Annotated in this window: 63 protein-coding genes, 1 tRNA gene, 1 other RNA gene and 1 riboswitch (1 of these 66 running past the window's edge); of the genes, 61 read left to right on the top strand and 4 right to left on the bottom strand. The window is 39.5% G+C overall.

The annotated features are described in order from the left end of the window. Positions 1–68 carry the 5' end (the start) of a cysteine hydrolase family protein gene (locus F1560_RS16910; protein WP_149475829.1) on the bottom strand. It extends 466 nt beyond the left edge of the window, so 68 of the gene's 534 nt are visible here — the first part of the coding sequence; the start codon lies at positions 66–68; its stop codon lies off the left edge, out of view. 85 nt (positions 69–153) lie between these two features. Between F1560_RS16910 and tadA the strand changes: the two genes are divergently transcribed. The 21 genes from tadA to rsmI all read left to right on the top strand — a co-directional run bounded on the left by tadA (position 154) and on the right by rsmI (position 14,564). Further along, positions 154–615, top strand: coding sequence for a tRNA adenosine(34) deaminase TadA (tadA, locus tag F1560_RS16905; RefSeq protein ID WP_149475828.1), 462 nt, complete (start codon positions 154–156; stop codon positions 613–615). A 57-nt stretch (positions 616–672) separates the two neighbouring features. Continuing rightward, an RNA gene (gene ffs / locus F1560_RS16900) (signal recognition particle sRNA large type) lies at positions 673–938 on the top strand. A 196-nt stretch (positions 939–1,134) separates the two neighbouring features. Beyond that, a riboswitch (TPP riboswitch) is annotated at positions 1,135–1,237 on the top strand. Positions 1,238–1,327: 90 nt separating this feature from the next. Beyond that, positions 1,328–2,107, top strand: a complete 780-nt coding sequence (gene thiM, locus F1560_RS16895; RefSeq protein WP_149475827.1) for a hydroxyethylthiazole kinase — start codon at positions 1,328–1,330, stop codon at positions 2,105–2,107. Positions 2,108–2,140: 33 nt separating this feature from the next. Beyond that, positions 2,141–2,500, top strand: coding sequence for a Lin0512 family protein (locus F1560_RS16890; RefSeq protein WP_149475925.1), 360 nt, complete (start codon positions 2,141–2,143; stop codon positions 2,498–2,500). 25 nt (positions 2,501–2,525) lie between these two features. Further along, a complete protein-coding gene (tenA, locus tag F1560_RS16885; RefSeq protein ID WP_149475826.1) occupies positions 2,526–3,215 on the top strand; it encodes a thiaminase II in 690 nt (229 codons plus the stop codon). Positions 3,216–3,418: 203 nt separating this feature from the next. Then, positions 3,419–5,101 carry a DNA polymerase III subunit gamma/tau gene (gene dnaX / locus F1560_RS16880; RefSeq protein ID WP_149475825.1) on the top strand — a complete coding sequence of 561 codons (1,683 nt, stop codon included), beginning with the start codon at positions 3,419–3,421 and terminating at the stop codon, positions 5,099–5,101. Positions 5,102–5,136: 35 nt separating this feature from the next. Further along, complete coding sequence (locus F1560_RS16875; protein ID WP_149475824.1) at positions 5,137–5,451, top strand: YbaB/EbfC family nucleoid-associated protein; 315 nt, start codon at positions 5,137–5,139, stop codon at positions 5,449–5,451. A 91-nt stretch (positions 5,452–5,542) separates the two neighbouring features. Next, on the top strand, positions 5,543–6,139 hold the full coding sequence (recR, locus tag F1560_RS16870; protein WP_149475823.1) for a recombination mediator RecR: 597 nt from the start codon (positions 5,543–5,545) through the stop codon (positions 6,137–6,139). Positions 6,140–6,155: 16 nt separating this feature from the next. Continuing rightward, on the top strand, positions 6,156–6,371 hold the full coding sequence (locus F1560_RS16865; protein WP_149475822.1) for a YaaL family protein: 216 nt from the start codon (positions 6,156–6,158) through the stop codon (positions 6,369–6,371). Positions 6,372–6,517: 146 nt separating this feature from the next. Further along, positions 6,518–6,781 carry a pro-sigmaK processing inhibitor BofA family protein gene (locus tag F1560_RS16860; RefSeq protein WP_149475821.1) on the top strand — a complete coding sequence of 88 codons (264 nt, stop codon included), beginning with the start codon at positions 6,518–6,520 and terminating at the stop codon, positions 6,779–6,781. Between the two features lie 231 nt (positions 6,782–7,012). After that, complete coding sequence (locus F1560_RS16855; RefSeq protein ID WP_149475820.1) at positions 7,013–7,210, top strand: sigma factor G inhibitor Gin; 198 nt, start codon at positions 7,013–7,015, stop codon at positions 7,208–7,210. A gap of 212 nt (positions 7,211–7,422) precedes the next feature. Next, positions 7,423–8,841, top strand: a complete 1,419-nt coding sequence (locus F1560_RS16850; RefSeq protein WP_149475819.1) for an aminotransferase class I/II-fold pyridoxal phosphate-dependent enzyme — start codon at positions 7,423–7,425, stop codon at positions 8,839–8,841. A gap of 15 nt (positions 8,842–8,856) precedes the next feature. Next, entirely contained in the window at positions 8,857–9,483 is a 627-nt protein-coding gene (tmk, locus tag F1560_RS16845) for a dTMP kinase (protein ID WP_149475818.1), read from the top strand. Between the two features lie 15 nt (positions 9,484–9,498). Beyond that, on the top strand, positions 9,499–9,828 hold the full coding sequence (locus tag F1560_RS16840) for a cyclic-di-AMP receptor (protein WP_149475817.1): 330 nt from the start codon (positions 9,499–9,501) through the stop codon (positions 9,826–9,828). A 35-nt stretch (positions 9,829–9,863) separates the two neighbouring features. Next, entirely contained in the window at positions 9,864–10,298 is a 435-nt protein-coding gene (locus F1560_RS16835; RefSeq protein WP_149475816.1) for a YaaR family protein, read from the top strand. Positions 10,299–10,418: 120 nt separating this feature from the next. Continuing rightward, the gene (gene holB / locus F1560_RS16830; RefSeq protein ID WP_149475815.1) at positions 10,419–11,408 is read left to right on the top strand and encodes a DNA polymerase III subunit delta'; all 990 of its coding nucleotides are present in this window, start codon (positions 10,419–10,421) and stop codon (positions 11,406–11,408) included. A 6-nt stretch (positions 11,409–11,414) separates the two neighbouring features. Next, positions 11,415–12,239 (top strand): PSP1 domain-containing protein, encoded by an 825-nt coding sequence (locus tag F1560_RS16825; protein ID WP_149475814.1) that lies wholly within the window; start codon positions 11,415–11,417, stop codon positions 12,237–12,239. A 14-nt stretch (positions 12,240–12,253) separates the two neighbouring features. After that, positions 12,254–12,601, top strand: a complete 348-nt coding sequence (yabA, locus tag F1560_RS16820; RefSeq protein ID WP_149475813.1) for a DNA replication initiation control protein YabA — start codon at positions 12,254–12,256, stop codon at positions 12,599–12,601. Between the two features lie 86 nt (positions 12,602–12,687). Next, complete coding sequence (locus F1560_RS16815; protein ID WP_149475812.1) at positions 12,688–13,431, top strand: tRNA1(Val) (adenine(37)-N6)-methyltransferase; 744 nt, start codon at positions 12,688–12,690, stop codon at positions 13,429–13,431. Beyond that, positions 13,421–13,711, top strand: a complete 291-nt coding sequence (locus tag F1560_RS16810) for a GIY-YIG nuclease family protein (RefSeq protein ID WP_149475811.1) — start codon at positions 13,421–13,423, stop codon at positions 13,709–13,711. Before F1560_RS16815 ends, F1560_RS16810 begins: the two co-directional genes overlap by 11 nt. After that, on the top strand, positions 13,689–14,564 hold the full coding sequence (gene rsmI, locus F1560_RS16805; RefSeq protein ID WP_149475810.1) for a 16S rRNA (cytidine(1402)-2'-O)-methyltransferase: 876 nt from the start codon (positions 13,689–13,691) through the stop codon (positions 14,562–14,564). Before F1560_RS16810 ends, rsmI begins: the two co-directional genes overlap by 23 nt. Positions 14,565–14,737: 173 nt before the next feature. Here rsmI and F1560_RS16800 read toward each other — a convergent pair whose 3' ends face one another. Further along, the gene (locus F1560_RS16800; RefSeq protein ID WP_149475809.1) at positions 14,738–15,013 is read right to left on the bottom strand and encodes a transition state genes transcriptional regulator AbrB; all 276 of its coding nucleotides are present in this window, start codon (positions 15,011–15,013) and stop codon (positions 14,738–14,740) included. 339 nt (positions 15,014–15,352) lie between these two features. On the opposite strand from F1560_RS16800, the gene metG reads away from it, so the two are divergent. The 25 genes from metG (at position 15,353) to F1560_RS16675 (ending at position 40,252) form a co-directional block, all read left to right on the top strand. Further along, positions 15,353–17,368: a methionine--tRNA ligase gene (gene metG, locus F1560_RS16795; RefSeq protein WP_149475808.1), complete on the top strand. Its 2,016-nt coding sequence runs from the start codon at positions 15,353–15,355 to the stop codon at positions 17,366–17,368. A gap of 209 nt (positions 17,369–17,577) precedes the next feature. Next, positions 17,578–18,345: a TatD family hydrolase gene (locus F1560_RS16790; RefSeq protein ID WP_149475807.1), complete on the top strand. Its 768-nt coding sequence runs from the start codon at positions 17,578–17,580 to the stop codon at positions 18,343–18,345. A 258-nt stretch (positions 18,346–18,603) separates the two neighbouring features. After that, the gene (locus F1560_RS16785; protein ID WP_149475806.1) at positions 18,604–19,812 is read left to right on the top strand and encodes a resuscitation-promoting factor; all 1,209 of its coding nucleotides are present in this window, start codon (positions 18,604–18,606) and stop codon (positions 19,810–19,812) included. Positions 19,813–19,914: 102 nt separating this feature from the next. Next, positions 19,915–20,481 carry a ribonuclease M5 gene (gene rnmV / locus F1560_RS16780; RefSeq protein ID WP_149475805.1) on the top strand — a complete coding sequence of 189 codons (567 nt, stop codon included), beginning with the start codon at positions 19,915–19,917 and terminating at the stop codon, positions 20,479–20,481. Further along, complete coding sequence (gene rsmA / locus F1560_RS16775; RefSeq protein ID WP_149475804.1) at positions 20,474–21,349, top strand: 16S rRNA (adenine(1518)-N(6)/adenine(1519)-N(6))-dimethyltransferase RsmA; 876 nt, start codon at positions 20,474–20,476, stop codon at positions 21,347–21,349. Before rnmV ends, rsmA begins: the two co-directional genes overlap by 8 nt. A 213-nt stretch (positions 21,350–21,562) precedes the next feature. Beyond that, entirely contained in the window at positions 21,563–22,438 is an 876-nt protein-coding gene (yabG, locus tag F1560_RS16770) for a sporulation peptidase YabG (RefSeq protein WP_149475803.1), read from the top strand. Between the two features lie 233 nt (positions 22,439–22,671). Continuing rightward, complete coding sequence (gene veg, locus F1560_RS16765; RefSeq protein ID WP_149475802.1) at positions 22,672–22,938, top strand: biofilm formation stimulator Veg; 267 nt, start codon at positions 22,672–22,674, stop codon at positions 22,936–22,938. 229 nt (positions 22,939–23,167) lie between these two features. Then, positions 23,168–23,347 carry a small, acid-soluble spore protein, alpha/beta type gene (locus F1560_RS16760; protein WP_149475801.1) on the top strand — a complete coding sequence of 60 codons (180 nt, stop codon included), beginning with the start codon at positions 23,168–23,170 and terminating at the stop codon, positions 23,345–23,347. Positions 23,348–23,531: 184 nt separating this feature from the next. Continuing rightward, positions 23,532–24,386, top strand: coding sequence for a 4-(cytidine 5'-diphospho)-2-C-methyl-D-erythritol kinase (ispE, locus tag F1560_RS16755; protein ID WP_149475800.1), 855 nt, complete (start codon positions 23,532–23,534; stop codon positions 24,384–24,386). A gap of 65 nt (positions 24,387–24,451) precedes the next feature. Further along, positions 24,452–25,282, top strand: a complete 831-nt coding sequence (gene purR, locus F1560_RS16750; RefSeq protein ID WP_149475799.1) for a pur operon repressor — start codon at positions 24,452–24,454, stop codon at positions 25,280–25,282. Between the two features lie 160 nt (positions 25,283–25,442). Further along, positions 25,443–25,733, top strand: coding sequence for a septation regulator SpoVG (gene spoVG, locus F1560_RS16745; RefSeq protein ID WP_149475798.1), 291 nt, complete (start codon positions 25,443–25,445; stop codon positions 25,731–25,733). Between the two features lie 336 nt (positions 25,734–26,069). Further along, positions 26,070–27,449, top strand: a complete 1,380-nt coding sequence (gene glmU / locus F1560_RS16740; RefSeq protein WP_149475797.1) for a bifunctional UDP-N-acetylglucosamine diphosphorylase/glucosamine-1-phosphate N-acetyltransferase GlmU — start codon at positions 26,070–26,072, stop codon at positions 27,447–27,449. Positions 27,450–27,464: 15 nt separating this feature from the next. Further along, the gene (locus tag F1560_RS16735) at positions 27,465–28,418 is read left to right on the top strand and encodes a ribose-phosphate diphosphokinase (RefSeq protein WP_149475796.1); all 954 of its coding nucleotides are present in this window, start codon (positions 27,465–27,467) and stop codon (positions 28,416–28,418) included. 186 nt (positions 28,419–28,604) lie between these two features. Continuing rightward, complete coding sequence (locus F1560_RS16730) at positions 28,605–29,240, top strand: 50S ribosomal protein L25/general stress protein Ctc (RefSeq protein WP_149475795.1); 636 nt, start codon at positions 28,605–28,607, stop codon at positions 29,238–29,240. Positions 29,241–29,509: 269 nt separating this feature from the next. Further along, positions 29,510–30,073 carry an aminoacyl-tRNA hydrolase gene (gene pth, locus F1560_RS16725; RefSeq protein ID WP_149475794.1) on the top strand — a complete coding sequence of 188 codons (564 nt, stop codon included), beginning with the start codon at positions 29,510–29,512 and terminating at the stop codon, positions 30,071–30,073. Positions 30,074–30,178: 105 nt separating this feature from the next. Continuing rightward, positions 30,179–30,409 carry an anti-sigma-F factor Fin gene (gene fin, locus F1560_RS16720; protein ID WP_149475793.1) on the top strand — a complete coding sequence of 77 codons (231 nt, stop codon included), beginning with the start codon at positions 30,179–30,181 and terminating at the stop codon, positions 30,407–30,409. 78 nt (positions 30,410–30,487) lie between these two features. Further along, complete coding sequence (mfd, locus tag F1560_RS16715) at positions 30,488–34,012, top strand: transcription-repair coupling factor (protein ID WP_149475792.1); 3,525 nt, start codon at positions 30,488–30,490, stop codon at positions 34,010–34,012. Positions 34,013–34,441: 429 nt separating this feature from the next. Further along, complete coding sequence (spoVT, locus tag F1560_RS16710; protein ID WP_149475791.1) at positions 34,442–34,975, top strand: stage V sporulation protein T; 534 nt, start codon at positions 34,442–34,444, stop codon at positions 34,973–34,975. 180 nt (positions 34,976–35,155) lie between these two features. Beyond that, complete coding sequence (locus F1560_RS16705) at positions 35,156–36,748, top strand: putative polysaccharide biosynthesis protein (RefSeq protein WP_149475790.1); 1,593 nt, start codon at positions 35,156–35,158, stop codon at positions 36,746–36,748. After that, positions 36,741–38,189 carry a bifunctional methyltransferase/pyrophosphohydrolase YabN gene (yabN, locus tag F1560_RS16700; protein ID WP_149475789.1) on the top strand — a complete coding sequence of 483 codons (1,449 nt, stop codon included), beginning with the start codon at positions 36,741–36,743 and terminating at the stop codon, positions 38,187–38,189. Before F1560_RS16705 ends, yabN begins: the two co-directional genes overlap by 8 nt. Before the next feature lie 5 nt (positions 38,190–38,194). After that, entirely contained in the window at positions 38,195–38,452 is a 258-nt protein-coding gene (locus tag F1560_RS16695; RefSeq protein WP_149475788.1) for an RNA-binding S4 domain-containing protein, read from the top strand. 54 nt (positions 38,453–38,506) lie between these two features. Then, positions 38,507–38,809 (top strand): sporulation protein YabP, encoded by a 303-nt coding sequence (gene yabP, locus F1560_RS16690; RefSeq protein ID WP_149475787.1) that lies wholly within the window; start codon positions 38,507–38,509, stop codon positions 38,807–38,809. Continuing rightward, entirely contained in the window at positions 38,806–39,414 is a 609-nt protein-coding gene (yabQ, locus tag F1560_RS16685) for a spore cortex biosynthesis protein YabQ (RefSeq protein WP_149475786.1), read from the top strand. Before yabP ends, yabQ begins: the two co-directional genes overlap by 4 nt. Before the next feature lie 4 nt (positions 39,415–39,418). Then, on the top strand, positions 39,419–39,799 hold the full coding sequence (locus tag F1560_RS16680) for an FtsB family cell division protein (RefSeq protein WP_149475785.1): 381 nt from the start codon (positions 39,419–39,421) through the stop codon (positions 39,797–39,799). Positions 39,800–39,868: 69 nt separating this feature from the next. Then, positions 39,869–40,252, top strand: coding sequence for a S1 domain-containing RNA-binding protein (locus tag F1560_RS16675; RefSeq protein ID WP_095314408.1), 384 nt, complete (start codon positions 39,869–39,871; stop codon positions 40,250–40,252). 221 nt (positions 40,253–40,473) lie between these two features. Here the strand turns inward: F1560_RS16675 and F1560_RS16670 are convergent. Beyond that, positions 40,474–40,547: transfer RNA gene (locus F1560_RS16670), tRNA-Met, on the bottom strand. A 23-nt stretch (positions 40,548–40,570) separates the two neighbouring features. Next, positions 40,571–40,732, bottom strand: coding sequence for a hypothetical protein (locus F1560_RS22210; protein WP_187773758.1), 162 nt, complete (start codon positions 40,730–40,732; stop codon positions 40,571–40,573). Between the two features lie 198 nt (positions 40,733–40,930). On the opposite strand from F1560_RS22210, the gene spoIIE reads away from it, so the two are divergent. The 15 genes from spoIIE to lysS all read left to right on the top strand — a co-directional run bounded on the left by spoIIE (position 40,931) and on the right by lysS (position 57,185). Continuing rightward, positions 40,931–43,387, top strand: coding sequence for a stage II sporulation protein E (gene spoIIE / locus F1560_RS16665; protein WP_149475784.1), 2,457 nt, complete (start codon positions 40,931–40,933; stop codon positions 43,385–43,387). A 118-nt stretch (positions 43,388–43,505) separates the two neighbouring features. Continuing rightward, positions 43,506–44,246: a VWA domain-containing protein gene (locus tag F1560_RS16660; protein WP_149475783.1), complete on the top strand. Its 741-nt coding sequence runs from the start codon at positions 43,506–43,508 to the stop codon at positions 44,244–44,246. Further along, the gene (locus tag F1560_RS16655) at positions 44,209–45,144 is read left to right on the top strand and encodes a protein kinase domain-containing protein (RefSeq protein ID WP_149475782.1); all 936 of its coding nucleotides are present in this window, start codon (positions 44,209–44,211) and stop codon (positions 45,142–45,144) included. The genes F1560_RS16660 and F1560_RS16655 overlap by 38 nt, the downstream gene beginning before the upstream one ends. A 105-nt stretch (positions 45,145–45,249) precedes the next feature. Further along, a complete protein-coding gene (gene tilS, locus F1560_RS16650; RefSeq protein WP_149475781.1) occupies positions 45,250–46,650 on the top strand; it encodes a tRNA lysidine(34) synthetase TilS in 1,401 nt (466 codons plus the stop codon). 27 nt (positions 46,651–46,677) lie between these two features. Next, positions 46,678–47,217: a hypoxanthine phosphoribosyltransferase gene (gene hpt, locus F1560_RS16645; RefSeq protein WP_149475924.1), complete on the top strand. Its 540-nt coding sequence runs from the start codon at positions 46,678–46,680 to the stop codon at positions 47,215–47,217. Between the two features lie 142 nt (positions 47,218–47,359). Further along, positions 47,360–49,354 carry an ATP-dependent zinc metalloprotease FtsH gene (gene ftsH, locus F1560_RS16640; protein WP_149475780.1) on the top strand — a complete coding sequence of 665 codons (1,995 nt, stop codon included), beginning with the start codon at positions 47,360–47,362 and terminating at the stop codon, positions 49,352–49,354. A 181-nt stretch (positions 49,355–49,535) separates the two neighbouring features. Further along, entirely contained in the window at positions 49,536–50,339 is an 804-nt protein-coding gene (locus F1560_RS16635) for a type III pantothenate kinase (protein WP_149475779.1), read from the top strand. A gap of 182 nt (positions 50,340–50,521) precedes the next feature. Beyond that, positions 50,522–51,388: an Hsp33 family molecular chaperone HslO gene (hslO, locus tag F1560_RS16630; RefSeq protein ID WP_149475778.1), complete on the top strand. Its 867-nt coding sequence runs from the start codon at positions 50,522–50,524 to the stop codon at positions 51,386–51,388. Positions 51,389–51,408: 20 nt separating this feature from the next. Further along, a complete protein-coding gene (locus F1560_RS16625; protein WP_149475777.1) occupies positions 51,409–52,311 on the top strand; it encodes a peptidylprolyl isomerase in 903 nt (300 codons plus the stop codon). 129 nt (positions 52,312–52,440) lie between these two features. Further along, positions 52,441–53,370 carry a cysteine synthase A gene (gene cysK / locus F1560_RS16620; protein WP_149475776.1) on the top strand — a complete coding sequence of 310 codons (930 nt, stop codon included), beginning with the start codon at positions 52,441–52,443 and terminating at the stop codon, positions 53,368–53,370. A gap of 112 nt (positions 53,371–53,482) precedes the next feature. After that, complete coding sequence (folP, locus tag F1560_RS16615) at positions 53,483–54,313, top strand: dihydropteroate synthase (RefSeq protein WP_149475775.1); 831 nt, start codon at positions 53,483–53,485, stop codon at positions 54,311–54,313. Beyond that, positions 54,306–54,671, top strand: coding sequence for a dihydroneopterin aldolase (folB, locus tag F1560_RS16610; protein WP_149475774.1), 366 nt, complete (start codon positions 54,306–54,308; stop codon positions 54,669–54,671). Before folP ends, folB begins: the two co-directional genes overlap by 8 nt. After that, positions 54,668–55,180 carry a 2-amino-4-hydroxy-6-hydroxymethyldihydropteridine diphosphokinase gene (gene folK, locus F1560_RS16605; RefSeq protein ID WP_149475773.1) on the top strand — a complete coding sequence of 171 codons (513 nt, stop codon included), beginning with the start codon at positions 54,668–54,670 and terminating at the stop codon, positions 55,178–55,180. The genes folB and folK overlap by 4 nt, the downstream gene beginning before the upstream one ends. Beyond that, positions 55,150–55,371: a helix-turn-helix domain-containing protein gene (locus F1560_RS16600; RefSeq protein ID WP_149475772.1), complete on the top strand. Its 222-nt coding sequence runs from the start codon at positions 55,150–55,152 to the stop codon at positions 55,369–55,371. Before folK ends, F1560_RS16600 begins: the two co-directional genes overlap by 31 nt. A 332-nt stretch (positions 55,372–55,703) precedes the next feature. Then, the gene (gene lysS / locus F1560_RS16595) at positions 55,704–57,185 is read left to right on the top strand and encodes a lysine--tRNA ligase (protein ID WP_149475771.1); all 1,482 of its coding nucleotides are present in this window, start codon (positions 55,704–55,706) and stop codon (positions 57,183–57,185) included. Positions 57,186–57,671: the final 486 nt, after the last annotated feature.

Raw genomic sequence — 57,671 nt, 5'->3', positions numbered from 1 at the left:
CCATCAAAGTCAAAATCGTTGATAATATCGATAAATAATACGACCGTGTTATCCAGAGATGTATCCATTTGCAGTCTCCTTTTTTCAATATAGACTAATTAGTATTATTTCCTCTTTCCGTTTTGTTCAAACTCTAAAATAAAGTGTTGTGATATGATGAATGATGAAAAATTTATGGAAGCGGCAATTGGAGAAGCCCAAAAAGCTTTAACGTTAAATGAGGTTCCAATTGGTGCCGTTATTGTATATAACGATGAAATCATTGCAAAGGGCTATAACTTGCGGGAATCTTCGCAAACGACACTATCCCATGCTGAACTCGTTGCCATCCAAGAAGCAAATGAAAAGATTGGAAGCTGGCGACTAGAGGATTGTACGCTCTACGTTACATTAGAGCCATGTCCGATGTGTGCAGGTGCTATTGTCCAATCACGAATAAAACGTGTTGTATACGGAGCAACTGACCCGAAGGCAGGCTGTGCGGGTACATTAATGAATTTACTGAATGAACCACGCTTTAATCATCAAGTTGAATTAACGTCAGGTGTTTTACAAACAGAGTGTGCTGCATTACTAACAGATTTCTTTCGAGCGATTCGTAAAAGGAAAAAATAGTCGATAACCGGTATTTTCCATTGCATTTTGTCGTTTATGTCGTTATAATGGTAAATACCGTGCTAGGTGGGGAGGTAGCGGTGCCCTGTACTCGCAATCCGCTATAGCGAGGCTGAATTCCCACTCTAGGTGTGGCAATTTTATGGTCTGCCTTAAGGGAGTGGTGTTGACGCCCGGGTCCTACGCAACAGGAACCCATGAACCCTGTCAGGTCCGGAAGGAAGCAGCAGTAAGTGGAATTTTCTGTGTGCCGTGGGGAAGCCTAGGCCGAGCCATGAACTTAAGTAACGCATAGGGTCGTCACATCGAAAGTGGGTGCACGGCTACATAATGCAATCAAACACTCTTTTAAACGCTTCACAGCGTTTAAAAGAGTGTTTTTTAACGTAGCTAGAAAAATGTCATAAATCTATCTAAATCTGCATGTCATATGGATAAGAGCTGGGTTTTAAATATTTTTTCGTATGAATAATTTTACTTTTACGAAAAAATGAAATAACATATAGATAGAATAAATAAAAAATCCACTAGGGGTGCCATTTGGCTGAGATAAGATTCATTTCTTGATCCCTTTGAACCTGAACTGGTTAGTACCAGCGTAGGAAAGTGGAGTTGGCGACGTATACCTATTTTGTAGCTGTATATACAACCACTCCATTTCGGGGTGGTTTTTTTATTCTTCATTCTAAATTTATAGAGAGGAGATGTTTTGATGGGTGTTATTGCAAAAATTAAAGAAGACAAGCCGTTTATTTTTAATATTACCAATGAAGTTGCGAGTAATTTTGCTGCTAATGGTCTAATCGCAATTGGCGCGTCTCCTGCAATGTCCCATACGCCTAGAGAAGCAAAAGACTACGGAGAAATTGCCGACGCAGTAGTGCTGAATCTTGGGACATTAACGGAGGACCGCGGAGAAGCAATGTTAAAGGCTGGAAAGGCAGCAAACGAGAATGGGATTCCGGTTATTCTTGACCCCATTGCAGTTGGAGGGACAGATTTTCGGACGAACATAATTAATGAAATACTTACAACGGTAAAGCTTGCGGCAATACGTGCTAATGCTGGGGAAATAGCTGTGTTGGCTGGTACACTGGACGAAGCAAAGGGACCGGATTCCATTATTCAAGAAAATGATCCAGAAATCGCAAAAACGGTAGCTAAAAAATACGATACGGTTGTCATTTCAACTGGTGAAGTAGACGTCGTGACCGATGGCGAGCGAATAGCGTTGTGTAAAAATGGTCATGAAATGCTACAAAATATTACGGCAAGTGGATGTTTACTTTCATCATTTGTCGGACCTTTTGTAAGTGTCGTTGATGATTTTTATGAAGCAGGTATATATGCAGTGACAAGTTATGGAATTGCAGCAGAATTAGCAATGGAAAAAGCAGCGGGACCTGGAACATTTATTCCAGCATTACTCGATGCGTTGTATTTTCTGACGGATGAAAAAGTAGAAAAATACAAACAGGTTCAAGAATTATAGGGGAATAGTTCATTGTGGAAGGAGGTAAAGACAATGGAAAATCTTCTTTTTATTGAGACAGGCACAGGAATAGATGTGCATGGACAAGATGTGAATATTGCATCAGAACGAGCGGTGATGCATGCAATCCATACCAATTCCATGCCAGGTATGAAGAAAATTCTACCAGATGGTGACTTAGATAAGATGAAGGTACATGTAAAACTTGGTATCCCATTGGATCTTGAAAAATTAGATCAAAACAGAATAAAACAGTTAATTCCTTATGGCACAGTCACTGTTGAGGTATTGCCCGGTGGCATGGCAACCACCAGTGGGATTTTACTTGAAGATCAGCAGGATAAAAACGATTTGATGTATATTGTTAACGCTGTAGTGGAAGTCGGATATTAAATAAAATTAGGGGGAGGAATTTTCCATGCGTTTTTCAGAGTCATTACGAGAGGCAACGAAGCAAAGTTGGGAATTAAGTCTAAATCATCCGTTTGTACAGGGGATTGTAAGTGGTGATTTGCCACTGGAAACATTCAAAAATTATATTTTACAAGATATCTATTATTTGAAGCATTACGGCAAGGTGCATGCTTTTGCGGCTGCCCATTCGGATGATTTTCATGTTGCTGCTAACCTGGCTGAAAAAGCAAAGAAAACAGCAGAAGCAGAGCTAACCGTTCATAAAGAGCATGCAGAAACTTTAAAGATTACCAATGAAGAAATTGAGAATTTTAAGCCTGCACCGACTGCCTATGCGTATACGTCGCATCTGTATCGGGCGTCGTTGTCTGGTAGCCTGGCCCAGATTGTAGCCGCAATGCTGCCATGTTACTGGTTATATGCTGATATTGGTTTGACCTACAAGGACGCAAAACCGAAAGAAGAAATTTACCAAAACTGGCTGAACACGTATGGTAGTGAGTGGTTCCAAGAGTCCACACAGGAAATGATTGACCTGCTCGATGGATTAGCGGAAAAGGCAAGTGAAACAGAAAAAGAGAAAATCAAAGACCAGTTTATTCTTGCGAAAGAATATGAACTCGCATTTTGGGAGATGTCCTATACGTTTGAAACATGGCTTTCGGAAAAAGCAATGAATTCGACATCTGTTTAAAATTTTTAAAACCAGGGTGGCTGACGATATGCCATCCTGGTTTTTAGTCCCACAGAATAAAAGAATCCTCTTCCACCTATAAACGAAATGTGGCAGTAACTCCAGATGAATGTTATAAAAAATATATTTAACCCTGTTTTGGTTCACATTCACCCCTAAAATCGGGTATAATTAGAAATAGATCATAGAGGGGAATCTGTATTATGAGCTATCAAGCTTTATACCGCGTTTGGCGTCCAAGAACCTTTGAGGACGTCGTAGGACAAACACATATTACGAGAACACTGCAGAATGCGATTGTACAGGAAAAATTTTCGCATGCTTATTTATTCTCTGGGCCTAGAGGGACAGGGAAAACGAGTGCTGCCAAAATATTTGCCCAAACAATCAACTGTGAGCATGCACCAGTCAAGGAACCATGTAATGAATGTGATGCATGTCGTGGCATTTTGGATGGGTCGATTTCAGATGTCATTGAGATTGATGCTGCATCCAATACGAGTGTCGATGATATTCGTGAAATCCGAGACAAAGTGAAATATGCTTCAAGTGCAGTACCATATAAAGTGTACATCATTGATGAGGTGCACATGATTTCCATCAATGCATTTAACGCATTACTGAAAACATTGGAAGAACCACCAAAGCATGTCGTCTTCATTTTGGCAACGACCGAACCACATAAAATTCCATTAACGATCATTTCTAGGTGTCAGCGATTCGACTTCAAACCGATATCCAATAAAGCAATTGTAGATCGTATGCAAGCAATTATGGAAGCAGAGAATATATCTGTTACCAGCGAAGCATTGGATACTGTTGCATTGGCAGCTGAAGGCGGAATGCGTGATGCGCTGAGTATCCTCGATCAAGCAATTTCCTATAGTGAGGATCAAGTAGAACTCGATGATGTCCTGGCTGTAACAGGTGGCGTATCTCAAAAAGTTTTAACTGATATTGTCAAAGCTATGCATGAAAAAGATGTGGAGCAGGCACTGCAGCTTTTGGATAATCTGATTCAACGCGGGAAAGATCCGGGACGATTTGTATATGATCTCATTTATTTTATGCGTGATTTGTTACTGTTCAAAAGTGCTCCAACTTTGGAAGGCTTACTGGAGCGTGCCAGAGTGGATGACAACTTTCATGCGCTTACTGATTCTGTATCAACGCAGTGGATTCAAGATGCGATTATCCAACTGAATCAGTGTCAGCAAGAGATTAAATGGACGAATAGTCCAAAGGTTTTTATCGAAATTGCGATACTAACGATTACCAATCGTTATCATGCACAGGAGTCTACTGAAGCTGATGTTGATTCCGAGGCAGTAACAAAACTGATGAACAAAATGACGCAATTGGAAAAAGAGCTGACCAACTTGAAACAGCAGCCAGCTCAGACGAATCAAGCTCCAGCTGCAGCTGAAAAAAGAAGACAGCCTACAAGAGCATCGAAAAACAGCTATAAAATTCCGTTTGAGCGGATTCGTGATGTGCTTGGTAAAGCAGAAAAGCCTGCATTAAAACAAGTGCATTCACAGTGGGCTAACTTTTTAAGTAAGCTAAAGCAGGCGAATGCACCTGCACATGCAACGATCCAGGATAGTAAACCTGCAGCTGCTTCCACAGATACACTCGTTGTCGCCTTTAAATATGAAATCCACTGCTCCTTATTTTTAGATAATCGGGAGACAGTTGAATCCGTACTTGCGAGTGTGATGGATAAGCAATTAACGATTATCCCAATCCCAGATAATGAGTGGACACAGCTCCGTACGGAATATATAAGCAAACAAGATAAACCAAAGGATGAAGAACAAGGAGACCCACTAGTAGATGAAGCTAGGAAGCTCTTTGGAGATGAATTACTGGAAATACATGATTAAAACAACAAATAATTAAATTAAAGGAGGTATTTTCCATGAAGGGAAATATGAACAATATGATGAAGCAAATGCAAAAAATGCAAAAGAAAATGATGCAGGCACAGGACGAACTGCATGAAATGTCTTTTGAGGCATCAGCTGGTGGTGGAATGGTTACCATTACGGCAAACGGGAAAAAGGAAATTACGGATATTGCCATTAAAGAAGAAGTTGTAGATCCAGATGATATCGAAATGCTACAGGACCTTATCATTGCGGCAACAAACGATGTATTGAAACAAATTGATGATAAAACAAACCAAACAATGGGACAGTTCACAAAAGGCTTAAACATGCCTGGCATGTTTTAATTGAAGGACAAAACGGCAGGGGATCACCATGCCAAGTATAAGCACCCGGTTTGAAGCGGGTGCTTATGTTTTCGTTTAGGAGGCAGGCTTAATGTATTATCCAGAACCAATATCGAAGTTAATTGACAGTTTTACAAAATTGCCGGGCATTGGACCAAAAACAGCTGTCCGTCTGGCATTTTTTGTTTTGAATATGAAAGATGATGATGTGCTTAACTTTGCAAATGCATTAGTGAATGCCAAAAGAGAACTTTCCCATTGTACCATTTGTGGACATATTACCGACCGGGACCCATGCGCGATATGTTCGGATACGTCACGGGATAATTCGATTATTTGTGTCGTTCAAGATCCAAAGGATGTCATCGCAATGGAAAAAATGAAGGAATTCCACGGAAAATACCATGTTCTTCATGGCGCAATTTCACCAATGGATGGAATTGGACCAGAAGATATTAATGTCCCTGATTTAATCAATCGATTGAAGGATGAGGAAGTAAAGGAAATCATCCTAGCAACGAACCCAAACATCGAAGGGGAAGCAACTGCAATGTATATTTCGCGCCTTGTTAAACCATCAGGTATTCGCACGACTCGAATCGCACATGGTTTACCTGTTGGCGGCGATTTAGAATATGCAGATGAAGTGACATTATCGAAGGCTTTAGAGGGTAGAAGAGATTTATAGAAGTTAGGTGAAGTGCATGGGGAAAAAAATAAAGAGAACAGATGTCGACAACGAACTGCTTGGTACAATTATTCAAGTAGAACAAGAATGGAAGCAGATCGAGTCTATTGTAAAACAAAGTATGGAGCCTTCGCTCAATGGACTTCAGCAAGAAGCAATTGCTCGGGCAAAGTATTTATTTCTTCTACGTGAAGCGAGAAAGCGTAATGTCAGTGCAATGCGAGTTTACTAGAGTTCATAGATACGAAAAGACAAGGTGGGAGTTTAAACGGCCTTGTCTTTTTATATATCGTTTCTTTCCCGTCTTCTTTAGTTCTTTTTTATAGAATATCTGCATATTTTACTAATAAAGAGGTTGAGGAAGAGGGTTGATTTCAATTGAGTTCTGTAATTGTTATTTCGGTCATTGTTGGACTAATTATCATTTTATTATTCGTTGGCGCTCCTGTTAAACCAATGAAATTCATTGGACAGGCTACAGTAAAGCTTGGAATTGGGGTTCTGTTTTTATTTTTCTTTAATGTATTTGGGGGGATGTTTGGACTGCACATTCCAATTAATCTCTTTACCGCTGTCATATCTGGATTTTTGGGGTTATTTGGATTGGCGTCCTTGGTGGCAATTCAGCTGTTTATTGTTTAGTTAGATCATATTTTTCATAGTGGAAACAAAAATAATCCCCGCTTGGATGATGCATACCAAGTAGTTGGATTATTTTTTGTTGTAGAAAGGAACGTATAAAAACATCCCTATCTGCAATTAACATATTTGCTTAAAGCATTGGCACACATTCCTAAACCTAAAAGTTTCAAAGTTTTCCCGTATAGTTTTCGTTAGATTGGGAGATACTAGTTTTTAACGGAGGTGGGGAAGGTGGAACAAACTAATTCATTAGGGCTTTCACAATGCGGTATCTGTGAGGAACATAAGGAGAAAGGAATTCATTTATACACGATGTTCATTTGTACGGAGTGCGAGTATAATATGATTCATACGGAGCCAAGAGAAGAAAAGTATAACTATTATTTACGAAAATTAAAGAATATCAATCAACCGAAATTATATTCATAGCTACTCAGAGGTCTTTGCTTGCAAAGGCTTCTTTTGTTGATCTGGGAATGATAAAATTGCTATGCTATATTTATTACTGAAATAGTAAGGTTCCTAAAAAAACCTTACTATTCGTATTAGTACTAATATGTATACTTAAAGATGTCACTTCGTCGTTGTTACGTCATTTATAATTCACCTTACTTTTAATAGAAGATAGAGGAGGGATAAGGATGAATCACAATCGAATCCCGATCTTTGAAAAATTACAGCAATTTACATACACAGATCCGCTATCGTTCCACGTACCAGGTCATAAAAATGGTGAAATATTCCCTAAACATGCAAGGTCTTATTTTGATTCCATCTTAAAGTTAGATATGACAGAGCTACATGGATTAGACGATCTCCATGCGCCAACTGAAATCATTGCCGAAGCAGAGAAATTAGCTGCTGACTTTTTTGGTTCGGATCATACGTTTTTTCTTGTCGGCGGAAGTACGGCAGGGAATTTGGCAATGATGTTAGCAACTTGCTCTTCGGGAGAGAAAATCATTGTTCAGCGTAATTGTCATAAATCGGTTATGAATGGCTTGGAACTATGTGGGGCAAATCCAGTATTTATTGCCCCGGATTATGATGAAGCGGTAGATCGCTACACGAATCCAAGTTTAGCTACCTTAAAAGAGGCGTTACAAAAGCATCCAGACGCAAAGGCGGTTGTGCTCACCTACCCTGATTATTTTGGTAGAACGTATCCAATTAAAGCTATGATAGATTTGGCACATTCGTATAACATTCCAGTCCTCGTCGATGAAGCGCACGGGGTTCACTTTGCTTTAGGGAAACCTTTTCCAGCATCTGCCCTAACACTTGGAGCAGATGTTGTTGTGCAATCGGCCCATAAAATGGCCCCGGCAATGACAATGGCTTCCTATTTACATATAAATTCCAAGCTTGTTTCAAAGGAGCGTATTGCTCATTATTTGCAAATTATCCAGTCGAGTAGTCCTTCCTATCCATTAATGGCTTCACTGGATATTGCGCGCTTCTTTTTAGCTCAGTTACAAATCGACGATATAGAACGCATCTTGGAAAGTGTAAACAAGGTGCGCAGCATATTGGATGGGTGCGATGCATGCAATATCCTGTCAATAGAGGAACAGGATGATCCATTAAAAATAACGTTACACGTGAAACAATCGTATTCGATTCAAGATATGGCCCGATTGTTCGAAGAAGAAAATTTGTATCCAGAACTTACATCACATAATCAACTTTTGCTTGTTCATGGGCTTGCACCGTTTGAAAAAAGAAAGCAGCTTCAAAAAATAGTAAAAAGCGTCGGGGAACAATTAAAAAACGGGCCAAATCATGCTACAATAGAAATAGCAAAGCTTTTTCCAGAACCAATTCAGGAGTTGGCTTTGTCCTATCAAGAAATGCAGGCAAGATCTTACAGAAGTGTACCTTTTGATGAAGGTATCGAACATATAGCAGCAGAGGCAGTCATAGCCTATCCGCCGGGAATTCCGATCATTCTTAAGGGTGAGCGCATTACAGCAGCACATCTTGCTACCATCCGACAGCTTCGTAATCAAGGTGTTCGAATTCAACAACGGGAATCAGGCATCAAGATCTACAGGAAATGATGAAGGAGATATAACATGAGTGGTTTTTTTATAACATTTGAGGGTGGAGAAGGTGCGGGAAAAACAACCATCCTTCAAGCAATCGCAACAAGGCTAACGGATAGGGGTTATGACGTCATAACGACCCGAGAACCAGGCGGTATCAAAATTTCTGAAAAAATCCGTGACATTATTCATGACCCGGATCATACAGAAATGGAAGAACGAACGGAAGCACTTCTCTATGCTGCAGCACGAAGACAGCATCTCGTAGAAAAGGTACTTCCAGCACTGGAGCAAGGGAAAATTATTCTCTGTGATCGTTTTATTGACAGTAGTTTAGCATATCAAGGGTATGCCCGTGGATTAGGAATTGATGAAGTATTATCCATCAATCAATTTGTCATTGGGGATTGTATGCCAGATTTAACTTTATTTTTTGATATTACGCCAAAAAAGGGATTAGAGCGTATTGCAGCGAATAAAGATAGAGAGAGGAATCGATTGGATCTTGAAAATCTTGGGTTCCATGAAATGGTTTATGAAGGTTATCAAATTCTTAAAGACAAATTCCCTAACCGGATTCAAACGATTGATGCAGATCAATCCATGGACTTAGTTGAACGGGCTGTGCTCGATCGTATTATCAATTTTATAAAATAAAGGGGGCTTACGCACATGAAACTAATCATGGCAGTTATCCAAGACAAGGATTCCAATCGTTTAGTAAATGCTTTGGGAGAAAAAGACTTTAAGACAACAAAGCTTGCTTCAACAGGTGGTTTTCTGAAGGAGGGTAATACAACCCTGATGATTGGATGCGAAGATCAAGAAGTAGATAATGCCTTAGAGGTTATTAAGGATAATTGCTCGCATCGTGAGCAAATGGTCGCTCCAATCTCACCAATGGGAGGCAATGCAGATTCTTATATTCCAAAGCCAGTTAAAGTTGAAGTTGGTGGAGCAACGGTATTTGTACTTCCAGTCGAATCATTTTTACAGTTTTAAGTTTTAATTAGTAAGTAAGAAGGGGGGCTGGACCGATGAAAATAACAAACGAAATGCAAGCAAATTTAGAGCCGAAGTATGCGCGCAAGGCAAGTGCAGATAAACAGGCTTTCAGTAAAATGGTTCAGTCCCAAACGCAAAGTTTAAAGCAGCAGGAATTACAACAGCTTGTTACTAATATTACAAAGCAAGGAAATAAGCTTGCTCGTTATCGGTCATTTCGCGAACTGGCCGCATTTAAACGAATGGTGAAAGGATTTTTACAGGAAACCGTTTATTCTGGATATACCTTGGAGAAATCGCATCATTTCGGCTTAGATGGACAAACTAGGAAGTTAGCAATCGTCAAGCAAGTAGATGAAAAGCTAATTAGGCTGACAGAAGAAATTATGAACCAAGAAAAGAAGACAGTAGATATCCTAGCACTTATCGGAGAAATTAAAGGATTACTGATTAATATATATACGTAAGCGCCCAGTTAGCGACATACGGACTGCGCCCCGAACTGTGGGGTGGTTCGACGTGGTTGTTTTAGTACAAGGAATTATTCATTTCTAATTAAAGAAGTAAAAGCTTAAGGACGGATACATATGAAAACATGGTCTAAAGTGGCTGACGTGCAGCCGCTAGCAACACGTATTATAACAAATAGCATTAAAAAAGATCGGGTTTCTCATGCGTATTTGCTCCAAGGCGAACGAGGAACAGGTAAAGGAGCAATTGCTTTACTGATTGCTAAAGGTCTGTTCTGTCGTAATAAATCAGGCGTAGAGCCGTGTAATGAATGTAATAATTGCAAACGGATTGATTCTCGTAATCATCCAGATGTGCATTGGATTGAGCCAGATGGACAATCGATTAAGATTGAACAAGTACGTAATTTGCAAAAGGAATTTACGTATTCGGGTCTCGAATCCAATCAAAAGGTATATGTAATTAAGGATGCGGACACATTGACTGTAAATGCCGCAAACCGAATTCTGAAGTTTTTAGAAGAGCCAAGTAAAGAAACGACAGCGATTATGCTGACAGAGAATAGTCAATCGATTATTCCAACCATCCGTTCACGCTGCCAAGTTATTGATTTAAAGCCACTCCATGCGGCTTCCTTTCAAAACCGATTAATAGAGCAAGGAATGGTGGAAAATCAAGCCGTGCTCATTAGTGCCCTCACGAATAATTTCGATGAGGCCTTTAGGTGGAGCGAAGATGCGTGGTTTGCAGAAGCTAGAAAACTAATGGTACAATTAATAGAAATGTTTATCACAAAGCCTGAAGACGTTTATCTCTTTATTCACAGTCGCTGGGTAGTCCATTTTAAGGAGCGGCAAGAGCAGGAGCAGGGATTGGATTTATTACTTCTGGCTTTTAAGGATATTCTTTATTACCATATTGGGAATGAAGATATGATGGTATTTTTCACCTCCAATGATCCGCTCGTTGAAAAGGCAGCAATGTCCTTTTCCCAGGAACATCTTGTGAATAGCTTGAATTTCGTTCTACAGGCAAAGAGGAAATTGAAGCAAAATGTTCAACCCACCTTGGTGATTGAACAGCTAGCACTTCAAATACAGAGGTGAAATGGAATGATTGAGGTTATTGGTGTCCGCTTTAAAAAAGCGGGTAAAATATATTATTTTGATCCAGGAACAGATACGATTTCCTTGGATAGTTATGTTATAGTAGAAACGATACGAGGGATTGAATTTGGGAAGGTCGTTATCACAAATAAACATGTTGATGAGGAAGATGTTGTCCTTCCACTGAAAAAGGTAATCCGTGTCGCTGACGAGAAAGATAAGCTAACCGTTTTAGAAAATCAAGAACAAGCGGGTAAAGCATTTCATATTTGTTCAGATAAGATTGAACAACATAAGCTTGATATGAATCTAGTTGAAGTAGAATACACGTTTGACCGCAATAAAATAATTTTTTATTTCACAGCAGATGGTCGAGTTGACTTCCGGAACTTGGTGAAGGACTTGGCTTCCATGTTTAAAACGAGAATTGAACTCCGCCAAATTGGTGTGCGGGATGAAGCGAAAATGCTTGGTGGTATTGGTCCATGTGGCAGAATGCTCTGTTGTTCAACGTTTTTAGGGGATTTCGAGCCAGTATCTATAAAAATGGCGAAGGATCAAAATCTTTCCCTTAACCCAGCGAAAATATCTGGGTTATGTGGTCGACTCATGTGCTGTTTAAAATATGAAAATGACACATATGAAACTGCAAAGCGTGACTTGCCGGATATTGGCGAAGCGATTATTACTCCATATGGAAAAGGGAAAGTAGTTGGTCTGAATATACTTGAGCGACTCATCCAAATCGAAATTCCGGAAAAGGAACGCGTTGTTGAATATACTTTAGATGAATTAATAGACGAAGGAATTTTAGCGCAAGCCACAGAATGATGAGGTGAGTGGGCGTGAGGAACAGAGAAATTTTTGACCAGGTTTCTGATATGGAAAAGCAAATTGGTGAGTTATATGAACAGTTGGGTGATTTAAAGGGGCGGTTAAGTGAGTTGCTCGAGGAAAATCATCGGCTCGCTGTAGAGAATCACAATTTGCGTAATCATCTCGATCACCAAAAAGAAGCTACGGATGAAGCGTCTGATAAGAAAACTTCCAAAGGAAGCTTCCCTGGTGAAGGATATGATAATCTCGCTAGATTATACGAAGAAGGTTTTCATATATGTAATCTGGAATTCGGAAGCCCAAGGAGAGATGAAGACTGCATTTTCTGCCTTGATTTTTTTGAGAAAACAAAATAAAGAAGCTTTCTTTTATGAAAGCTATCACTGCTGTCTCGATATATCTACGAGGCAGCTTTCTTTTCAATGTGGATAAGGAGTTAACAATGGTAAATTTATATAATGACGAACGAATGGATTATTTATTAAATGATGAGCATATGCAAATTATCCAAAGCCCAACAGCTTTTGCCTTTTCCTTGGATGCAGTATTACTTGCGCACTTTGCCTATGTGCCAATTAAAAGAGGCAAAGTCTTGGATTTATGCACCGGTAATGGTGTCATTCCATTGCTTTTATCAAAAAGAACAAAGGCTGAAATAACAGGTGTAGAAATTCAAGAGCGAATTTTTCATATGGCGGAAAGAAATGTAGAGTTAAACCATCTTTCTGATCAGCTAACAATGCTTCATGGCGATTTAAAGGAAATGCAGCCGATATTAGGACAAAGTAACTTTGATGTCGTCACGTGTAATCCGCCTTATTTTAAAACGCCGTCACGTACAGAGTATAATCGTAATGAATTTTTGACGATTGCTAGACATGAGGTATATTGTACGTTAGAAGATGTTGTGAAGGCCTGTAAATTACATGTTAGACCAGGTGGGAAAGTCGCCATGGTTCATCGGCCTGGGAGGCTTGTTGATATCATAGAGCTATTTAGAAAATATAAATTAGAACCCAAGCGTATGCAGCTTGTATATCCAAAGCGAGGAAGGGAAGCAAACATGCTTTTAGTTGAAGGGATTCGTGACGGAAAAGCCGACTTAAAAATCCTTCCGCCATTATATATTTATGAAGATGACGATTCCTATACGAAAGAAGCAGAGGAGATTATTTATGGCATGTGAACACGTCGTCTATATGCTTCGCTGCAAGGATGATTCACTTTATACGGGATATACAAATAATTTAGAGCATCGCTTAAACATGCATGAATCTGGTAAAGGTGCAAAATATACCCGAGGACGAGGTCCGTTTCAAGTTGTATTTGTTGAAAGATTTTCGACGAAAGAAGCGGCTATGCAAGAGGAATATCGGATTAAACAGCTTTCCCGAAATGAAAAAATGCTGCTGATTCAAGAAAGGAAAAAGGAGACGTTGCAAGATGAACATTCAAAAGAGCTTTGACGACGAAAAGGCAGGCGTTTTATACGTTGTTCCAACACCAATTGGTAACCTAGAAGATATTACCTATCGAGCGCTTAATATTCTGCAATCTGTTAGCTTAATTGCAGCAGAGGATACGAGAAATACGAAAAAGCTTCTCAATCATTTTGAGCTTTCAACGCCTTTGATTAGCTATCATGAACATAATAAAATAGCTCGAGAAGAGCAGCTATTGGAAAGAATCAAGCGAGGAGAGACAATCGCCATTGTTAGCGATGCCGGAATGCCGACGATTTCTGACCCTGGATATGAAATCGTTCAAGCTGTGATTGAACAAGACCAAAAAGTCGTCGTCCTTCCAGGTGCAAATGCCGCATTATGTGGGTTAATTGGATCTGGCCTACCAACTGACGAATTTTACTTTTATGGTTTTTTACCAAGGAAGAAAAAGGATAAAGCGTCTGAGTTGGATCGTTTGAAACGCTTGAAAGCAACATTGTTATTTTATGAATCTCCATATCGAATAAAGGATACGTTAAAGGTACTTCATGAACAGCTTGGGAACCGGAATATCGCGATTGCCCGTGAATTGACGAAACGATTTGAGGAATTTGTTCGTGGTCGGGCAGAGGAATTAATAGAGTGGGCTGAAAATCAGGAGATGCGCGGAGAATTTGTGCTCGTCGTCGAAGGGGCAAGTCTTGTTGTAGAGGAAGAAGCCGAAGATGTATGGTGGGAAGACTTATCTGTTGTAGCACATGTGAATCATTATATCGAAGAAAAAGAACTATCGAGTAAGGATGCAATCAAGCAAGTGGCAGTCGATCGAAATATTCCAAAGCGTGATGTTTACCAAACGTATCATATTGATTAAGCTAAGGAATGATAAAAGCCAGACCATAATGTAAGGTTATTTCCTAATTGTAATTAGAATAGATGAATTTTTATTTCATCAATTAAAAAAGAGAGTTGACGTGCTAGTAGCAAGCGTCAGCTCTCTTTGTGATTGTAGTTTTAGTTTATTCGGTGTATGGAGACTTGCGCCAACTATTTTAAGCGCGATTGAATCTCATCTAAAAGTGCCTGTGCGCCTTCAGGGCTAACTACAAGCTTACCATGTGCTAACGACAGATTATCATCGGAAATTTCACCCGTAATTTGACAAGTCATATTCGGCTTATATTTCTTAAGGACAATTTTATCGTTGTCCACATAAATTTCCATCGTATCTTTCTCATGGATATCTAGTGTGCGTCGAAGTTCAATAGGTATGACTATCCTACCTAGTTCATCAACTTTACGTACAATACCAGTAGATTTCATTATTTTCCTCCCCCAAGGTTGGGAAAAAACACGAAAAAATTCTTCTTAAAAAGAAGATATTTGTGTTTTTTGCCTTTAAATTTTTCTTTGGAACAAAAAATCGCCATATTTCGACACCTATATTAGCATTAGAATACCAACTATTGATTACGGTGTCAACAAATTTTAGTATTAGTGGGAAAATTTATTTATCTAAATAATCGGTTTAATACTTAAGATAACTATACTAATAAAGTGATGTGCGATTACTTCTCTATTGCACAGCATTTGGCAAATTGCGTTATAATAGCTACAATAGATTTTATAAAATAATTTGGATTGGACCTAGGAGGTAAATGCATGTCACAAGATAGAAAGACTTTTTATATAACGACCCCAATTTATTATCCGAGCGGAAAGTTACATATTGGGAATGCCTATTCAACGATCGCTTGCGATGTTATGGCGCGTTATAAAAGAATGACGGGTTTTGACGTTTTCTACCTAACTGGTAGTGATGAACATGGGCAAAAAATTGAAAACAAAGCGAATGAGTTAGGGATTACGCCACAGGAATATGTTGATGGTATGGCTGAAAGCATGCAGGATTTATGGAAAATGCTCGATATAAGCAATGATAAATTTATCCGTACAACAGATCAGACGCATAAAAAGGTAGTTGCGGATATTTTTGAACGTTTTTTAGAACAAGGCGATATTTATTTGGATGAATATGAAGGCTGGTATTCAATTCCAGATGAAACGTTCTATACGGAAACCCAATTGGTCGATGTTGAGCGTGATGAAGACGGTAATGTTATTGCAGGAAAATCACCAGATAGTGGACATCCAGTGGAATTGATTAAAGAGGAATCCTATTTCTTTAGAATGAGTAAATATGCGGATCGTCTGTTAGATTACTACAATACACATGCAGACTTTATTCAACCGGAATCTCGTAAAAATGAAATGATTAACAATTTCATTAAACCAGGCTTAGAGGATTTAGCCGTATCGCGTACGGTATTCTCATGGGGCGTAAAAGTACCAAGCAATCCGAAGCACGTTGTCTATGTATGGATTGATGCATTGTCTAACTACATTACAGCATTAGGCTATGGAACAGATGATCAAAGCCTATTTAATAAATATTGGCCGGCAGATGTGCATATGGTTGGAAAAGAAATCGTTCGTTTCCATACGATTTATTGGCCAATTATGTTAATGGCACTTGACTTACCATTACCGAAGAAAATCTTTGGACATGGCTGGTTGCTAATGAAAGACGGCAAAATGTCAAAATCAAAAGGAAATGTCGTATATCCAGAAATGCTCGTGGAGCGCTATGGTTTAGATGCTTTGCGCTACTACTTAATGCGCGAAGTAGCATTTGGAAGCGATGGTATCTTCACACCAGAAGATTTTGTTTCCCGTGTTAATTATGATCTAGCAAATGATTTAGGGAACCTGCTAAATCGTACAGTAGCAATGATCAATAAATATTTTGCTGGGGACGTTCCGACACTTGCTGGAAATGTCACTGCTTTTGATGAGGACTTAAAGGCTACAGCAGAAAAATCAATTGCTGATTATCAAATAGAAATGGAGAACATGCAGTTTAGTAGTGCGCTAAGCCATGTTTGGACATTGATTTCCCGTGCGAACAAATATATCGATGAAACAGAGCCTTGGAAGCTTGCTAAAGAAGAAGATAAGCAGTCAGAACTCGCTAGTGTGATGGCTCATTTAGCTGAAAGTTTACGTGTGTCTGCGATTCTTTTACAACCATTCTTGACACATGCACCGAAGGATATTTTTGCTCAATTAGGTATTAACGATGATGCTGCAGGCGATTTTGCCAATGTTCACTTCGGTCATTTCCCAGGAAATACAAAAGTGATAGCAAAAGGGACACCAATCTTCCCGCGTTTGGATATCGATGAAGAAGCTGCTTATATTCGTGAACAAATGGCTGGCGGAACAACTCCGGAAGAAGCAGCAAGTGATTGGGATCCAACGGAAACAGAACTTGTTTCAACGAAGGATAAGCAAATCAAATATGATGATTTTGATAAAGTCGAATTAAAAGTAGCTGAGGTGATTGATTGCAGCAAAGTGGAAGGTGCAGATAAGCTGCTCAAATTCCGTCTAGATGCTGGTGACAAGGCACATCGACAAATTTTATCAGGAATCGCTGAATTCTATCCAAACCCAGAAGAATTGATTGGAAAGAAGGTTGTCATTGTCGCGAACCTAAAACCTCGTAAAATGCGTGGGGAAATTAGCCAAGGGATGATTCTATCTGCTGAGCATGATGGAAGGTTGCAAGTGATTGAAGCACCAGCTGATGCTCCAAATGGTTCTGAAATTGCATAAATAAATATAAATACCCTGCTAAGGAATGAGCAGGGTATTTGTTTCGGATAGCTTTTATCAAGCATAATGAGAAATGCTGATATTCACAATTAGCCGATGAGTGCTAAACTCTCCAGTGCACTTACTTGAATCGGTGCGCAAGTTCAGTGTTCTCATCAGAATAATCTTATGGTAACTTCTTAAATTAACAAATGAAAAGGATGAATAATATGCTATTTGATACACATGTCCACTTAAATGCAAGGCAATTTACAGAGGATTTGCCAGAAACGATTGGTCGGGCATTTGATGCAGGTGTAACGCGAATGGTTGTCGTTGGATTTGACAGAGAAACGATTCCACTTGCAATTGAAATCGCAGAACAGAACGAAAATATTTATGCAGCAGTTGGCTGGCATCCGGTTGATGCGATTGATATGACAGAGGAAGATCTTACTTGGATTGAGGAATTATCGGCACATCCAAAGGTTGTAGCGCTCGGTGAAATGGGGTTGGATTATCATTGGGATAAATCTCCGAAAGAAGTACAAAAGGAAGTATTCCGCAAGCAAATCCATTTAGCAAAGAAGGTAAACATGCCAATCATTATTCATAACCGTGAGGCAACAGAAGATATTATTAAGATTTTACAGGAAGAAGATGCGAAGAAAGTAGGAGGAATCATGCATTGCTATAATGATTCCGTAGATTATGTCCAAGCATGTCTGGACATGAATTTCTATATTTCGCTTGGCGGCCCTGTTACGTTTAAAAATGCTCTACTACCGAAAGAGGTTGCAAAGCAGGTACCACTAGACAAATTATTAATTGAGACAGATGCACCGTATCTTGCACCACATCCAAATCGCGGAAAGCGTAATGAACCGGCATATGTAAAATTAGTAGCTGAAAAAATTGCCGAATTACGAGAAATGAGCGTTGGAGAAATTGGTGAAGCTACAACCCGAAATGCATGTAATTTATTTGGTGTGAAGTAAAAAAACAGTAATTTTACGTAACAATACCCCCTAAATATGGAAGAAAAAAGGAGACTGATAACGCTATCAGTCTTCTTTTTGTTTCAATTATGTAACAGAGTGGAACGTTGATTTAACAAGGAATTAGATGTTTTTATGAATGGAATTCCATGAAAAATAGAAAGTGCGTAATATAACTGTAAATGAATCGTAACCCCAGTGGCTTTGACTTTGCCACCCCCCGTTTATATAATCAATTGGGAATAAGGGGGCAGGCACATGGAATTAGTTCATAAGCTTTTGCCGGCATCGAAAAAGAAGCTGGTTATTTCAAGTATTGGTGTTTTAGCACTTGTTTTATTTTCAGTGTTTGTACTAGTTGAAGCGATGAAAGCGGAAGTAGTATTTACAGACAACGGAGAAATTCAAACAATCAGCACACACACAAATACAGTTGGAGACTTGCTTCAAGAAGTAGGAATAGCTGTTGGAGCACATGATTTCTTATCACATGATGAAGCTGATTTGATTGAAGATGGGATGGAAATTACGTATAAAACAGCAAAGCAAATTACAGTAAGTATTGATGGTGAAGAACAGGCTTATTACACCACTGCAGATACCATAGAGGATTTTTTAATAGAACAAGATTTGGCTTTCAAAGAGCGTGATGAAATATCGCATCAGCCAACAGAAGTAACGGAAGATGGCTTACATATTGAGGTTGTTAAGGCATATCAGGTTACGATCAATGATGGTGGCAATGAGAAAGAGGTCTGGACAACAGGTGGTACCGTAAACGATCTGTTAAAGGAAGCGGACGTGGATTATGAAAAAGGCTCGGATGATCGAATCACTCCAGCGCTTGATGAAAAAGTAACCAAAGGAAAAACAATTGATATTGTACGTGTAGCTATCGATGAAGAGGAAGTTACAGAAACAATCGCATTTGACATAGAGGAGCGTCAAGATAGCTCGCTTTTAAAAGGGGAAGAGAAGGTCATTTCAGAAGGTGAAGAAGGCGCGGTTACAAAGCGTTTTAAAGTAACCAAGGAAAATGGCAAGGAAGTAAGCCGTGAGCTAATCAGTGAAGATGTGACAGAAGAACGTGTTAATCGTGTTGTAGCAGTTGGTACGAAGGAAGAAGTGCAGGAGTCAAACCTAGTTACACTTGCTAATGAAACAACTAATCAAGGCGGGAAAACGATTACGGTGACAGCGAGCGCGTTTACGTCAGAATGTGGTGGATGTTCTGGTGTAACAGCAACAGGTATTAACCTAAGCGCTAATCCGAATATGAAAGTAATTGCTGTCGACCCAAATGTGATCCCACTTGGAACAAAGGTATGGGTTGAAGGCTATGGAGAAGCAATTGCTGGTGATACAGGTGGGAATATAAAAGGAAATCGCATTGATGTCCATGTACCATCAAAATCTGCTGCTTATTCATGGGGAGTAAAAACCGTTCAAGTGAAGGTGTTAGATTAAAGCAATGTTTTCTATAAACGATAGAATAAAATGCTCTTATCATGCTAAAATGATAAGAGCATTATTTTATATACGAACCGTATAAGTAGTGGAGGAAATCGATTGAAAATTAAAGAAATCATTGTTGTTGAAGGAAGAGATGATACAACGAAAGTTCAACTAGCCGTTAATGCAGATACGATAGAAACCAATGGGTCAGCAATCAATAAAGAGACGTTAGCTCGGATAAGGCATGCGAAGGAAAAACGTGGCGTTATTATTTTTACAGATCCAGATTATCCAGGTGAGCGTATCCGCCATATTGTTGATCAAGCTGTTCCAGGATGTAAACATGCTTTTCTAACGAGAGATCAAGCAAGAGCTAAGAATCCGAAAAATAAAAGTCTCGGTATTGAACATGCTAGTATCGAAACGATCCGGCATGCTCTAAAAGAGGTCTATGAATTAGCGAATATACACGAAAGTGAGATTCAGAAAGCGGATTTAATTGAATACGGTTTGATTGGTGGACCAAAAGCAAGCGTGCGTCGAGATAAGCTTGGTGAGCTCTTACAAATCGGGCATACGAATGGAAAGCAGCTACTGAAACGGCTAACCCAATTTCAAATTACGAAAGCGCAATTTGAGCAAGCTATAAAAGCGATACAACAGGAGGAAAAGGATGTCTAAAAAATATATAGCAACTCCTTCAAGAACGAAAGAAATTTTGAATAAATATAAGTTCTCTTTTAAAAAGAGTCTTGGCCAAAACTTCTTGGTAGATGTCAATGTATTAGAGAATATTATTAAGCACGCAGGGATTGATGAGGAAGCGGGTGCAATTGAAATTGGCCCTGGTATGGGTGCGTTAACGGAACAGTTGGCAATCCACTCAGACAAGGTTGTAGCTTTTGAAATTGACCAACGTCTATTACCAATTTTGAAGGATACGCTTCACGATTATTCCAACGTAGAGATTATTCATCAAGATATTTTAGAAGCAGATGTGGAAGCTGTCATTCGTACACATTTTAAACCGAATCAGCCAATTCATGTGGTTGCAAATCTGCCTTATTATATTACAACACCGATTTTGATGAAGCTTGTTCGTGATAGATTACCGGTAACAAGCTTGACCGTTATGATTCAAAAAGAGGTCGCAGAACGAATGGCTGCAAAGCCGAATAGTAAGAGCTATGGATCATTGACCATTGCAGTTCAGTATTACACAGAAGCAAAGGTTGTGATGACTGTACCGAAAAGCGTATTTATGCCACAACCAAATGTGGATTCGAGTATCTTGCAGCTTGTAATTAGGGATAAACCTCCGGTTGAAGTAGTGGATGAAGATTTCTTTTTTGAGCTCGTACAAGCAAGCTTTGCACAACGGAGAAAGACATTGCGAAATAATCTATCTAACTTCTTCAAGGAGCAGTATACAAAGGATGAAATTACAGCGATATTAGAATCGACTGGAATCGATGGATCGAGACGTGGTGAATCCCTTGATATGGAGGAGTTCGCACTACTTGCGAATACATTTTATAAAAGTAAATGATGCGTGAAAGCTATTGTCGTATGGTTGCGGCAATAGCTTTTTTTCGCTTATCCAGCTCCCCAGATTTTCCTCATTCTTTACGAAATATTTAGTGTAGAGGTATTACCTCCTTCTAACACTTTTATTTAAAAGCCCAGAAAATAACTTATCCAAGCACGGTATTTTAGGCTATCACATAGTCTATAGAATAACCGAAGGCTAAGAGGTGGATATATGGGCATAACTATTGGAGAACTTGTTACACGCAGTTCCTATCAGCATGATCTGCTATTTCGAGTAGCCACAATAAATAAAGATACCGCAATTCTACATGGTGCAGAAATGCGACTTGAGGTAGATGCTCCACTTCATGATCTCGTTGTTGCAAAGCGTCAGGATGTAGAAAGGCGGCAGCAGAAGGAAAAGGAGAAAGAAGAATTCTCCTACCGTCTATTTCGTCAGGACTATCAGTTGATGAAGGAAAAAAGAGTTTACCAATCAACGGATGGGTATTTGAATAATGCGAAATTTTTTCAACTCCCTGCAAAGGTTCTTCACTTAGATGGGGATCCTATGTACTTAAGAAAATGTATTTCTTTGTATCAGCGCATTGGTTTACAGGTGCATGGTATTCATTTGAACGAGAAAGAAATGCCGGACGAAATTGGTGGCTTAGTAGAGCGAATCGATCCGGATATCATCGTTATTACTGGTCATGATTCTTATTCGAAAAATAAGGGCGTCAAAAATGACTTACGTGCTTATCGACATTCTAAATATTTTGCAGAAACGGTACGAGAAGCAAGAAGGAAGACTTCTAATCTAGATCAGCTTGTTATTTTTGCTGGTGCCTGTCAATCCCATTTTGAATCGCTTATACGCGCTGGAGCAAATTATGCCAGCTCTCCATTAAGGGTAAATATTCATGCGTTAGACCCTGTTTATATTGCCGCTAAGATTGCCTATACCCCATTTATGGAAAGTGTCAGTGTATGGGATGCATTACGCAATACGATGACTGGAGAGAAAGGAATGGGAGGAGTAGAGACGAGAGGTTTGATGCGCACAGGTTTGCCCTATTTAGAAGAAGACGATGAAGAAGAAGAATAGAAGGAGGATGCTGTCCTTTGTTTCAAAGGATAAGGCATTCTAAAAATAAATTAGGACAAGTCATGCTAAAGTTTTCGGCAAAATTATACATAAATTGTTAACATATACAAATAATATAAGAAATAGACAAAAATTATTGTTGACAGGTAAAAAGACTTACTGATATAATATTAAGTTTTGTTTGACTGTCGGACGAGTTTGTGTTACACTATTAATTAGTGAGGTGGAGTGTAGTGGCTAAAACATTAATCGAAATTAAGCAAGGTCTTGAATGCCATGTTGGAAAACGGTTGAAATTAAAAGCTAATGGTGGGAGAAGGAAAACGGTTATACGATCGGGAGTACTTGCAGAGACGTATCCTTCAGTCTTCATTGTTGAGCTTGACCAAGACGAGAATGCATTCGAACGTGTTTCATACAGCTATGCAGACATATTGACAGAGACGGTAGAATTGAAATTTTTAGATGAACGAACTAAAGCTTTATTAATGGAGCAGTAGACAATTGTCTGCTGTTTTTTTATTGGTAAAAAAACTTAAAGCTCACTTATTTGCAGCAAATATATTTGCTGGGCCTGATGAATGCCGGATTTTCAATAAAAATGTACATATAAAAGGTGTATCTTTCCATTGTTTCATACTTCTTACACGTTTTTATTTAACATATAGGCATAAGCTAAGCGTGTCGTAAGGGAAAACTAACTTAAGAATGGAAAGGGGCTGTTCTTTCATGGGACGACGTAGAGGAATGATGTCAGACCAGTTGAAAGAAGAAATTGCAAAGGAGTTAGGGTTTTACGACACTGTCCAACAAGAAGGCTGGGGGGGCATTAAAGCACGTGATGCAGGTAATATGGTGAAACGTGCAATTGAAATGGCTGAGCAGCATATGGGAAGAGGCAAATCCTAATGGGTTTGCTTCTTTTTTCAGAAAATCTGCTGGCTACAGGAAGTGAGTAACGTTTTATCTTGTTTAATCTTTCTCATTAACTGCCCTCGCATCACCTTGTCTAACTTCAATCTGGTCGCCTATGCTTTTTTAATATGGTACAATTATTTATATTTTTTAGTACGTGGCAAGGTAGGTGACGATAATGACGATTATATTGGAAAAAGCCCCTGCGAAAATTAATTTATCCCTTGATGTATTAAGAAAACGAATCGATGGGTATCATGATGTAGAAATGATTATGACGACGATTGATTTAGCAGATCGCATTGAGTTGTATGCTTTGGAAGAGGATAAAATTGAGATAGCTCTTGAAAGCAGGTATGTACCAAATGATGAACGGAACTTGGCATATAAAGCTGCACGCGTTTTTAAGGATACTTATGGAATTACGACCGGTGTCCATATCAACATGGAAAAACATATACCAGTATCAGCGGGTCTTGGTGGAGGGAGTACGGATGCAGCAGCGGTACTTAGAGGGCTCAATCGATTATGGTCATTAGACATCTCACTCGACGAATTGGCAGAACTTGGCTCTACAATTGGTGCGGATGTAGCGTTTTGTGTGTATGGTAACACGGCGATTGCACGAGGTTATGGTGAAAAAATTGAAAAGCTATCCTCACCACCTCCGTGTTGGGTGGTTTTAGCAAAGCCAGATATCGGTGTATCGACGAGGACGATTTTTGGACAAGTGAACGTAGACAAGCTTTCCCATCCAGACACAAATCAAATACTGCGTGCAATTAATAAGCAGGATTTTAATAGCCTATGTCGACATATCGGTAACTCACTTGAATCTGTTACGTTTGCCCTTCATCCAGAGGTAGAACATATTAAGGATACTATGGTTCAAGCAGGAGCTACGGGTGTTTTAATGAGCGGGAGTGGACCGACAATCTACGGATTGGTTGAGCATCAAAGTAAGGCAAAGCGAATCTATAACGGTATGCGCGGATTTTGTGATGAGGTTTATCTTGTTCGATTATTAGGGTAAATATTGCCAAAACACGTATGAAAATGATATATTGATAATTAAATATACGGTTTTGAGGTGTGAAAATGAAAAGAAGTAACCGGTTAGTTGTTTTGACTGATTTCTTTCTAGAGAACCCACGGAAACATATACAATTACCTTATTTTGTAAGGTTATGCGATACAACGAAGTCTTCTATTAGCGAAGATTTAGATATAATACATGCTGTTTTTCAAAGTCAAGGCATGGGATATTTGCAACGATCTACTGGTGCTGGTGGAGGGGTGAAATATATCCCTGAATACTCACAGGAAAACAATGTGCAATTTATTGATGACCTAAGCAGAAAATTAGAAGATCCAAGCAGGATTTTACCAGGCGGTTATCTTTACATGAGCGATTTACTCGGTGATCCGAAGACTGTCAGAGAAATTGGTCGTGTATTTGCTTCGAAGTTTTCCAAAATGGATATTGACGTGATTGTAACAGTTGCGACGAAAGGGATTCCGTTGGCATATGCTGTTGCATCTTTCCTGAATGTACCAGTAGTTATTGCTAGAAGAGACCCAAAAGTAACAGAAGGATCATCGGTTAGCATTAACTACGTATCTGGTTCGTCTAGGAAAATACAAACTATGGTATTACCGAAACGCAGTCTGGAAGAAGGAGCGAATGTGTGCATCATTGATGACTTTATGAAAGCTGGCGGAACAATTACAGGCATGATTAATCTGCTATCTGAATTCGATGCCCATGTTCAAGCAATTGGTGTACTCGCTGAAGCAGACGACGAAGAGGAAGAACGAATTGTTGATCATTACACATCACTTGTCAAAATATCAAATGTAGATATAAGACATCGTACCATTGAAATTCAAGCTGGTAATTTTGTGGAAGATCTCACCAATTTTGAATGATCCCAATTGATAGATGATGATTTAGAAATCAGTCCACCTTTTTCTAGGAAAACATCCTATATTTAAAATATTTAACTTTTTTTATATTTTAAGCAGGAATTTAAATTCTTTTGTTGAACTAGTTACAGTAAGTTCAAATGGGAAAAGGTGGTGAAACATCATGGAAGTAACAGACGTTAGATTACGCCGCGTTAATACAGAGGGCAGAATGCGAGCAATTGCATCTATCACGTTAGATCAGGAATTTGTTGTTCACGATATCCGTGTCATTGATGGAAATAACGGATTGTTTGTGGCAATGCCATCTAAAAGAACTCCTGATGGGGAATTTCGCGATATTGCACACCCGATAAACTCTGGTACTCGTTCTAAAATTCAAGATGCGGTGTTGGAAGAATATCGCCAAGCAGGAGAAAGTGAAGTTAAATACGAAGAGGCGGGAGCTTCCTAAATCGTCATGATTATATTAAAAAAGGGGTCTAATCTGTTCTAGGTTAGCCTTTTTTCTTTGTCGCATAGAAAAAAAGCATTTATTTTGTGGTAATTTTTTCTAAAACTAATCCGTCGTATTTTCTAATTCAATTGTACAGCAGGCATGATGATGCCGCATTTAAAAAGCTTGCTGTATTAAAAAATACGTCCTCTGTTTCAAAACACCCCAATTTAGTTAAACAACACAGGTTCATTAGCTCCCCTTAACGCGATTTCCTTCCTGTAATCTATTGAAATCAATTGTTTTTTACGATATATTTTAAAATGGATAATTAGAAAACCTGGAGGTTACCTTATGAATAATCGTTATGCTGTTATTTTGGCGGCAGGACAAGGAACTAGAATGAAATCAAAGCTGTATAAAGTGCTACACCCAGTGACAGGTCGTCCGATGGTGAAGCATGTGATTGATCAGTTAAATACCGTACGTTTAGATAAAATGATAACTATTGTTGGTTTTGGTGCCGAAAAGGTAAAAGAGCAAATTGGGCAGGAAAGTGAATTTGTTATTCAAGAAGAACAGCTAGGCACAGGACACGCTGTGCTGCAGGCGGAGGAACTGCTTAAAGCTAAAAAAGGTACAACCATTGTTGCATGTGGCGATACGCCTTTAATCACAGGAGATACCTATCAAGCGCTATTCGCATACCATGAACAGCAAGGTGCTAGTGCGACAATCTTGACAGCTAAGACAGACAATCCGGCAGGCTATGGTAGAGTTATCCGCAATGAATCGAGTGAAGTAGAGCGAATCGTTGAGCATAAAGATGCAAATGAATCAGAGCTTCTCGTTAATGAAATCAATACTGGAACCTATTGCTTTGATAATGAGGCGCTTTTTGCCGCATTACAAGAGGTTTCCAATGATAACGCACAAGGCGAGTATTATTTACCAGATGTCATCGAAATTTTGCGAAACAAGGGCAAGAAAATTAGCGCTTATTTAACTCCTGATTTTGATGAAACATTAGGGGTTAATGATCGTGTTGCGCTTGCGCAAGCAGAAAAGACAATGAAAAAGCGCATTAATGAAAAGCATATGCGAAATGGTGTTGCAATCATCGATCCAGAAAATACATACATTGATCCAGATGTTGTTATTGAATCGGACGTTATCATTCATCCTGGAACGATTTTAAAAGGAACGACGACGATTAAGACAAATGCAGAAATTGGCCCGAATAGTGAGATTACCAACTGTTATGTCGGAGAAAGCACAGTTATGAAACATAGCGTGGCAAATGATAGCAGAATTGGAGATCGTGTGAACATCGGCCCATTCGCACACATCAGGCCAGACTCAACAATCGGAAATGATGCCAAACTAGGTAACTTCGTAGAAATAAAAAAGACATCACTTGGTGATAACAGCAAGGTTTCACACTTAAGTTATATTGGTGATGCGCAAGTAGGAAGCAATGTGAACGTTGGTTGTGGTACAATAACAGTAAACTATGATGGAACAAATAAGTTCTTGACTACGATTGAGGACGATGCATTTATTGGTTGTAACTCCAATCTCATTGCACCTGTAACGATAGGAAAAGGATCTTATGTTGCCGCAGGCTCTACAATCACGGATGATGTCCCTGAGGATGCCTTATCTATCGCAAGAGCAAGACAAACGAATAAAGACGGCTATGTAACAAAAATTAAAAATAGAAAAAAAGATTAACGGAGGTTTTATTTCATGGCATCTAGCTATAAGGATCCATCGTTGAAGGTATTGACATTGAATTCCAACCCTAAATTAGCGGAAGATATTGCAGCTCATATCGGAACGACACTTGGGAAATGTACGGTTTCCAAATTCAGCGATGGTGAAGTTCAAATCAATATTGAAGAAAGTGTTCGTGGTTGTGACGTATACGTTATTCAATCCACTTGCGCTCCCGTTAATCAACACATTATGGAACTGCTAATTATGATTGATGCGTTAAAACGTGCTTCAGCAAAATCCATCAACATTGTCATGCCTTATTATGGGTATGCTAGGCAGGACCGTAAAGCGAGATCACGTGAACCGATTGCAGCTAAATTGGTTGCGGACTTAATTGAAACAGCAGGTGCAAATCGTGTCATTACACTTGATTTGCATGCACCACAAATTCAAGGATTCTTTGACATTCCAATTGACCATTTGCAAGGTGTTCCGATTCTATCTGATTACTTTGAGGCAAAACAACTGGAAGATTTGATTATTGTTTCTCCAGACCATGGAGGAGTTACACGTGCACGTCGAATGGCAGATCGTCTAAAGGCGCCAATTGGAATCATCGATAAAAGAAGACCACGCCCCAACGTTGCGGAAATTATGAATATTATCGGTAACATTGAAGGCAAAACGGCTATTTTAATTGATGATATTATCGATACTGCAGGTACAATTACACTTGCTGCGAACGCTTTAGTAGAAAATGGAGCGAAAGAAGTGTATGCTTGTTGTACACACCCTGTATTATCTGGTCCTGCAATTGAGCGTATTAATAACTCACAGATTAAAGAGCTTGTCATTACGAATAGTATTCCTCTCCCAGAAGAAAAACATAGTGACAAAATTACCGCTTTATCTGTAGCACCGTTGATTGGAGAAGCAATCGTACGTGTGCATGAATTGCAATCTGTAAGCATCTTATTTGATTAATGGTTTAGATCGACCGCATTTCGGGAATTAATTGTACTAACAGTTTTTATAACTCCGTGATTTACACATATTTTGTTTTAGAAATAGAGTATGAACGAAGGTGGAAGCGCCCGAGTAGCGACGTACGGAGGTCTCGCTAGTCGCTGGTCGCTGGAGCTGGATTAAAAATTTTGGAGGATGATGAACATGGCAGTAAAATTAAAAGCAGCGAAACGGGAAAGTCTTAAAAAATCAGCAAATAAAGCAGTTAGACTAAGTGGACGAGTTCCAGCAGTTGTCTACGGAAAAGATAAAGATTCAAAGAACGTAGCAGTGGATAGTATTGAGTTATTGAAAACGGTTCGTGACGAGGGCAGAAATGCAATTATCTCACTAGATATCGAAAATGATAGCTCGGTCGATGTCATGTTACATGAATATCAAATGGATCCAATAAAAGATGAGTTAATCCACGTCGATTTCTACGTTGTAAATATGGCGGAGGAAATGGACGTAGCTGTAGCTATTCGGTTGGAAGGGGAAGCACAAGGCTCAAAAGATGGTGGCGTATTACAGCAACCATTATATGAGGTACAAGTTCGTGCGAAACCTGGCGATATACCTGAAGAAATCGCAGTCGATGTTTCCTCTCTTGGATTAGGAGAAGGGTTAACAGTTGGTGATTTAAAAGCTACAGGAAACTTTGAAATTATAGAAGATCCGGAAACAACAGTTGTTACAATTGTAGCACCTGATACGATGGAAGACATTGAACAGGCTTCAGATGAAAATGCTGAACCAGAACTAGTTGGAGCAGAGAAGAAGGATTCAAAAGAAGCATAACATAACAACGATATGAAATAACAACATGTACCCTCCTTTAAGAAGCTGTTAGTCTGTTCTTAGTAGGAGGGGTTGTTGTATTGAATCCCTCTTTAGGAGGAAGTTCAAAAAGTCCGGTAAAAATGACACTTCGACTTTCGTCGTTGGCTTGCTTTTCCGTTCCTCACGTATTAATTGCATACGTTCTGGTACTCAAAGCTGCGCCGCCTCGAAATTCTTGGTCATTTTTATCCTCCTTTTTGAACACACACTTTCAGGAGGAAGTTAAGATGAAATGTATTGTGGGATTGGGAAATCCTGGTAGAAAATATAACAAAACACGTCATAATATTGGTTTTATGGTAATTGATGAGTTGTTGAATCGCCATCATTGGAAGTTGGATAAGACCAAATTCAAGGGAGATTATGCGCTAGAGAATTTCTCGGGTGAAAAGCTCATACTTCTTCAACCGCAGACTTATATGAATCTTTCTGGGGAATCAATCCGGCAGGTCATGGATTATTATGATGTTGATTTAGAAGATGTTCTTGTGATTTATGATGATCTTGACCTTCCTACAGGAAAAATCCGCCTTCGTCAAAAAGGAGGACACGGTGGACATAATGGTGTAAGATCAACAATAGACCACTTAGGAACAAAGGAATTTAAACGCATTCGTCTTGGAGTAGGTAGACCTGCATCGCCGATCCCAGTAGTGGATTACGTGCTTGGAACCTTTCCGAAAGCAGAAAAGGAAGATGTTGAGCGTAGCATCGGGCATGCAGCGGATGCTTGTGAATCATGGCTGGCAGGGAAAGCGTTTCTTGAAGTAATGAATGATTATAATAATTGATACATAAGCTTATAGTGATTAGCTTTTGTAAAGCAAATGTATAAAATAAGGCCAACAGGATAAACTTTTAAGAGTGTTTGAATGTTTATTCTGAGGTGGTATCTTATGACAATTATATATCGGTGTAGGCATTGTGGGCAAACGATTGGAAAGCTAGAACAAAAGGTCGTCGATACAACAATGTTGGGTTTTGATCAATTAAACAAGAAAGAGCTAGAAGAGATGATCCATTATGATGGGAATGGAGATATGCAAATACAAACGATTTGTGAGAACTGCGAGCATGCTCTAGGACAGCATCCAAATTATCATGAATTGGATTATTTTATACAATAACATACGCAGCAAAAGCTTTGGTTAAGTAAACCAAGGCATTTTTGCGCTTATATATACATGTTTAAGAGGAGTTTGACGATGAAGGGTATTAATCATTATTTACAATCAAAAGAAGATATCCAGTCGATTATGAATGGAATTGACAGCGGAATGCGTGAGCAGTTAATTGCAGGCCTTTCGGGTTCTGCGAGGAGCATGCTTGTATCAGTAATCGATCAATCGATTAACAGACCTGTCCTATTGGTAACACACCAACTGGTACAGGCACAACAGCTATATGATGACCTATCCGAGTTTATGGGGGAAGATGAAGTACACTTATATCCGGTCAATGAATTGATAGCTTCTGAGATATCAATTTCCAGTCCGGAATTAAGGAGCCAGCGGATTGAGGCATTGACAGCATGGTCGGGGAAGAAATCAGGTATCCTTATTACGCCGGTAGCGGCATTGAAACGGATTTTGCCTCCTAAAAGCTATTGGAGTAAATACCAACTCCATTTTGTAACAGGGGAAGATATTGCAATTGATTCGTATTTGACCTCACTTATCGATATGGGGTACGAACGGACATCTATGGTTGCTACTCCTGGCGAATTTAGTCGTCGTGGTGGAATTATTGATATTTATCCAATTACCGAACAGCATCCGATTCGTATCGAGTTATTTGATGAGGAAATTGATTCCATTCGATACTTCGATGCAGAAACACAACGATCACTTGATCGAGTAGAGAACATTACAATTGGACCTGCTACAGAGTTATTGCTAACGGATGAAGATGTGTTAGCAGCAGCGAATAAACTCGAAGAAGCATATGCTGCAACGCTTAAAAAAATGAAGGCTTCAAGTGCAAAGGAAAAGCTTATCGAAGTCATCGAGCAGGATATAACCCGGTTAAAGAATTTAGAGCGCTTTCAAGAAATGTATAAATATATCGGTTTTCTTTATGAAAACCCTGCTAGTTTATTAGATTATCTCGATTCAGATGGTCTGATCATGTTAGATGAAATGAGCAGGATTCAGGAAACGGCAACGAATTTAGATATGGAAGAAGGAGAATGGTATAGTAGCTTGCTTGAGTCTGGCCAGATGGTAAGAAACAGCAGGTTTTCACTAGACTGGGATACCGTTGTCGGTATGATGAAGCAGCAACGAATCTATATGTCCGTATTTTTACGCCATATACCGAACACACAGCCACAGAATATTATTAATTTATCATCGCGGGCAATGCAAGAATTCCATGGACAAATGCATTTATTTAAAACAGAGCTGCAACGATGGGAAAAGGGCGATTTTTCAGTCGTTATCTTTGCACCGAACGAGAAGCGCGCAGAGAAAATCCATTCCATTTTAGCAGATTATGATATTGAAGCCGTGATTGCTTCTGAACTCAGATTGCCAGTAGATCAGCCGACAATTGCGATTGGAAATATTACGAGCGGGATTGAACTCCCAATGCATAAGCTGTCTATTATTACGGAAAATGAACTGTTCAAAAAACGAGTCAAGCGTGCGCGTAAGCAACAGAAGATTTCCAATGCGGAACGAATAAAAAGCTACCAGGAATTGAAAGTCGGTGACTATGTTGTTCATGCGAATCATGGGGTAGGAAAATACCTTGGAATTGAGACGCTTGAGGTCAATAATCTGCATAAAGATTATATGCTGCTCAGGTATTCGGGAGATGATAAGTTATTTGTCCCGATTGAACAAATTGATCTTGTACAGAAGTTTGTTGGTTCAGAAGGTAAGGAACCGAAAGTGTATAAGCTTGGAGGAACAGAATGGACAAAGGTAAAGCGGAAGGTCCAATCCTCTGTTGAAGATATTGCAGACGATTTAATCAAGCTGTACGCAGAACGGGAAGCAAAGAAAGGATTTGCTTTTTCTGAGGAAACCGAGATGCAGCGTGAATTTGAAGCATCGTTTCCATATCAGGAAACGGATGATCAGCTTCGTTGTATTGAGGAGATTAAACAGGATATGGAAAGAGAGCGTCCTATGGATCGCCTGCTCTGTGGGGATGTTGGTTACGGGAAAACAGAAGTAGCAATACGTGCTGCATTTAAAGCAGTAGCTGATGGCAAGCAAGTGGCACTACTTGTTCCAACAACGATTTTGGCACAGCAGCATTTCGAAACGATTCGTGAGAGGTTTCAAGATTATCCAATTAATATTGGACTTTTAAGTCGTTTCCGTACGAGAAAGCAACAGACAGATACATTAAAAGGAATTCGCCAAGGGACAGTCGATGTCGTAATTGGTACACATCGCCTCCTGTCCAAGGATGTCGAATATCGTGATCTTGGATTACTGATTGTCGATGAAGAACAGCGTTTCGGTGTGAAACATAAAGAGAAAATTAAACAATTGAAAACAAATGTTGATGTGTTAACTTTAACAGCAACACCAATACCGAGAACGTTGCATATGTCGATGCTTGGTGTCCGTGATTTATCTGTTATTGAAACACCACCAGAAAATCGCTTTCCAATTCAAACCTATGTGATGGAGCATAACCCGCTCTTTGTTCGAGAGGCAATTGAACGAGAAATGGCACGTGGCGGGCAAGTGTTCTACCTCTATAATCGTGTTGAAAATATTGACAAGGTAGCTCGTGACATCGGAATGCTTGTCGATGATGCTCGAATTGCAGTTGCACATGGACAGATGAATGAAACAGAGCTTGAAAATGTTATTTTTGGTTTCTTAGAAGGCGAATATGACGTTCTTGTTAGTACAACGATTATTGAGACAGGGGTTGATATCCCGAATGTTAATACACTGATTGTCAGCAATGCAGACCGAATGGGGCTCAGTCAGTTGTATCAATTAAGAGGACGTGTTGGGCGTTCGAATCGAGTCGCCTATGCGTACTTTACGTATCAAAAGGATAAAGTACTGACAGAAGTAGCTGAAAAACGCCTGCAGGCAATTAAGGAGTTTACAGAACTGGGTTCAGGGTTCAAAATTGCCATGCGTGACCTTTCCATTCGCGGAGCAGGTAATCTGCTTGGTGCACAGCAGCATGGATTTATTGATTCCGTTGGATTTGATATGTATTCGCAAATGCTGAAAGACGCTATCGATGCACGGAAGGCTGGCAAGGACTTGGAGGATATTACTCCATTTGAGCCGGAGCTAGCACTTCAGATTGATGCCTATATTCCGGATGATTACATTAAAGATGAGAAGCAGAAAATTAATATTTATAAGCAATTCCAAGCGATGGATACTGCAGAGGATGTTGCTGACCTGAAGGATGAATTAATGGACCGGTTTGGTGACTATCCAGTGGAGGTCAACAATCTCTTCACGGTTTCTTCGTTAAAAATGTATGCGAAGAGAGAACGGGTCGAGTCCATTACAGAGCGGAACAAAAAGATTGTTGTGCTTGTTGATGACGCACGTAGTCAGCAAATTGACGGTTCAAAGGTATTTGAAGTTGCGAATACGTTTGGCCGTAATATCGGGCTTGGCACAGAAAATAATAAATTGAAAGTTGTCTTTAAATGGACGACTGAAACAGCACATAACAGATATGAACTAGTCGAAGAGTTTATCAAAAAACTAAGCAGCGTTGATCGAGATAAATAAAAATTATGTTCATTCTTTAAAAATATATTTTCCATGGAATGTATAGTTATTTTTGGATGATTTATACTAAAACCACACCTGGTGATTTTTACACGTTAGTGAATGTTCAAAAAGAGGATAAAAAAGACCGAGGTCGGCTACAATCAACATCCTATTACAAAGCCGACACTAGCACATCCTGTTCGTCGAGTTCGAGGTGGCGAAGCTCCCCGTACCGGAATGTATGCACCTAATACGTGAGGAACGAAAAAGCAAGTCAACGAGCTTCCACAGGATGTGATGACTTCGACGTTCGACATAGGGCGTGTCGGTAGTTAGTCGAAGATCTACTTCTCTTTATGCGTCAATTTTACCGGACTTTTTGAACATCCTCGTTAAGCAAACAACAGAACATGAGTAAACATCATTAGAAAGTGAGGCTGCTTAGAGATGAAAGCAACAGGAATTGTACGTAGAATTGATGATTTAGGCAGAGTGGTTGTTCCAAAAGAAATAAGAAGAACATTACGTATCCGTGAAGGAGATCCGCTGGAGATTTTCGTTGATCGAGAAGGGGAAGTTATCCTAAAGAAATATTCCCCTATTAATGAATTAGGTCACTTTGCCAAAGAATACGCAGAAGCATTGTTTAACTCACTTCATTCACCCGTACTAATTTGTGATCGGGATGAAGTAATTGCTATTGCTGGGGAGTCTAAAAAGGATTATTTAAATAAAAGTATTGGTGATCCATTAACACAAACGATTGATAAAAGGTCGCAAGTATTTGAGGTTGATCCTACGCAATTAGAAGTTATCGATGGACAAGAGCAAGAGTTGAAATCTTACTGTATTAGTCCGATTATTGCAAATGGAGACCCAATTGGGTGTGTAATGATATTTTCCAAAGAGGAAAAGCTCAGCAAAGTAGAGCAAAAAGCTGCTGAAACGGCTGCCGTATTCTTGGCAAAACAAATGGAATAGTACTTAATTTCATACGTGCTGTCTTAAAAGGATTGTATCCTTTTGAGGCGGCCTTTTTATATGGAGCATGCATTTTCCATTTCGAGTAGATGTCTAACTAGTCAAGCTCAAGTTATCTGGATCATCTTAACCTATGATATACTAGTAGCAAAATTTAGGTTAAATTGAAGGACGATTACAATGGACGGAAATGAATCAAATCGAATTGTGAAGGGTGCCTTGTTATTAGTTTTGGCAGGGATTATCAGTAAAATATTAAGTGCAGGCTATCGAATTCCGTTACAGAATTTGACAGGAGATATCGGTTTTTATATTTACCAGCAGGTCTATCCGATTCTTGGGATTGCTCTCATGCTTTCCTTATACGGTTTCCCATCGGCTATATCCAAAATGACAGTGGAGCTAAGGGGCGCTGGCAGAAATCTATCGCTTAGCAGCTTTTATGTCCCTGTTTTTTTATTATTAACTGTGTTAAATGGGGCGGTTTTTCTGTTCCTTTTCTTAAATGCAGAGCCTATTGCACGGTGGGTTGGTGACGAACAATTAACAAACACCTATCAGCTAGCTGCATTCGTCTTTTTGCTCGTTCCTTTCTCCGCTTTATTAAGGGGTGTTTATCAGGGGATTTACGAAATGAAGCCAACCGCTTATTCGCAAATCGTGGAGCAGTTTGTTCGTGTGTGTATGATTATTTTAGCTGCGGTATATGTTGCTTTTGGAAACGAGCCATTATATGAAGTCGGTCGTGCCGCTGCAATAGCCTCGTTTTGCGGAGCTGGTGCAGCTATTTTTATCCTTGCCTTTTTCTTTCTCAAAAGTCGGCCAATTTCAAACGAACACTATGAAATTCCGTGGAGTTACTATATACGGACATTACTAATTTTAGGGATTGTTGCAGCGTTAAATCATATGATTCTACTCGTTATTCAATTTGCAGATGCATTTACACTCATTCCTGGTTTGGGGGAGTATGGACTATCACAAATCGAAGCAATGGAAGCGAAAGGTGTATTTGATCGTGGACAGCCTCTAATCCAGTTAGGAACTGTGCTAGGGTCCTCGTTTGCTTTAGCATTACTACCTTCGATTTCCAAGCAGAAGCTGCAAAACGACCCGACAACATTCTATCGCTATATCCGTGGCACAATGCTAATCAGTTTCTATGTAGCTGCTGGTGCGGCTATTGGTTTAATTACAATTTTCCCAGAGGTGAATCAGTTATTATTTCAGGATGAAAAGGGAACGCTTGAATTGCAAATCCTTGTGCTTGCTATTTTTCTTTGCCCAGTGGCAATTACGGCTGCATCGATCCTTCAAGGGCTAGGTTATATTAAACGAACTGCAGGCTTTATTTTAATCGCCTTTTTTGTAAAATGGATTGGAAATCAGCTGATTGTACCATTATGGGGAATAGGAGGCAGTGCAATTGCTACAGTGGTAAGTTTGCTTATTTTCTTTATCCTGGTTATGTATGAATTAAAACGGAAATTACCTAAGCTGCAATTTATTGAGCGCATCCGCTTTCGGGCGCTTATTCAAGGCAGTGTAATGATGGTTGGTTACCTCATTCTTATGAATTGGTTATTTTCAGATGTAGCCACTGTTTCTCGTCTCACATTATTGATTTATGTTGTGTTTATTGCAATTACTGGAGGGATTATATTTATCGTAAATCTGCTCCGTTGTCGAGCTTTTACAGAAGAGGAATTGCGTATGCTGCCGAAATCAGAACTATTCGTTCGCATTTATAAAGGGAGGAATTATCATGAGTAAAATCGAGATTATTGGTCTTGGTGCTGGAGATGTCAATCAGTTGCCCTTTGGCATCTATAAAAAGCTGATACAAGCGGAAACGGTTATCTATACCCGGACGTTGGATCATCCAGTTATTGAATCACTACAGGGTGAAGGTGTTCAATTTGAAGCATTTGACCATATGTATGAAGAGGAAGAGCAGTTTGGAGCTGTTTATGAGCGGATTACGAGTGCTTTGATGGAACAAGCAAAAGCAGCAGAAACGCTTATTTATACCGTTCCTGGACATCCGATGCTTGCAGAAAAAACAGTCCAGCTTTTATTAGAACAGACAGAAGTTGAGGTCAAGGTTATTGGTGGTCAGAGTTATTTGGATGATTTGTTTACTACACTAAATATAGATCCGATAGAAGGCTTCCAATTTGTCGATGGAACCTCTTTTAACCGGAGCCAATTGGATTATCGACATCATATTATCTTTTGCCAAGTATATGATCGCTTTGTCGCCTCGGAAGTAAAGCTTTCACTGCTAGAGGATTTACCACCAGATTATGAAGTTGTGATTGTTGAAGCTGCAGGCAGCACCCAGGAAAAAATAACCAGAGTTCCTTTAGAAGAGCTGGATCACACGATGGAGATTAGCAATTTAACGAGTGTTTATATCCCTCCGGCTTCTGAAAACTTATTACATCACTCATTCAATCGCTTACGAGAAGTAATGGCTACGTTACGAGCTCCAGGTGGTTGTCCGTGGGATAGGAAGCAAACTCATGAATCGCTACGGGAATATAGCATCGAAGAGGTTTATGAACTCATTGATGCGATTGATTCGGAGGATGATGCCAACATTATCGAGGAATTGGGAGATATCCTCATGCATGTAGTTCTCCATAGCCAAATTGGTGAGGATGATGGGTACTTCACGATAGATGATGTGATTCGTTCGATTACAGATAAGATGATTTTCCGTCATCCACATGTATTCTCGGATACGAAGGTAGATTCTGTTGATGACGTAAATCGAAACTGGGAAGAATTGAAGAAAGCGGAAAAGGGAGAAGAAAGAATATCCGTGTTAGACGGTATTCCGAAACACCTCCCATCACTTGCGAAGGCTTTTAACCTGCAAAAGAAGGCTGCAAAGGTTGGTTTTGAATGGGAAGACGTATCTGGTGTTTGGGAAAAGCTTGATGAGGAATTAAAAGAAGTCCAAGAAGCAATAAAAAACGACACACAATCGGAGATGGAAGATGAATTTGGTGATGTTTTGTTTGTGCTAGCAAACCTGGCAAGGTATTATAAAATTAACCCAGAAGTAGCTTTAAACCGGGCGAACAATAAATTCCGATCACGCTTTACGTATATTGAAGAACAGCTTAAGGAAAAGGGTATAGATATAAAGCAAGCAAGTCTTGAAGAAATGGATGCTTATTGGGATGAAGCCAAAGAAAGAGAGTGATAATCATGCGATTGGATAAGTTTTTGAAAATATCACGAATTATTAAGCGAAGAACGCTAGCAAAAGAAGTAGCCGATCAAGGTCGAATCACCGTAAACGGTAACCAGGCAAAAGCTTCAACAGTCCTTTCCAAAGGAGACGAGCTTGTTATTCGTTTTGGTCAGAAACTTGTAACTGTGAAGGTGAATGACTTAAGGGAAACTGTTAAAAAGGATGAGGCGGAAACGCTTTATACGATTGTGAAAGAAGAAAAGGTTGAATAAAGTTCTATACTTGTCCCTCCTATCATAAATTAATAGTGATAAGGAGGGCTTTCTATGAACTATTATGAGAATAAAGAAACGATTAACCGTGTACAAACCGAGCATACGGTAAAGCTGAATAACCGAAGGGACTTAGAGATAACGGGTGTAAAAGAAGTGGATAGCTTTGATAATGAGGAATTTCTGCTAGAGACAACAATGGGCTATTTAATTATTCGTGGGCAAAATTTGCAGTTGAAGAACTTAGACGTGACTGAAGGAGTTGTAACGATAAAAGGCAAAATCTATGAGCTTTCCTATGTGGATGAACAGCAGCAGGAGAAAGCTAAAGGATTCTTTAGCAAGCTGTTCCGATGAGCTTGAGCATCCAGTTTCTTACGATGATCACGATGGTTTTAAGTGGGTTTTATTTGGGAATCGTACAAGAAACCTTTCGTCGGTTGACATATTATTGGAAGCGGAGGGTTTTTTTAACCTATTTTCTAGAAATTAGCTTTTGGCTAACACAAACAGCAATTATATTGTATGTATTATTCCGTGTGAACGCCGGGGAAATTAGGGTCTATGTCATTTTAGCCTGCCTTCTCGGATTTTCTATTTATCAAGTTTTGGCGAAGGCTGCGTATAAGAGGCTGCTAGAGTGGATAATCCGTATTGTGTCGGCAGTTTACCGCTTCTTCCGTAATTTAGTTCACACACTGATTATTTCCCCGATTTCCTGGATTATTCGGACGCTATTCCGTCTAGTTTTATGGATTTTAATGTTAATCGGAACGATTCTTCTCTTTATTCTGAAAGTGGTGATAACTCCATTTCGGTGGGTAGGAATGGGTATTTACCACTTAATTCCCGACGGTTTTAAAAAAAATTTACACAAATTAGCAGGATTTTATAGTACAATGAAGAATATATGTTATAAAGGATATAAAAAGTTGGAGAAGCTATTGTTTAAAAGGGGGTAGTGACTTGTCAACAAAGAAAAAAACTGTAACAAGATTAGATTCGAATTACATGCAGCAGTACGACGCATACATAGAACGACAGAAGCGAAAAAAGCAGCGATTAATTCGTCGTCTTGTGTTATTTTCTATCGTAGCAGCGATTGTTATTGGGGGCTTGTCTTCATACCATATTAAACAGCGTGTACTTCAAGCAGAGAAATTGGAACAGTACGAACAGCTACAGGACGAGCTAGAAGCTCTAAAAGTAGAGGAAGCTAATTTAACAGAAGAAATTGAACTGCTGAACGACGAGGAATATGTGTTGGACATTGCTCGTACGAATTACTTCTTCTCGAAAAAAGGGGAGTTAATTTTTAAAATCCCGAATGAAGACCCCTCTTATTGACACTTTTTCAGTTGATGAATATACTATATGAGAACTACATTTAATCTTTTAAGGAGGAGCATTTTTTTTATGTCAATCGAAGTAGGCAGCAAGCTGCAAGGGAAAGTAACCGGAATAACTAATTTTGGAGCATTTGTAGAGCTAGAAGCAGGAAAAACTGGATTGGTCCATATTAGTGAGGTTGCTGACAACTATGTGAAAGACATTAACGAGCACTTAACTGTTGGCGATGAAGTTAAGGTTAAGGTCATTAATGTTGAGAAAGATGGTAAAATTGGTTTATCTATTAAGAAAGCAAAGGATCGACCAGTACGCCAAAAAAATCCAAGAGAACGTACAGAGAATTTTGAAGCAAAAATGAATCGTTTTCTTAAAGATTCAGAGGATCGTTTAGCCTCTTTAAAGAAGCACACGGAATCCAAACGCGGGGGTCGAGGTGCTAGAAGAGGATAGCAGTTGCTGTCTATAGACAATGCTCTAATATAAATTCAAACAGGTGCTGATCATATGATTGGGCCTGTTTTTTTATTGCATAGAAAACTATAAAATTTGAATGCTGTGGATAACTTGGTTACCAAACAACCATGTTCAGCTCCCAACGACTAGCGATACTTCCCTCAAATACGAAAAAAACCCAATCGGCATGTATCATGCCGATTGGGTTTTATCTTTGATAGCGGCGGAGGGGATCGAACCCACGACCTCACGGGTATGAACCGTACGCTCTCGCCAGCTGAGCTACGCCGCCAAAATAAGCCAACAAAAAGTATATTACAACAGGATTCCATTTGTGTCAATAGGATTTGTAAAATACTTTAATGAAAAGTGACTTTTCGTATCTATTTCAGAGAAAATCTGGATTTGTTCTTCATTTTCTTTCACAACCTCAGCCAATTCGGCAAAAAAATCGCTGGATATTCTATCTCCTGCCAATTAACTTTTCCTGTAAGGATCCATGATGCAGATGGAAAATGAACCTCAATATGTAAAAGTGGAGACTTATTCCTCTACTTGGCAAATGCCAAGTTTACTAAAAAGCAGTCGAACGATTTTTTGAACATGCTCTGCCTTTTTGACAAAAAAAGAAGGAATAATGTGGTTTACTATTCTGAAAGATAGGAGTGGTAATCGATGATGGAATCAATTCCAAGGGTGGAATCACGAGGATTCGGGGTAGAGAAAGACGGACAAAAGGGTAAATGGCGCAAAGGTCTCTATTTGAAGATGAAAAGCATCCTTCTTGAACGAGGTTGGCTTTTCTATATCGGAGGATTTTTACTTGGACGGGCTGTTATTTTATCTGCTGTATCACCATTTGCAATCGCGTTTGTTGCTTCCATGTGGTTTGTCCATAGGGAAAAGAGCTTTAAATCGATGCTTGCTGTCCTTGTGGGTGCACTTACCTACTCAATGACACATGCGCTTTTTATTGGAGTTGCTATGCTTGTATTTATTTTCCTTGCGGCATTAGGAAAGCAGATGAAAAATCAACAAGTTATCTTACCACTAGCGGTATTCGCCTCAACAGCACTTTCGAAAATGTTTTTGTACTCTGTACGTGACACAATTACATCTTACGAATGGCTGTTACTCGTAGTCGAAGGTGTCTTAGGAGCTGTTCTTGTATTGATATTTATGCAAAGCATTCCGCTTTTATCACCAAAAAGATACAAACCTGTACTTAAAAATGAAGAAATCGTCTGTATGATTATTTTAATTGCCTCTGTCCTAACAGGAATGATCGGCTGGCAAATTTATGGAGCATCTGCAGAACAGATTTTTTCCAGATACTTCGTTTTAATATTTGCATATATTGGTGGCGCTGCTATTGGGTCAACCGTTGGTGTTGTTGCTGGATTAATTTTATCGCTCGCGAATGTGGCCAACCTTTATCAAATGAGTCTGCTCGCTTTTTCAGGCTTGCTTGGTGGCTTATTGAAGGAAGGTAAAAAAGTTGGGACAAGCATCGGCCTGCTTGTAGGTACCGGTTTGATTAGTATCTACGGTGATGCAGTGACATTAATCCCGTCTCTTCTTGAATCATCCATTGCAATTCTGTTGTTTTTCTTAACACCAGCATCTTGGTTTAGTAGAATCTCCAGGTATATACCTGGGACAGAAGAATACACCCATGAACAAGAACAGTATCTACAGAAGGTTCGAAATGTGACAGCAAGAAGGGTAGGGCAGTTCTCTGAGGTTTTCCATGCACTTTCAAAAAGCTTCTCGGTATCGCAAGCAGCATCGACTGATGAACAGGAGGCAAAACGTGAGACGGATTATTTTCTTAGTCAGGTGACGGAAAAAACATGTCAAAGCTGTTTTATGAAAGACAGGTGTTGGCAGAAGGAATTTGATCAAACATATTCGTATATGGAGGAGATGAAGGAGGATATTACAAACGGACAAGAACCAAATCGCAAGGTGATGCGAGAATTTGAAAACCATTGTGTGAAATCAAGAAAAGTAGTGGAAGCCATGAAAGAAGAGATGACCTTTTATGAAGCAAATCGCAGGCTTAGGCAGCAAGTGATGGAGAGTAAACGGCTTGTTGCAGATCAACTACAAGGTGTATCTGAGGTAATGGATGATTTCGCAAAAGAGATTTTAAAAGAGCGCCAGCATCATGAATTACAAGAAAGTCAAATTATCCATGCACTGAAGCATATGGGAATCGACCTCGAAAAGGTGGATATTTATCAATTAGAAAAGGGTAATGTGGATATAGAAATAACTGCAACTTTCTATGAATACCGTGGAGAGGGTGCTAAATTAATTGCTCCTGTATTATCGGATATTTTAAATGAGATGATTATTGTAAAAGATGAAGAAATTTCACCTTTTCCGAATGGATATAGCCATTTGGCATTCGGATCAGCAAAGGAGTATACAATCCAAACAGGAGCAGCGAGTGCAGCAAAGGGTGGGGGACTCGTTTCAGGAGATAGTTTTACAACGATTGAGCTTGGTGCGGGTAAGTTTGCGATGGCGATTAGTGATGGTATGGGAAATGGAAATCGAGCAAGAGAGGAGAGTATGGAAACATTACGTTTATTGCAGCAAATCCTACAGACAGGAATACCAGAGAAGGTTGCAATTAAATCGATTAATTCAATTCTATCCTTACGTACAACGGATGAAATGTTTGCAACACTTGATTTAGCAGTGATGGACTTGCATAATGCTTCAGTTAAATTTTTGAAAATTGGTTCAACTCCTAGCTTTATTAAACGTGGTAGTAATATGATAAAGATAGAAGCTAGCAATTTGCCGATGGGGATTATCCAGGAGTTCGATGTCGATATTGTAAGTGAACAAATGAATTCAGAGGATCTGCTTATTATGATGAGTGACGGTATTTTCGAAGGTCCAAGGCATGTGGAGAACGTTGATCTGTGGCTTAAACGGAAAATTAGAGAGATGGCGACCGATGACCCGCAAGAGGTAGCAGATCTTCTCCTGGAGGAAGTTATTCGGACTAGGTCAGGAGAAATTGAAGATGATATGACCGTCCTAGTTTCTAAAATTGCAAAGAATAAACCGGAGTGGGCGGCCGTTCCAGTCTATCGCAATAAAGTACTGTCATAACCTGACGAAATGTATCCCTTTTGGCATGTGAAACGATTCTGGTCTACTCTACCTTTCTATGTATATTCTCTTTCCATTCTGGTGATGATGGTAGTGGAATAAATAGGAGGTTAGGGCTTTGAAAAATGGATCGTTAAAACAAATTTTACTACTGACAGATGGGTGTTCAAATAAGGGAGAAGACCCTTCTGCAACTGCAGCGCTCGCTTATCAGCAAGGGATAACGGTAAATGTTATTGGGATATTGGAAGATGATCAGACGGAAAGCCCGGACGGCTTGCAAGAAGTAGAGGATATAGCTCTGTCAGGTGGTGGGGTTAGTCAGATTGTTTATAGTGAATCTTTATCCCAGACTGTTCAAATGGTTACGAAACAGGCAATGAATCAAACATTACAAGGATTTGTAAATAAGGAATTAAGGCAAATTCTCGGTTCCGATCAAGGAATAGAAGATATGGACCCCGAGAAGCGTGGTGAAATCATGGAGGTTGTGGAGGACTTAGGAGAGACGAGCGATTTAGAGGTACTTGTTCTCGTTGATACGAGTGCGAGTATGCATAATAAGCTTCCAACAGTGAAGGAAGCGCTTATTGATCTATCGATTAGCTTAAATTCTAGGATTGGTAGAAACAAGTTCTGTATTTATAGCTTTCCAGGAAAGCGGAAGGATATTCAAAAGGTGTTTGACTGGTCACCGAAGCTTGATACAATTTCAACCGTATTTCCCAAACTAACCAGTGGGGGGATTACACCGACAGGACCTGCGATTCGTGAAGCGATGTATCAATTCGGTAAAAAAAGTTTATTAAGGAGCTTCAGACATGAAGATGAATCGGGTATGGAAGAAACAGGGTATTGATTTAAGGCCTGGTGCCCAAATTAAAGGAAAGTGGCACCATAACAACTATACGATTCAAAGGAAGCTTGGAGCGGGAGCAATTGGAACGGTTTATCTATGCGACTATGGCGGCCGACCTGCTGCACTGAAAATCAGTGATAAAGGTACATCAATGACGGTGGAAGTAAATGTGTTAAAATCGTTGGAAAAGGTCCAAGGAAGTCGTCTTGGACCTTCTTTGCTTGATGTCGATGATTGGGTTTCGCCTACAGGAGATATGTATTCCTTTTATGTTATGGAGTACTTACAGGGTGAGACGATGGTTGGATTTATCCGAAAGCACGGAAAGGATTGGATTGGCGTTTTTATGCTGCAGCTTTTGGAAGATTTGGAGAAGTTGCATCAAACAGGATGGATCTTTGGTGATTTAAAGACGGAAAATTTGTTGGTCGTCTCTTCACCACCAACAGTAAGATGGGTAGATGTTGGAGGAACAACAAAGCTAGGGAGGGCTATTAAGGAATATACGGAGTTTTATGACCGTGGCTATTGGGGACTAGGCTCAAGGAGAGCGGAACCGAGCTATGACCTGTTTGCTTTTGTCATGGTTTTTTTAACGATATATTATCCAAATCGGTTTGAGAAAGAGCATGAAGCGGCTGAGAAATTGTTATATAAGAAGATTGACCGTGTTAACGATTTAACACCATATCGAAGCGTATTAAAAAAAGCTTTGACAAGTGGCTATGCCTCCAGTGCAGAAATGAAGCAGGATCTAATTCACGTTTTAAATGCTGCTAAAAAGCGCGAAACCTATCATAAGCAAAAACCGAAACACTCGTGGAAGCTATTATTCATGGAGTCAGGCGGAATTGGTATTCTTGCATTAATGTATTATCTTTTTTCTCTACTTTTTTGATAACTAAACGTATAATAGGGTATAGATAATGAAGCAGATGTTTAATCATCAGTTCTCTTTGAACAATGGAGCTTCATGAATGATATGTGTTGGGGATGGCAATTTATGAGACAGGAAGTTCTTGCATTTATAAGAAAGCATCAATTACTTAAAGAAGGCGCAACCATTATTGTTGGCGTTTCTGGAGGACCAGATTCGATGGCGTTGCTGCATTTTTTATCATCGATCCAAGAAGAGTGGAAGTTAACGGTGATTGCTGCATCTGTTGATCATCAACTGAGGGGGGAGGAGTCGTTAAGCGATTTACACTATGTGGAACATATTTGTAAGGCATGGGGAATAGAGTTTGTAGGCGCTTCTTTGGATGTACCAGCATATAAAGTAAAGCATAAGCTAGGCACAGAGGTAGCTGCTCGCGAGGTCCGTTATCGCTTTTTTGCAGAACAAATGGATTGCTATAGGGCAGATTATTTAGCACTTGGTCATCACGGGGACGACCAAATAGAAACGATGCTGATGAAGCTTACGCGAACTGCATCTTCTAGCGCACTTACAGGTATTCCAGTTCAACGTGCATTTTCTACGGGAATGATTATTCGCCCTTTTCTTTGTGTAACCAAGGATATGATTGAAACTTATTGCAAGAAAAATCAAATTGAGGTGCGATTGGATCCAACAAATGACCAAACAGTGTATACCCGGAATTATTATCGAAATAAAATCGTTCCATTAATTAAAGAACGAAATGACAATCTACATCGTATGACGCAGCACTTAAGTGAAACACTTGCTGAGGATGAAAAATACCTACGTGAAGCCGCCGGGGAAATGGTTGACGAGCTCATTACTTTTCATGCAGAAAACAAGACAGCGTTCTTCGATGTGAATTTGTTTAAAAACCGCTCCCAAGCTTTACAAAGGCGTGCATTTCATCTAATATTAAACTATCTATACAATGACTTACCAAAGGACCTATCCTATACACATGAGGAACAGTTTTTTGCCTTGTTGCAACGTGATGAAGGGAATACCCAAATTGATTTTCCAAATACTTTAAAGTTGGAAAACTCCTATGGAAAAATGATGTTTTATTTCTCCAATCACAGTAAGGCCCCAAACAGCCTACCTTATTCTTTTCTATTGGATATTCCGGGTAAACTTGTGTTACCAGATGGTTCTACAATTACAGCAAACTTCGTTGAAAAACACACCGTACAAGATCAATTTTCCCATACCTTTTTTACGGAGCAGGTTGTGTTACCTTTACATATCAGAACTAGAATGCCGGGTGACAGAATGAGTTGGGATGGACTTAATGGAAGCAAGAAACTAAAGGATATATTTATTGATGCTAAAATACCTATTCGTGAAAGAGACAGTTGGCCGATCGTAACCGATGCTAACGGAACGGTTCTATGGCTTATTGGTTTAAAGAAAAGTCAACTAGGTTCACAGCAGGAAAATGGCTCAATTATTCAACTAAACTTTGAAAAAGGGAATTTCTAGGAGGATTTTTACATGCTTCATGATAACATGCATGGTGAGATTGACCATATTTTAATTACAGAAGAAGAAATCAAAGCGAAGTGCCAAGAAATTGGAAAACAGCTATCAGAAGAATACGATGGCAAATTTCCACTTGCAATTGGCGTACTAAAAGGTGCAATGCCCTTTCTGTCGGATGTAATCCGTCACACTGACATCCATTTGGAGATGGATTTCATGGATGTATCAAGCTATGGTGATGGTACTCGTTCCACAGGAGAAGTAAAAATTGTGAAGGATTTGAACACAAAGGTTGAAGGACGAGATCTAATTATTGTAGAGGACATCATTGACAGTGGTCTGACCCTCAGCTATTTAGTGGACTTATTTAAGTATCGGAAGGCAAGGTCCATCAAGATTGTGACGTTATTGGATAAGCCATCTGGTAGATCAGCAGCCATTAAAGCAGATTTAATCGGTTTCGAGGTTCCAGATGAATTTGTTGTCGGTTATGGATTGGATTATGCAGAAAGATATCGCAACTTGCCGTACATCGGTGTTCTGAAACCAGAAATTTACAGTGAGTAATGAATGTATTTTAGCTCATTGGTGGTACGCTATATTAAAATGAAAAAATAAATCCCGATTTTAAAGTTATTTCAGTTGTATTTAAACTTTTTCATATGATACGATGAACTATAGTTTTTCCCCGTTTGGGAGGAGGTTGACAATGAGTCAGATATTTCGTAATGTCCTGTTTTGGATGCTGATTTTCTTCGTCATTATTGGCGTAATCGGCGTATTCAACGGACAAGGTGAAGATAGTGAAGAATATAATGTACAGCAATTTGTAGATGCTTTAAATAATGGTGAGATTGAAGAGTTAACATTCCAGCCGTCACATGGAATTATTCGTTTTACTGGAACATTGACGGATGGTGACACTACATTTATCGCCCAAGTTCCTGATAATACGGAAATTATTTCTTCGATAACAGATGCTGCAACACAACAGAGCATATTAAAAGTTGCCGAAGAGGAGCAGCCAAGTCCATGGTTAACCTTCTTGACTGGAATCGTTCCGTTCTTATTAATTGGACTCTTCTTCTTATTTATCCTTAGTCAAGCGCAAGGCGGAGGCGGCGGTGGCCGTGTCATGAACTTTGGTAAGAGTAAAGCGAAGATGTACACAGAAGATAAGAAAAAAGTTCGTTTTAAAGATGTTGCAGGTGCTGATGAAGAGAAACAGGAATTGGTCGAGGTTGTTGAATTCCTGAAAGATCCACGTAAATTCTCAGCAGTTGGGGCACGTATTCCAAAAGGGGTTCTGCTTGTAGGACCTCCTGGTACAGGTAAAACGCTACTTGCTCGTGCTGTTGCTGGTGAAGCTGGTACACCATTTTTCTCCATCAGTGGTTCGGATTTCGTTGAGATGTTCGTCGGTGTAGGTGCTTCCCGAGTGCGTGATTTATTTGAAAATGCAAAGAAAAATGCGCCGTGTATTATCTTTATTGATGAGATTGATGCAGTAGGTCGTCAACGTGGAGCTGGTCTTGGTGGTGGTCACGATGAGCGTGAGCAAACATTAAACCAATTACTTGTTGAGATGGATGGATTTGGTGCGAATGAAGGAATCATTATCATTGCTGCAACAAACCGTGCAGACATTTTAGACCCTGCATTATTACGTCCGGGTCGTTTCGATAGACAGATTATGGTAGACCGTCCAGATGTTAAAGGACGTGAAGCGGTATTGCATGTACATGCGAGAAATAAACCGTTAGACGATACGGTTGATTTAAAGACAATCGCAATGCGAACACCAGGATTCTCTGGAGCTGATTTGGAAAACCTGCTAAATGAAGCAGCGCTTATTGCCGCAAGGGATGACCGTAAATCAGTCAATCAATTAGATATTGACGAAGCAATTGATCGTGTTATTGCAGGTCCTGCAAAGAAAAGCAGAGTTATATCCAAAAAGGAAAGAGATATTGTTGCCTATCATGAAAGTGGGCACACAATTATTGGTATGGTGTTAGATGATGCAGATGTGGTACATAAAGTAACCATTGTACCTCGTGGGCAAGCTGGTGGATACGCCGTTATGCTGCCAAGAGAAGATCGTTACTTTATGACAAAACCAGAGCTGTTTGATAAAATTACTGGACTATTAGGTGGACGTGTTGCCGAGGAGATTATCTTCGGTGAAGTAAGTACAGGTGCATCAAATGACTTCCAGCGTGCAACAAATATTGCACATAAGATGATAACGGAATATGGTATGAGTGAAAAAATCGGACCAATTCAATTCAGCAGTGGTGGAGGCGGTAATGTATTCCTTGGCCGCGATATCCAAAATGAACAAACGTATAGTGATGCGATTGCTCATGATATCGATAAAGAAATGCAAAACTTCATCAATTACTGTTATGAACGTGCGAAGAAGATTCTTACCGAGAATCGAGATAAATTGGAGCTTGTAGCACAAACATTGCTTGAAGTAGAAACATTGGACGCGAAACAAATCAAATCCTTGTTTGAAGATGGCAAGCTACCTGAACCAGGTCCAGAGGATGTTAAAGTAAACATTCAGTCAAAAGACGACGAAGAGAACTTATCTTATGAAGAAGCAAAGGAAAAAGCGGAAACAGAAGATAAGAGTTATATTAATGATCCGATAATGGGCGAAAAGAAATCGGATGAAGATGAAACAGATAAAAAATAATTTAACCATAAAAGCAGCCAACCTAACGAATGGCTGCTTTTATTATGCTAGGAATCAAATAGCCACCTACAACCGTGTGGGGTAAGTCCGCACGTCGCTAACTGGGTGCTTGCGCTTTTGTTCTGAATTCTGAAGTATGTTATATTTAAAAAATAGAAATGATAGGAAGGTTTGGTGACACATGCTATTTGTTCTTGACGTTGGAAATACAAATACAGTTCTTGGTGTATTTGAAAAAGATCAGTTGAAACATGAATGGCGAATAAAAACAGATCGCTATAAGACAGCAGACGAATTTGGGATGTTAATAAAATCATTATTTGACTATAAAGGCGTTGCTTTCTCAGATATAAATGGTGTCATCATATCTTCAGTAGTGCCACAAATTATGTTTTCGTTAGAGGAAATGTGTCGAGCGTATTTCCACGTGGATCCAGTTGTTATTGGGAAAGAAGAAACTCAAACGTATTTGAAGATGAATTATCCTAATCCAAAAGAACTTGGTGCAGACCGTATTGTCAATGCGGTAGGAGCTATCCAAGAATATGGTGCACCATTAATTATCATTGATTTTGGGACTGCAACTACTTATTGCTATATTAATGAGCAAGAGGAATATAGTGGTGGAATCATCACACCAGGAATTAAAATTTCGATGGAAGCATTGTACAGTAAAGCCTCTAAGCTACCTAAAATCGAAATCCAATCACCAGATCAAGTTGTCGGAACATCTACTGTAGAAGCGATGACATCTGGTGTTTTCTACGGTTATATTGGAGAGGTCGATGGTCTCGTTAACCGAATAAAGCAAGAGAAAAATGTAGAACCAAAGGTTATTGCTACAGGCGGGCTAGCCAAGTTGATTGCAAACGGAGCAACAACGATTGACAAAGTGGATTCACATTTAACATTAAAAGGCTTGTATCTGATCTATCAGAAATTAAATGATAAAAAGGACCGAGAAGTTCGAGGCGGCGTAGTTTGAGTAGTGGAACGTATGGTTTTAATACGTGAGTAACGGGCTTGCACAGGACGTGCTGACTTCTACGTTGCCCACAGGACGTGGGCGTTCTTAGTAGAAGTTCCGCTATCGCCAACGAAGAAATTCGATGTGTCATTTTTACCGGACTTATTGAACATCCCTAATGAAAAGGAGAATACAATTTCATGAAAGACTATCTAGTAAAAGCTATTGCATTTGATGGCAAGGTTCGCGCATTTGCGATTCGAACAACAGAAACAGTTGAAGAAGCAAGAAGAAGGCAGGATACGTGGGCAACTGCTTCAGCGGCACTTGGTCGAACGATTACGATTACAGCAATGATGGGTGCGATGTTAAAAGGAGAAGACTCGAATACGATTAAAGTGCAAGGCAATGGACCGATTGGTGCAATTATCGCTGACGCCAATGCGAAAGGACATGTGCGTGGATACGTAAGTAATCCACATGTGGACTTTGAGTTAAACGACAAAGGGAAGCTGGATGTTGCTCGAGCGGTTGGCACTGTAGGCAGCTTAAGTGTTATTAAGGATTTAGGATTGAAGGATTACTTTACAGGTGAAGTTCCGATTGTGTCTGGTGAAATCAGTGAAGATTTCACGTATTATTTTGCTACCTCTGAACAAGTTCCTTCTGCTGTTGGTGCTGGTGTATTGGTTAACCCAGACCACAGTATTTTATCTGCGGGTGGGTTTATCGTGCAAGTGATGCCTGGAGCAGATGAGACTGTCATTACAAGACTGGAAGAACAAATTCAATCCCTTCCACCAATCTCGAAATTAATTGAGGAAGGCAATACCCCAGAACAAATATTACAGCGCTTATTTGACAATGAAGTAAAAATCCTTGAATCTATGCCAATTGAATTCCGTTGTAAATGTTCGAAGGAACGATTAGCGAATGCAATCATTGGATTGGGAAGTGAAGAGATACAAAACATGATTGATGAAGATCATGGTGCTGAAGCAAGCTGTCACTTCTGTAATGAAACGTATCATTTTACAGAAGCAGAATTGGAAGAATTGAAACAGTAAGAAGGGAAGTAAAATTTGTCATGTCTAAAAAGCTGTTATTAGGTATTGTTGTTGTACTACTAATTACAAATCTCGCTTCCTTGCTAGTTTTAAACAACAAGGACTCGGTTGTTCTAAACGACAATGATGACCGATCCATATCAAGTAACGAGGCAGTTGCATCCATTGGCAGTGAAGAAATTAGCTACCAGCAATGGATAGAAGCGTTACGATCAGATTACGGTGAAACGCAATTAAAGCAAATGGTTGATCGTGCTGTTGTGAATCAATTGGCTGAAGCAGAAGGAATTGGAATAGAGGAGAAGCTAATTGATCGTGATGTTGCATTTTTGATAACGATGCAAGGTGTTATGACGGAGGAGCAGGCTGCTAAAGAAGAAGAACGTTTGCGTGATGAGGTCATTTATCGTTATCAGCTACAGCAACTCCTTGCTGCAGATGCATCTATACCAGAAGAAGAAGTTAAAAGCTTTTACGACAGCTATGGGAATCAATATAATTTTACTGCGTCACTACAGCTTTCTCATATTCTCGTAGAAGACACGGAAACGGCAGAAAAGGTTTATGATGAGCTAGAGCAGGGAGCGTCATTTGATCTACTTGCCGAGGAGTATTCTCTAGACGATGAAACGAAGGATGTTGGTGGCTATCTTGGTTATATCTATACTTCCAGTCAGTTTCTCCCGAGTATTTATGAGGATGTAGCTTCTGAAATGGACGAACATTCCTATAGTGAGCCGTTTACGGCGGATAATGGTGTAGCTATTCTATATTTGCACCGACAGCTACCATCCATTGAACTTACGTATGATGAACTCAAACCTTATATGGAGAGTGAATTAGCTCTGCAGGAAATGGACCAATCTTTAACTGCAGCTCCTTTATGGGAGCAACTGGATGTAGAATGGATTTATAGCGAGTAGCACATTGGCAGATAGGAAAAAAGTTCTTATCTGCCTTCTTTTTAAATAGATATTAGTTGACTTTTCTTAGAAATAGACATACATTTATATTAATTCATATAAAATCACTTGGAATTAGGAGGGGTTGTCATGAAAGTAGCTGAGAACATTATAGGTTTAATTGGTGGAACACCGATTGTGAAATTGAATAAATTAACGGATGCTGATAGTGCAGATGTCTATGTAAAACTAGAATTTATGAATCCTGGGAGCTCTGTAAAGGATCGTATCGCAATTGCAATGGTAGAAGCGGCTGAAAAAGAAGGATTGCTTCAAGAGGGCGCTACTATTATTGAGCCTACAAGTGGTAATACGGGTATTGGGCTTGCAATGGTTGCGGCAGCAAAAGGATATCGAGCAGTTTTAGTAATGCCAGATACAATGAGTCAGGAACGACGAAACTTACTGCGTGCTTATGGTGCTGAACTAGTATTAACTCCAGGAGCAGACGGGATGAAGGGTGCTATTGCAAAAGCGGAGGAATTAAAAAAAGAGCATGGTTATTTTATGCCCCAGCAATTCAGTAATCCTGCAAACCCAGAAATCCACGAGCTGACAACAGGTAAAGAAATTGTAGAACAAATGAAGGATGGTCTTGACGGCTTTGTATCCGGAATTGGTACGGGTGGAACCATTACTGGAGCAGGGAAAATATTAAAGAAACATTTTGATGGCATTAAACTATATGCAGTTGAACCATCAGCTTCACCTGTCTTATCAGGCGGATCCCCTGCACCTCATAAAATCCAAGGAATTGGTGCGGGTTTTGTGCCAGAGGTTTTGGACACGGATATTTATGAGCAAGTATTAACAATTGAAAATGAAGAAGCATACGAAGCTGCTCGTAAAGTAGCAACAACAAATGGTATTCTAGGTGGCGTGTCTTCAGGTGCAGCGGTTGCTGCTGCGTTGAAGGTTGCGAAAGAACTAGGGAAAGGGAAAAGAGTTCTTGCAATCTTGCCGGATAATGGGGAAAGATATTTGTCCACACCTTTATATCGATTTGAAGATAGTGAATAACAAATACGGGATAAAAGGATTAGCATCATCGGTGCTAGTCCTTTTTTTCTTGGTGAAAAATTGATACGATATAACGTATAAAGAAAATTATGAAGGCGGGTCACGGATAAAGATGATTTTACAAACTGTAAAACGGACATTTGATTTATCAAAGCGAACACATATTATGGGGATTTTAAATGTCACACCAGATTCATTTTCGGATGGTGGAAAGTATACAACAGTCGAGAGAGCTGTTGAACAAGCCGTTCTCATGGAACGGCAAGGAGCAGATATCATAGATGTCGGTGGGGAATCGACTCGTCCAGGTCATATACCTGTATCAGCTGAAGAGGAAATTGAACGTGTGGTACCAGTTATCAAGGCATTGAAGGAGAATGTTACAGCTGCCATTTCTATTGATACGTTTAAAGCGGAAGTAGCAAGAAAAGCCGTTGAAGCTGGAGCAGATATTATCAATGATATTTGGGGAGCGAAGCACGAACCAGAGATTGCAAAAGTTGCGGCTGAATATGGCGTTCCAATTATATTAATGCATAATCGTACGAATGAGGATTACCATTCGATTATGGATGATATGAAAAAAGATCTTGAAGAAAGTATTCAAATAGCACTCGATGCAGGAGTTCTAAAAGAAAAAATCATTTTAGACCCAGGGATCGGCTTTGCAAAATCAACGAAGGATAATTTTGTTGTGATGAATAACCTTGAGCAGTTAACAAAAATGGGGTACCCTCTGTTACTAGCAACATCACGGAAACGATTCATTGGCAGTGTACTGGATGTTCCTGCAGAAGAACGCGATAATGGAACAGTTGCGACAACCTGTCTCGGTATTACGAAAGGGGTGCAAGTGGTTCGTGTCCATAATGTAAAACGAAATTGGGAGGCTGCGAAAATGATGGATGCGATGCTTGCTGAAGGAGGTTCTTTCCTTGGATAAAATTATTCTCAACCAAATGCAATTTTACGGTTATCATGGCCTTTTGCCGGAAGAAAACAAGCTTGGACAACGATTTAACGTTGACTTGGAATTGTTTCTAGACTTAAAAAAGCCAGGTCAGTCTGATGACATGTATGATTCCATTCATTATGGTCATGTTTATGAACTTGTTCAGGAGTTTGTCGAAGGAGAAGTGAAAAATTTGATTGAAGCCGTTGCGGAAGGAATTGCAGAAAGGTTATTAGTAAGCTTTGACCTTTTGCAGGCTTGTAAAGTAACAGTAACCAAGCCAGATCCTCCAATTCCAGGGCATTATACATCCGTTGCAGTAGAAATCTATCGGGAGAGATCCGTATGAATCAAGCATATTTAGCATTAGGAACAAACATTGAGCCGAGAGAAGCATATCTGACAGAAGCCCTGGAATTACTGAGCAAAATGGGAAAGGTTACTGTTTCCCGACAATCATCTATTTACGAGACAGCACCTGTGGGCTATTTAGAACAAGCGGATTTTTTAAATATGGTCATTGAAATCAAGACATCTTTATCCTCTCTAGAGCTTCTAGAATATTGTCAGTCGGTGGAACAGCAGCTCGGACGTAGGCGTGGTATCCGTTTTGGTCCACGAACAATAGACCTTGACATTTTGACATATAATCAAGAAAATAGTACAGTAGAACGATTGATAATCCCGCACCCTAGAATGCACGAGCGTGCGTTTGTGCTCATTCCTTTGCAGGAGATTGCACCACAGCTGATCCTGCCTGTTTGGAACAAGCTTATTGCGGAAATGATTCATGATCTTCCTGAAATAGATATAAAGGATGTAAGAAAATGGACGCAAAAAGGGTCGGTAGAAGAATAAAAGCTTTTCGCAAGCTTAAAGGGTATACACAAATTGATTTTGCGAAGGAACTGGATGTTTCAATTGCGCAAATAGGTAATATAGAAAGAGGTACAAAGCTTGCATCGGATGAATTTTTAGAGCTGATTGCAAAGAAGTTGTCTGTATCAAAGCGTGAGATTATAATGGAATCATTTGATAATGAGAAATAACGTAGAAGGACATAAGATATTTCAAGAGGCATTACCGTGTTCAAATAAAGGTTGAAAAAGTTGCCATTATGGAAATGTGTAAACATACTTCATGGTACGTAAAAGATTTAGAAGGAAACGTCCGGCGGAGACTCACACGGGGATTAATGGTAGGTCAACTTGAGGCAGAGAATAAAGTATCATAATCTGTTTGAATTGTTGTTTGAAATCTGTCGGGCTGCTGCCGGCAGTTTTTTCTGCATGACCCCCCTGTGGCTAAGTTTAGAGACTGTACGTGAAAGAAGTTGGATTTTTAGATATACTAACTAATATAAATGAGTGGAGTGATCACAATGTCTGAAGAAATGAATGAACAGATGCGCGTACGACGCGACAAATTAAACGATTACCGAGAGCAAGGCCTGGATCCATTTGGAGAGAAGTTTCCAAGAACCCATTTAGCAACAGAGCTCATCGAAAAATATGACCGCTATTCCAAAGAGGAGTTAGAGGATATTACGGATACAGTGACTATTGCTGGACGTCTGATGACGAAGCGCGGAAAAGGAAAAGCTGGTTTTGCACATATGCAGGATTTAAGCGGCCAAATTCAGTTGTATGTACGTAAGGATGCAATTGGTGAGGAAGCCTATGAAGTTTTTAAAACAACAGATTTAGGAGATATTGTTGGTGTCACTGGCGTAATGTTCAAAACGAACGTAGGAGAATTGTCTGTCAAAGCTACAGAATTCCACTTACTAACCAAATCATTACGACCGTTACCGGAAAAATATCATGGCTTAAAAGATATCGAGCAACGCTACCGTCAGCGCTATTTGGATCTCATTACAAACATGGAAAGCAGAGAAACGTTTGTTCTTCGGAGCAAAATTATTCAATCGATGCGTGAATATTTGAATGGACAAGGCTTCCTAGAAGTAGAAACTCCAATGATGCACAGCATTCCTGGTGGAGCGTCAGCACGTCCGTTTATTACGCACCACAATGCTTTAGATATTGAGTTATATATGCGTATTGCAATCGAGCTACACTTAAAACGCCTAATTGTTGGTGGTTTGGAAAAGGTGTATGAAATTGGACGCGTATTCCGTAATGAAGGAGTCTCAACAAGACATAACCCTGAATTTACCATGATTGAGCTCTATGAAGCGTACGCTGATTATAATGACATTATGGAATTAACAGAGAACCTAGTAGCGCATATTGCAAAAGATGTTCTTGGTTCAACGAAAGTAAACTATGGCGACGATGTAGTTGACTTAGAGCCAAAATGGACAAGATTGCATATGGTAGATGCGGTTAAAGAAGCAACCGGCGTTGACTTCTGGAAACAGATGACCGATGAGGAAGCACGTGAGTTAGCTAAAACACATGGTGTGGAAATTAGAGACACGATGACATTTGGTCATGTTGTCAATGAGTTCTTTGAACAAAAAGTAGAAGAAACATTAATCCAACCAACGTTTATTTATGGACACCCGGTGGAGATTTCTCCATTAGCGAAGAAGAATACAGAAGATGCACGTTTTACCGACCGTTTTGAATTATTTATTGTCGGTCGAGAACATGCAAATGCATTTAGTGAGTTAAATGACCCAATCGATCAACGAGAACGCTTTGAAGCGCAAGTAAAAGAAAGAGCTGAAGGAAATGACGAAGCACATTTAATGGATGAAGACTTCTTAGAAGCTCTAGAATATGGAATGCCGCCAACAGGAGGACTAGGGATCGGAATCGATCGTCTTGTTATGCTGTTGACAAATTCCCCGTCTATACGAGATGTACTGTTGTTCCCGCAAATGCGTAATAAATAAGTAATATGGAAAAAGACCTTCCTGTTTCAATTGAAACAGGAAGGTCTTTTTATATGTCAGCAATATGGTTTTATAACTTCTTGCTTGGGGTAATATAAATACAATAGTAGGTTGAAAAATCGAGTATGAAATGAGTTGAATAGAGAAGCTTGAATTAATTAAATAATAGAACTTTAATATTACTATTGATTTCATTTTTGAAACGTGGTAAATTAATTAACGTTGCGCTGGAGAACAGAGCAATCAAGAAGTTGAAACATTAACTTCAAAAAAGTTTTGAAAAAAGTATTGACATTAAAATTTCAACATGTTATATTAGTAAAGTCGCCGCTAAACGATGCGACAAACAAATTTGCTCTTTGAAAACTGAACAAAACAACCAGTATGTCAAGAAAAAAGAAACTAAGTTTTCTTTTTAAAACAAGTAGAAGTCAGCTTCTACAACAGCTAAGTATTACAAACACTTTTATGGAGAGTTTGATCTTG

This window comes from Oceanobacillus polygoni, assembly GCF_008304605.1.
In the GTDB taxonomy this organism is placed as follows: Bacteria; Bacillota; Bacilli; order Bacillales; family Amphibacillaceae; genus Oceanobacillus; species Oceanobacillus polygoni.
The sequence above is the reverse complement of the archived record's forward strand: the minus strand, read 5'-3'. Positions and strand labels throughout refer to the sequence as shown.

Excerpts from the sequence above, each read along its gene's own strand:
- tadA (WP_149475828.1), top strand. The coding sequence starts at position 154 with ATGATGAATGATGAAAAATTTATGGAAGCGGCAATTGGAGAAGCCCAA.
- thiM (WP_149475827.1), top strand. The coding sequence starts at position 1,328 with ATGGGTGTTATTGCAAAAATTAAAGAAGACAAGCCGTTTATTTTTAAT.
- F1560_RS16890 (WP_149475925.1), top strand. The coding sequence starts at position 2,141 with ATGGAAAATCTTCTTTTTATTGAGACAGGCACAGGAATAGATGTGCAT.
- tenA (WP_149475826.1), top strand. The coding sequence starts at position 2,526 with ATGCGTTTTTCAGAGTCATTACGAGAGGCAACGAAGCAAAGTTGGGAA.
- dnaX (WP_149475825.1), top strand. The coding sequence starts at position 3,419 with ATGAGCTATCAAGCTTTATACCGCGTTTGGCGTCCAAGAACCTTTGAG.
- F1560_RS16875 (WP_149475824.1), top strand. The coding sequence starts at position 5,137 with ATGAAGGGAAATATGAACAATATGATGAAGCAAATGCAAAAAATGCAA.
- recR (WP_149475823.1), top strand. The coding sequence starts at position 5,543 with ATGTATTATCCAGAACCAATATCGAAGTTAATTGACAGTTTTACAAAA.
- F1560_RS16865 (WP_149475822.1), top strand. The coding sequence starts at position 6,156 with ATGGGGAAAAAAATAAAGAGAACAGATGTCGACAACGAACTGCTTGGT.
- F1560_RS16850 (WP_149475819.1), top strand. The coding sequence starts at position 7,423 with ATGAATCACAATCGAATCCCGATCTTTGAAAAATTACAGCAATTTACA.
- tmk (WP_149475818.1), top strand. The coding sequence starts at position 8,857 with ATGAGTGGTTTTTTTATAACATTTGAGGGTGGAGAAGGTGCGGGAAAA.
- F1560_RS16840 (WP_149475817.1), top strand. The coding sequence starts at position 9,499 with ATGAAACTAATCATGGCAGTTATCCAAGACAAGGATTCCAATCGTTTA.
- F1560_RS16835 (WP_149475816.1), top strand. The coding sequence starts at position 9,864 with ATGAAAATAACAAACGAAATGCAAGCAAATTTAGAGCCGAAGTATGCG.
- holB (WP_149475815.1), top strand. The coding sequence starts at position 10,419 with ATGAAAACATGGTCTAAAGTGGCTGACGTGCAGCCGCTAGCAACACGT.
- F1560_RS16825 (WP_149475814.1), top strand. The coding sequence starts at position 11,415 with ATGATTGAGGTTATTGGTGTCCGCTTTAAAAAAGCGGGTAAAATATAT.
- F1560_RS16815 (WP_149475812.1), top strand. The coding sequence starts at position 12,688 with ATGGTAAATTTATATAATGACGAACGAATGGATTATTTATTAAATGAT.
- F1560_RS16810 (WP_149475811.1), top strand. The coding sequence starts at position 13,421 with ATGGCATGTGAACACGTCGTCTATATGCTTCGCTGCAAGGATGATTCA.
- rsmI (WP_149475810.1), top strand. The coding sequence starts at position 13,689 with ATGAACATTCAAAAGAGCTTTGACGACGAAAAGGCAGGCGTTTTATAC.
- F1560_RS16800 (WP_149475809.1), bottom strand. The coding sequence starts at position 15,013 with ATGAAATCTACTGGTATTGTACGTAAAGTTGATGAACTAGGTAGGATA.
- metG (WP_149475808.1), top strand. The coding sequence starts at position 15,353 with ATGTCACAAGATAGAAAGACTTTTTATATAACGACCCCAATTTATTAT.
- F1560_RS16790 (WP_149475807.1), top strand. The coding sequence starts at position 17,578 with ATGCTATTTGATACACATGTCCACTTAAATGCAAGGCAATTTACAGAG.
- F1560_RS16785 (WP_149475806.1), top strand. The coding sequence starts at position 18,604 with ATGGAATTAGTTCATAAGCTTTTGCCGGCATCGAAAAAGAAGCTGGTT.
- rsmA (WP_149475804.1), top strand. The coding sequence starts at position 20,474 with ATGTCTAAAAAATATATAGCAACTCCTTCAAGAACGAAAGAAATTTTG.
- yabG (WP_149475803.1), top strand. The coding sequence starts at position 21,563 with ATGGGCATAACTATTGGAGAACTTGTTACACGCAGTTCCTATCAGCAT.
- F1560_RS16760 (WP_149475801.1), top strand. The coding sequence starts at position 23,168 with ATGGGACGACGTAGAGGAATGATGTCAGACCAGTTGAAAGAAGAAATT.
- ispE (WP_149475800.1), top strand. The coding sequence starts at position 23,532 with ATGACGATTATATTGGAAAAAGCCCCTGCGAAAATTAATTTATCCCTT.
- purR (WP_149475799.1), top strand. The coding sequence starts at position 24,452 with ATGAAAAGAAGTAACCGGTTAGTTGTTTTGACTGATTTCTTTCTAGAG.
- spoVG (WP_149475798.1), top strand. The coding sequence starts at position 25,443 with ATGGAAGTAACAGACGTTAGATTACGCCGCGTTAATACAGAGGGCAGA.
- glmU (WP_149475797.1), top strand. The coding sequence starts at position 26,070 with ATGAATAATCGTTATGCTGTTATTTTGGCGGCAGGACAAGGAACTAGA.
- F1560_RS16735 (WP_149475796.1), top strand. The coding sequence starts at position 27,465 with ATGGCATCTAGCTATAAGGATCCATCGTTGAAGGTATTGACATTGAAT.
- F1560_RS16730 (WP_149475795.1), top strand. The coding sequence starts at position 28,605 with ATGGCAGTAAAATTAAAAGCAGCGAAACGGGAAAGTCTTAAAAAATCA.
- pth (WP_149475794.1), top strand. The coding sequence starts at position 29,510 with ATGAAATGTATTGTGGGATTGGGAAATCCTGGTAGAAAATATAACAAA.
- fin (WP_149475793.1), top strand. The coding sequence starts at position 30,179 with ATGACAATTATATATCGGTGTAGGCATTGTGGGCAAACGATTGGAAAG.
- mfd (WP_149475792.1), top strand. The coding sequence starts at position 30,488 with ATGAAGGGTATTAATCATTATTTACAATCAAAAGAAGATATCCAGTCG.
- spoVT (WP_149475791.1), top strand. The coding sequence starts at position 34,442 with ATGAAAGCAACAGGAATTGTACGTAGAATTGATGATTTAGGCAGAGTG.
- F1560_RS16705 (WP_149475790.1), top strand. The coding sequence starts at position 35,156 with ATGGACGGAAATGAATCAAATCGAATTGTGAAGGGTGCCTTGTTATTA.
- yabN (WP_149475789.1), top strand. The coding sequence starts at position 36,741 with ATGAGTAAAATCGAGATTATTGGTCTTGGTGCTGGAGATGTCAATCAG.
- F1560_RS16695 (WP_149475788.1), top strand. The coding sequence starts at position 38,195 with ATGCGATTGGATAAGTTTTTGAAAATATCACGAATTATTAAGCGAAGA.
- yabP (WP_149475787.1), top strand. The coding sequence starts at position 38,507 with ATGAACTATTATGAGAATAAAGAAACGATTAACCGTGTACAAACCGAG.
- yabQ (WP_149475786.1), top strand. The coding sequence starts at position 38,806 with ATGAGCTTGAGCATCCAGTTTCTTACGATGATCACGATGGTTTTAAGT.
- F1560_RS16675 (WP_095314408.1), top strand. The coding sequence starts at position 39,869 with ATGTCAATCGAAGTAGGCAGCAAGCTGCAAGGGAAAGTAACCGGAATA.
- spoIIE (WP_149475784.1), top strand. The coding sequence starts at position 40,931 with ATGATGGAATCAATTCCAAGGGTGGAATCACGAGGATTCGGGGTAGAG.
- F1560_RS16655 (WP_149475782.1), top strand. The coding sequence starts at position 44,209 with ATGAAGATGAATCGGGTATGGAAGAAACAGGGTATTGATTTAAGGCCT.
- tilS (WP_149475781.1), top strand. The coding sequence starts at position 45,250 with ATGAGACAGGAAGTTCTTGCATTTATAAGAAAGCATCAATTACTTAAA.
- hpt (WP_149475924.1), top strand. The coding sequence starts at position 46,678 with ATGCATGGTGAGATTGACCATATTTTAATTACAGAAGAAGAAATCAAA.
- ftsH (WP_149475780.1), top strand. The coding sequence starts at position 47,360 with ATGAGTCAGATATTTCGTAATGTCCTGTTTTGGATGCTGATTTTCTTC.
- F1560_RS16635 (WP_149475779.1), top strand. The coding sequence starts at position 49,536 with ATGCTATTTGTTCTTGACGTTGGAAATACAAATACAGTTCTTGGTGTA.
- hslO (WP_149475778.1), top strand. The coding sequence starts at position 50,522 with ATGAAAGACTATCTAGTAAAAGCTATTGCATTTGATGGCAAGGTTCGC.
- F1560_RS16625 (WP_149475777.1), top strand. The coding sequence starts at position 51,409 with ATGTCTAAAAAGCTGTTATTAGGTATTGTTGTTGTACTACTAATTACA.
- cysK (WP_149475776.1), top strand. The coding sequence starts at position 52,441 with ATGAAAGTAGCTGAGAACATTATAGGTTTAATTGGTGGAACACCGATT.
- folP (WP_149475775.1), top strand. The coding sequence starts at position 53,483 with ATGATTTTACAAACTGTAAAACGGACATTTGATTTATCAAAGCGAACA.
- folK (WP_149475773.1), top strand. The coding sequence starts at position 54,668 with ATGAATCAAGCATATTTAGCATTAGGAACAAACATTGAGCCGAGAGAA.
- F1560_RS16600 (WP_149475772.1), top strand. The coding sequence starts at position 55,150 with ATGGACGCAAAAAGGGTCGGTAGAAGAATAAAAGCTTTTCGCAAGCTT.
- lysS (WP_149475771.1), top strand. The coding sequence starts at position 55,704 with ATGTCTGAAGAAATGAATGAACAGATGCGCGTACGACGCGACAAATTA.